The 55524-nt window shown below is 71.6% G+C and carries 55 protein-coding genes, 4 tRNA genes and 2 pseudogenes (1 of these 61 only partly in view); 42 read left to right on the top strand and 19 right to left on the bottom strand.

Features of this window, described 5'->3' with window-relative positions:
- On the bottom strand, nt 1-46 hold the start of the coding sequence (locus tag AB0I89_RS31290) for a DUF3107 domain-containing protein (RefSeq protein ID WP_179781071.1). The gene continues 182 nt to the left of window position 1, outside the view; only the first 46 of its 228 coding nucleotides appear in the window; its start codon is at nt 44-46; its stop codon lies off the left edge, out of view.
- 64 nt (nt 47-110) lie between these two features.
- Entirely contained in the window at nt 111-749 is a 639-nt protein-coding gene (locus AB0I89_RS31285; protein WP_355053367.1) for a TetR/AcrR family transcriptional regulator, read from the bottom strand.
- A gap of 2310 nt (nt 750-3059) precedes the next feature.
- Between AB0I89_RS31285 and AB0I89_RS31280 the strand changes: the two are divergent.
- The 6 genes and pseudogenes from AB0I89_RS31280 to AB0I89_RS31255 form a co-directional block, all read left to right on the top strand.
- A pseudogene (locus tag AB0I89_RS31280) lies at nt 3060-4355 on the top strand (hypothetical protein); the annotation flags it as partial.
- A gap of 23 nt (nt 4356-4378) precedes the next feature.
- Nucleotides 4379-5353 carry an alpha/beta hydrolase gene (locus AB0I89_RS31275; RefSeq protein WP_357134145.1) on the top strand — a complete coding sequence of 325 codons (975 nt, stop codon included), beginning with the start codon at nt 4379-4381 and terminating at the stop codon, nt 5351-5353.
- Nucleotides 5354-5358: 5 nt separating this feature from the next.
- Nucleotides 5359-6198 (top strand): DUF3152 domain-containing protein, encoded by an 840-nt coding sequence (locus tag AB0I89_RS31270; protein ID WP_357134143.1) that lies wholly within the window; start codon nt 5359-5361, stop codon nt 6196-6198.
- A gap of 155 nt (nt 6199-6353) precedes the next feature.
- The gene (locus AB0I89_RS31265) at nt 6354-7097 is read left to right on the top strand and encodes a DUF3152 domain-containing protein (protein ID WP_357134142.1); all 744 of its coding nucleotides are present in this window, start codon (nt 6354-6356) and stop codon (nt 7095-7097) included.
- 41 nt (nt 7098-7138) lie between these two features.
- Nucleotides 7139-8387 (top strand): annotated as a pseudogene (moeZ, locus tag AB0I89_RS31260) (adenylyltransferase/sulfurtransferase MoeZ).
- Between the two features lie 106 nt (nt 8388-8493).
- Nucleotides 8494-9384 (top strand): prenyltransferase/squalene oxidase repeat-containing protein, encoded by an 891-nt coding sequence (locus tag AB0I89_RS31255; RefSeq protein ID WP_357134165.1) that lies wholly within the window; start codon nt 8494-8496, stop codon nt 9382-9384.
- Here the strand turns inward: AB0I89_RS31255 and AB0I89_RS31250 are convergent.
- Both AB0I89_RS31250 and proB read right to left on the bottom strand, forming a co-directional pair.
- Nucleotides 9372-10613 carry a glutamate-5-semialdehyde dehydrogenase gene (locus AB0I89_RS31250; RefSeq protein WP_357134140.1) on the bottom strand — a complete coding sequence of 414 codons (1242 nt, stop codon included), beginning with the start codon at nt 10611-10613 and terminating at the stop codon, nt 9372-9374. The genes AB0I89_RS31255 and AB0I89_RS31250 overlap by 13 nt on opposite strands.
- 64 nt (nt 10614-10677) lie before the next feature.
- Nucleotides 10678-11835, bottom strand: a complete 1158-nt coding sequence (gene proB, locus AB0I89_RS31245; protein WP_357134138.1) for a glutamate 5-kinase — start codon at nt 11833-11835, stop codon at nt 10678-10680.
- 13 nt (nt 11836-11848) lie between these two features.
- On the opposite strand from proB, the gene AB0I89_RS31240 reads away from it, so the two are divergent.
- Genes AB0I89_RS31240 through AB0I89_RS31230 form a run of 3 tightly spaced genes read left to right on the top strand, consistent with a single transcriptional unit; the run spans nt 11849 to nt 15123 of the window.
- Nucleotides 11849-12163, top strand: coding sequence for an MGMT family protein (locus AB0I89_RS31240; RefSeq protein WP_357134136.1), 315 nt, complete (start codon nt 11849-11851; stop codon nt 12161-12163).
- 32 nt (nt 12164-12195) lie between these two features.
- A complete protein-coding gene (locus tag AB0I89_RS31235; RefSeq protein ID WP_357134134.1) occupies nt 12196-13590 on the top strand; it encodes an MFS transporter in 1395 nt (464 codons plus the stop codon).
- 27 nt (nt 13591-13617) lie between these two features.
- Nucleotides 13618-15123 carry an aminotransferase class V-fold PLP-dependent enzyme gene (locus AB0I89_RS31230; RefSeq protein ID WP_357134132.1) on the top strand — a complete coding sequence of 502 codons (1506 nt, stop codon included), beginning with the start codon at nt 13618-13620 and terminating at the stop codon, nt 15121-15123.
- A gap of 48 nt (nt 15124-15171) precedes the next feature.
- On the opposite strand, the gene AB0I89_RS31225 is transcribed toward AB0I89_RS31230, so the two are convergent.
- From AB0I89_RS31225 to AB0I89_RS31210, 4 genes are all read right to left on the bottom strand, one after another.
- Nucleotides 15172-16380, bottom strand: coding sequence for a hypothetical protein (locus AB0I89_RS31225; protein WP_357134130.1), 1209 nt, complete (start codon nt 16378-16380; stop codon nt 15172-15174).
- Nucleotides 16373-16924, bottom strand: a complete 552-nt coding sequence (locus tag AB0I89_RS31220; protein ID WP_357134164.1) for a SigE family RNA polymerase sigma factor — start codon at nt 16922-16924, stop codon at nt 16373-16375. The genes AB0I89_RS31225 and AB0I89_RS31220 overlap by 8 nt, the downstream gene beginning before the upstream one ends.
- A gap of 212 nt (nt 16925-17136) precedes the next feature.
- Nucleotides 17137-18354: a hypothetical protein gene (locus AB0I89_RS31215; protein ID WP_357134128.1), complete on the bottom strand. Its 1218-nt coding sequence runs from the start codon at nt 18352-18354 to the stop codon at nt 17137-17139.
- Nucleotides 18347-18883, bottom strand: a complete 537-nt coding sequence (locus tag AB0I89_RS31210; protein WP_357134126.1) for a SigE family RNA polymerase sigma factor — start codon at nt 18881-18883, stop codon at nt 18347-18349. Before AB0I89_RS31210 ends, AB0I89_RS31215 begins: the two co-directional genes overlap by 8 nt.
- Nucleotides 18884-19061: 178 nt before the next feature.
- On the opposite strand from AB0I89_RS31210, the gene AB0I89_RS31205 reads away from it, so the two are divergent.
- Complete coding sequence (locus AB0I89_RS31205) at nt 19062-19628, top strand: NADH-quinone oxidoreductase subunit B family protein (RefSeq protein ID WP_355053355.1); 567 nt, start codon at nt 19062-19064, stop codon at nt 19626-19628.
- 56 nt (nt 19629-19684) lie between these two features.
- Here the strand turns inward: AB0I89_RS31205 and AB0I89_RS31200 are convergent, their stop codons facing one another.
- Complete coding sequence (locus AB0I89_RS31200) at nt 19685-20617, bottom strand: hypothetical protein (protein ID WP_357134123.1); 933 nt, start codon at nt 20615-20617, stop codon at nt 19685-19687.
- Between the two features lie 188 nt (nt 20618-20805).
- On the opposite strand from AB0I89_RS31200, the gene AB0I89_RS31195 reads away from it, so the two are divergent.
- Nucleotides 20806-22122, top strand: a complete 1317-nt coding sequence (locus AB0I89_RS31195) for a DUF2252 domain-containing protein (RefSeq protein ID WP_357134122.1) — start codon at nt 20806-20808, stop codon at nt 22120-22122.
- Between the two features lie 5 nt (nt 22123-22127).
- On the opposite strand, the gene AB0I89_RS31190 is transcribed toward AB0I89_RS31195, so the two are convergent.
- Nucleotides 22128-23174, bottom strand: coding sequence for a glucose 1-dehydrogenase (locus AB0I89_RS31190; RefSeq protein ID WP_357134120.1), 1047 nt, complete (start codon nt 23172-23174; stop codon nt 22128-22130).
- A 125-nt stretch (nt 23175-23299) separates the two neighbouring features.
- Here AB0I89_RS31190 and AB0I89_RS31185 point away from each other — a divergent pair, with 125 nt between their 5' ends.
- On the top strand, nt 23300-24094 hold the full coding sequence (locus tag AB0I89_RS31185; protein WP_357134119.1) for an NADH-quinone oxidoreductase subunit C: 795 nt from the start codon (nt 23300-23302) through the stop codon (nt 24092-24094).
- Nucleotides 24094-25056 carry a complex I subunit 1 family protein gene (locus AB0I89_RS31180; RefSeq protein ID WP_355053351.1) on the top strand — a complete coding sequence of 321 codons (963 nt, stop codon included), beginning with the start codon at nt 24094-24096 and terminating at the stop codon, nt 25054-25056. Before AB0I89_RS31185 ends, AB0I89_RS31180 begins: the two co-directional genes overlap by 1 nt.
- 303 nt (nt 25057-25359) lie before the next feature.
- On the opposite strand, the gene AB0I89_RS31175 is transcribed toward AB0I89_RS31180, so the two are convergent.
- Nucleotides 25360-26415, bottom strand: a complete 1056-nt coding sequence (locus tag AB0I89_RS31175; RefSeq protein ID WP_357134116.1) for a glutathione S-transferase C-terminal domain-containing protein — start codon at nt 26413-26415, stop codon at nt 25360-25362.
- 90 nt (nt 26416-26505) lie between these two features.
- On the opposite strand from AB0I89_RS31175, the gene AB0I89_RS31170 reads away from it, so the two are divergent.
- Nucleotides 26506-26937, top strand: a complete 432-nt coding sequence (locus AB0I89_RS31170) for an ester cyclase (protein ID WP_357134114.1) — start codon at nt 26506-26508, stop codon at nt 26935-26937.
- Here the strand turns inward: AB0I89_RS31170 and AB0I89_RS31165 are convergent.
- Entirely contained in the window at nt 26918-27493 is a 576-nt protein-coding gene (locus AB0I89_RS31165) for a Uma2 family endonuclease (RefSeq protein WP_357134113.1), read from the bottom strand. The genes AB0I89_RS31170 and AB0I89_RS31165 overlap by 20 nt on opposite strands.
- Nucleotides 27494-27588: 95 nt before the next feature.
- Between AB0I89_RS31165 and AB0I89_RS31160 the strand changes: the two genes are divergently transcribed.
- From AB0I89_RS31160 to htpX, 7 genes are all read left to right on the top strand, one after another.
- Complete coding sequence (locus AB0I89_RS31160) at nt 27589-28197, top strand: NADH-quinone oxidoreductase subunit I (RefSeq protein WP_357134112.1); 609 nt, start codon at nt 27589-27591, stop codon at nt 28195-28197.
- A 25-nt stretch (nt 28198-28222) separates the two neighbouring features.
- Complete coding sequence (locus AB0I89_RS31155; protein WP_357134110.1) at nt 28223-28774, top strand: NADH-quinone oxidoreductase subunit J; 552 nt, start codon at nt 28223-28225, stop codon at nt 28772-28774.
- The gene (gene nuoK, locus AB0I89_RS31150) at nt 28771-29115 is read left to right on the top strand and encodes an NADH-quinone oxidoreductase subunit NuoK (RefSeq protein ID WP_357134107.1); all 345 of its coding nucleotides are present in this window, start codon (nt 28771-28773) and stop codon (nt 29113-29115) included. The genes AB0I89_RS31155 and nuoK overlap by 4 nt, the downstream gene beginning before the upstream one ends.
- Nucleotides 29112-31046, top strand: a complete 1935-nt coding sequence (locus AB0I89_RS31145) for an NADH-quinone oxidoreductase subunit L (protein WP_357134104.1) — start codon at nt 29112-29114, stop codon at nt 31044-31046. The genes nuoK and AB0I89_RS31145 overlap by 4 nt, the downstream gene beginning before the upstream one ends.
- 55 nt (nt 31047-31101) lie before the next feature.
- Nucleotides 31102-32610 (top strand): NADH-quinone oxidoreductase subunit M, encoded by a 1509-nt coding sequence (locus tag AB0I89_RS31140; RefSeq protein WP_357134101.1) that lies wholly within the window; start codon nt 31102-31104, stop codon nt 32608-32610.
- Between the two features lie 34 nt (nt 32611-32644).
- The gene (locus tag AB0I89_RS31135) at nt 32645-34126 is read left to right on the top strand and encodes a proton-conducting transporter membrane subunit (RefSeq protein ID WP_357134098.1); all 1482 of its coding nucleotides are present in this window, start codon (nt 32645-32647) and stop codon (nt 34124-34126) included.
- Between the two features lie 103 nt (nt 34127-34229).
- On the top strand, nt 34230-35105 hold the full coding sequence (gene htpX, locus AB0I89_RS31130; protein ID WP_357134095.1) for a zinc metalloprotease HtpX: 876 nt from the start codon (nt 34230-34232) through the stop codon (nt 35103-35105).
- A 61-nt stretch (nt 35106-35166) separates the two neighbouring features.
- On the opposite strand, the gene AB0I89_RS31125 is transcribed toward htpX, so the two are convergent.
- Nucleotides 35167-36360, bottom strand: a complete 1194-nt coding sequence (locus tag AB0I89_RS31125; RefSeq protein ID WP_357134092.1) for an MFS transporter — start codon at nt 36358-36360, stop codon at nt 35167-35169.
- Nucleotides 36360-37202, bottom strand: a complete 843-nt coding sequence (locus tag AB0I89_RS31120) for a DUF6065 family protein (RefSeq protein WP_357134089.1) — start codon at nt 37200-37202, stop codon at nt 36360-36362. Before AB0I89_RS31120 ends, AB0I89_RS31125 begins: the two co-directional genes overlap by 1 nt.
- Before the next feature lie 191 nt (nt 37203-37393).
- Here AB0I89_RS31120 and AB0I89_RS31115 point away from each other — a divergent pair, with 191 nt between their 5' ends.
- Both AB0I89_RS31115 and AB0I89_RS31110 read left to right on the top strand, forming a co-directional pair.
- Nucleotides 37394-38653: an MFS transporter gene (locus tag AB0I89_RS31115; RefSeq protein WP_357134086.1), complete on the top strand. Its 1260-nt coding sequence runs from the start codon at nt 37394-37396 to the stop codon at nt 38651-38653.
- Between the two features lie 67 nt (nt 38654-38720).
- On the top strand, nt 38721-39248 hold the full coding sequence (locus AB0I89_RS31110; RefSeq protein WP_357134084.1) for a dihydrofolate reductase family protein: 528 nt from the start codon (nt 38721-38723) through the stop codon (nt 39246-39248).
- Nucleotides 39249-39318: 70 nt separating this feature from the next.
- Here AB0I89_RS31110 and AB0I89_RS31105 read toward each other — a convergent pair whose 3' ends face one another.
- On the bottom strand, nt 39319-39615 hold the full coding sequence (locus AB0I89_RS31105) for a hypothetical protein (RefSeq protein ID WP_357134081.1): 297 nt from the start codon (nt 39613-39615) through the stop codon (nt 39319-39321).
- A 41-nt stretch (nt 39616-39656) separates the two neighbouring features.
- Nucleotides 39657-40151, bottom strand: coding sequence for a YajQ family cyclic di-GMP-binding protein (locus tag AB0I89_RS31100; RefSeq protein WP_357134078.1), 495 nt, complete (start codon nt 40149-40151; stop codon nt 39657-39659).
- Nucleotides 40152-40299: 148 nt separating this feature from the next.
- Between AB0I89_RS31100 and AB0I89_RS31095 the strand changes: the two genes are divergently transcribed.
- Nucleotides 40300-40383, top strand: a tRNA-Tyr gene (locus tag AB0I89_RS31095).
- 636 nt (nt 40384-41019) lie between these two features.
- Here the strand turns inward: AB0I89_RS31095 and AB0I89_RS31090 are convergent.
- Nucleotides 41020-41748 carry a hypothetical protein gene (locus tag AB0I89_RS31090; RefSeq protein ID WP_357134075.1) on the bottom strand — a complete coding sequence of 243 codons (729 nt, stop codon included), beginning with the start codon at nt 41746-41748 and terminating at the stop codon, nt 41020-41022.
- Between the two features lie 110 nt (nt 41749-41858).
- Here AB0I89_RS31090 and AB0I89_RS31085 point away from each other — a divergent pair, with 110 nt between their 5' ends.
- Nucleotides 41859-42368: a DUF2637 domain-containing protein gene (locus tag AB0I89_RS31085; protein WP_357134072.1), complete on the top strand. Its 510-nt coding sequence runs from the start codon at nt 41859-41861 to the stop codon at nt 42366-42368.
- Between the two features lie 26 nt (nt 42369-42394).
- Here the strand turns inward: AB0I89_RS31085 and AB0I89_RS31080 are convergent, their stop codons facing one another.
- Complete coding sequence (locus tag AB0I89_RS31080) at nt 42395-42748, bottom strand: hypothetical protein (protein WP_357134069.1); 354 nt, start codon at nt 42746-42748, stop codon at nt 42395-42397.
- Nucleotides 42749-43137: 389 nt separating this feature from the next.
- On the opposite strand from AB0I89_RS31080, the gene AB0I89_RS31075 reads away from it, so the two are divergent.
- A complete protein-coding gene (locus AB0I89_RS31075; RefSeq protein ID WP_357134066.1) occupies nt 43138-44469 on the top strand; it encodes a site-specific integrase in 1332 nt (443 codons plus the stop codon).
- 11 nt (nt 44470-44480) lie between these two features.
- Here the strand turns inward: AB0I89_RS31075 and AB0I89_RS31070 are convergent, their stop codons facing one another.
- Complete coding sequence (locus AB0I89_RS31070) at nt 44481-45002, bottom strand: hypothetical protein (RefSeq protein WP_357134064.1); 522 nt, start codon at nt 45000-45002, stop codon at nt 44481-44483.
- A gap of 114 nt (nt 45003-45116) precedes the next feature.
- On the opposite strand from AB0I89_RS31070, the gene AB0I89_RS31065 reads away from it, so the two are divergent.
- From AB0I89_RS31065 to rplA, 16 genes are all read left to right on the top strand, one after another.
- Nucleotides 45117-45650, top strand: a complete 534-nt coding sequence (locus AB0I89_RS31065; protein ID WP_357134061.1) for a GNAT family N-acetyltransferase — start codon at nt 45117-45119, stop codon at nt 45648-45650.
- Entirely contained in the window at nt 45647-46360 is a 714-nt protein-coding gene (locus AB0I89_RS31060) for a DUF6518 family protein (RefSeq protein WP_357134059.1), read from the top strand. Before AB0I89_RS31065 ends, AB0I89_RS31060 begins: the two co-directional genes overlap by 4 nt.
- A 289-nt stretch (nt 46361-46649) precedes the next feature.
- A complete protein-coding gene (locus tag AB0I89_RS31055) occupies nt 46650-46853 on the top strand; it encodes a hypothetical protein (RefSeq protein WP_357134056.1) in 204 nt (67 codons plus the stop codon).
- 123 nt (nt 46854-46976) lie between these two features.
- On the top strand, nt 46977-47186 hold the full coding sequence (locus AB0I89_RS31050; RefSeq protein WP_357134054.1) for a hypothetical protein: 210 nt from the start codon (nt 46977-46979) through the stop codon (nt 47184-47186).
- Between the two features lie 888 nt (nt 47187-48074).
- Nucleotides 48075-48212: a hypothetical protein gene (locus AB0I89_RS31045; protein WP_357134051.1), complete on the top strand. Its 138-nt coding sequence runs from the start codon at nt 48075-48077 to the stop codon at nt 48210-48212.
- Between the two features lie 104 nt (nt 48213-48316).
- Nucleotides 48317-50845, top strand: coding sequence for a bifunctional diguanylate cyclase/phosphodiesterase (locus tag AB0I89_RS31040; RefSeq protein ID WP_357134049.1), 2529 nt, complete (start codon nt 48317-48319; stop codon nt 50843-50845).
- A gap of 92 nt (nt 50846-50937) precedes the next feature.
- A tRNA-Thr gene (locus tag AB0I89_RS31035) sits at nt 50938-51010 on the top strand.
- 24 nt (nt 51011-51034) lie between these two features.
- Nucleotides 51035-51107 (top strand) — tRNA-Met (locus AB0I89_RS31030).
- A gap of 132 nt (nt 51108-51239) precedes the next feature.
- The gene (gene rpmG / locus AB0I89_RS31025) at nt 51240-51407 is read left to right on the top strand and encodes a 50S ribosomal protein L33 (protein ID WP_341717669.1); all 168 of its coding nucleotides are present in this window, start codon (nt 51240-51242) and stop codon (nt 51405-51407) included.
- Between the two features lie 124 nt (nt 51408-51531).
- Entirely contained in the window at nt 51532-51978 is a 447-nt protein-coding gene (locus AB0I89_RS31020; protein WP_357134045.1) for a MaoC family dehydratase N-terminal domain-containing protein, read from the top strand.
- Between the two features lies 1 nt (nt 51979).
- Nucleotides 51980-52372, top strand: coding sequence for a MaoC family dehydratase (locus AB0I89_RS31015; protein WP_357134042.1), 393 nt, complete (start codon nt 51980-51982; stop codon nt 52370-52372).
- A 198-nt stretch (nt 52373-52570) separates the two neighbouring features.
- Nucleotides 52571-52643, top strand: a tRNA-Trp gene (locus AB0I89_RS31010).
- Between the two features lie 213 nt (nt 52644-52856).
- Nucleotides 52857-53249, top strand: a complete 393-nt coding sequence (gene secE, locus AB0I89_RS31005; protein WP_357134040.1) for a preprotein translocase subunit SecE — start codon at nt 52857-52859, stop codon at nt 53247-53249.
- Between the two features lie 39 nt (nt 53250-53288).
- Nucleotides 53289-54011, top strand: coding sequence for a transcription termination/antitermination protein NusG (nusG, locus tag AB0I89_RS31000; RefSeq protein ID WP_355053308.1), 723 nt, complete (start codon nt 53289-53291; stop codon nt 54009-54011).
- 188 nt (nt 54012-54199) lie between these two features.
- Nucleotides 54200-54631 carry a 50S ribosomal protein L11 gene (gene rplK / locus AB0I89_RS30995; RefSeq protein WP_355053307.1) on the top strand — a complete coding sequence of 144 codons (432 nt, stop codon included), beginning with the start codon at nt 54200-54202 and terminating at the stop codon, nt 54629-54631.
- Nucleotides 54632-54709: 78 nt separating this feature from the next.
- On the top strand, nt 54710-55426 hold the full coding sequence (rplA, locus tag AB0I89_RS30990) for a 50S ribosomal protein L1 (RefSeq protein WP_355053306.1): 717 nt from the start codon (nt 54710-54712) through the stop codon (nt 55424-55426).
- Nucleotides 55427-55524 lie beyond the last annotated feature (98 nt).

Here is a 55524-nt window from a genome sequence, read left to right as displayed (position 1 = left end):
CTACCAGCTCGCGTGGCGCGTACTGCACGCCGATCTTGACCTCCACTGTGCCTCCTCAACTGGGGCGAGAGAACCGCCCTGCGAAGGCTATCCGATCACGGGCCCGGCGGTCAGGCTGACTCACCTTGCAGCGGGAAGCTCGCGATGCCCCGCCACGACAGCGCGGCCACCAACGCCTCAGCTTCGGCCTTCGGCACCTGTCGGCCGCCGGCCAGCCAGAACTGCGCGGCCGTCTCCGCCGCGCCGACCAGCCCGGAGGCGAGCAACTCGGCATGCGACCGGCTCACGCCCGTGTCGGAGATGATGGTGTCGGTGATCGCCGCGATGCAGCCCTGCTCGACCCGCTCCACCCGCTGCCGCACCGCCGGGTCGTTACGCAGGTCCGACTCGAAGACGAGGCGGAACGCCTCGCTCTCGTGATCGACGAAGTCGAAGTACGCCCGGACCGACGCGCTGACCCGTTCCTTGTTGTCGCTGGTCCCCCGCATCGCCTCCTGCACCTGAGCGACGATGGCGTCACAGTGGGTGTCCAGCAGCGCCAGGTAGAGGTCCATCTTCCCGGGGAAGTGTTGGTAGAGCACCGGCTTGGAGACCCCGGCCCGCTCGGCGATGTCGTCCATCGCCGCAGCGTGGTAGCCCTGCGCGACGAACACCTCCTGGGCCGCCGCGAGCAGCTGCTTACGACGCGCGGAGCGGGGCAGGCGCGTGGGCCTGCCAGCGGTCTGTGCGCCGTTCCCCACAGCCGTCATGGGATCCTCCGAGTTCTTCGTACGAGCCGCCATTTTCCCCCCAGACCGGGGCGGCCCCCGACCGCGTCGTGGAATTGGCCCGCCGCTGTAACTTATCGCCACTCTCCCCACACGGTAGCCTCAGCGAGGGCGACCAAGGAGCGCGCGGTGAGTGAAACAGGGCAACCCGGAGCCGCCACCCCGGGAGAGCACGGTGACGGAGCGGGTCAGCACGACGACCCGGGTCGTTCCGGCAACGGGTGGGCGCCCTCGACGGGCGGGTGGTCACCGTCCGGCGAGAGCGAAGCGGCCGGGGAGCAGGCGCCACGATGGCAGCCCGACCCCGCGTCCGGCTGGCGCAGCACCTCGACGAGGCACGGTGACCTGCCCGCGCCTCTGCCCGGGCTGCCCGGCGCCGCCGAACGGCCGGCCCGGGTCAACGGCCACCACCTGAACGGCGTCCACCAGGCCGAGGCCGAGGGTGACGGCGTGGCCGACGGCACCAACCACGGGGACGCCGAGATCAACGGCGTGGGTGCGTCGTCCGGTCGGCAGACACCGGTCAGCGCGCCACCCGGACGGACCGCCGAAGACCGGCCCGACCTGGGTGCCGGCCGCCTGGCGGTGCCCGCCCAGCGCCCCGCGCCCCCCGCCGACCAGGGGTCGGGCGAGGCCGACAGCGGTAGTGCCCGGCACCTGACCGCCGACCCCACCGCGCCGCGTGCCGCCCGCTGGGCCGAACCCGGTGTGCCCGGCACCGCGCCCATCCAGGTGCCGCCCGTCGGTACGGCCGCCTCGGGCTTCGAGGTACCACCCGGACTCCACGCGCCGACCGGCGACCGCTCGACCGCCGACGACCGGGAGGCCGGGTCGCGCGCCCGCCGGGAAGCGCTCGCGCCGGAGTCGTCGGCCGGGTCGGGACGCGGCGACGAGTCCGAGCCGGAACGCCCCGCCGCCGACACCCGGCGCGTGGGCGAGCCCTCCTCCGTCGAGCCGGACTGGTCCGGGCCCAGCTGGAACCGCCCGAGCTGGGGCAGCGGGTGGGCGCCACCCTGGTCCCGGCCGGACGGCGAACCCTCCGACCAGCCGACGCGGGACGAGTCCGCGCCGGGTTGGGTCGCCGAGCCCAGCGTGCCGTACGAGCCGGTGCGGGCCGAGCCGACGCGTCCGTATGAGCCACTGGCCGCCGAGCCGCCCCGCGCGTACGACGTCGCCACCGAGGCGGAGGCGGCCTCCGATCGCGGCCGGCCGTCGCGCCCGTCCTGGGCCGGCGAACGTCCGGCCACGACCCCGGCCAGCGTGCCGCCGGAGGCCCCCCGCTCCGAGCCGACCGAGCGCCCGGCCTGGGCCGGCGGGCCCACGTCCGAGCCGGCCGGTACGCCCGCCGTGCCTCGTCCGTCCTGGGCCGCGCCGATATCGAGCAGCGTGTCGACCGACCCGCCACCCCGCGCGAATGCCTCGGACCCCACCCCGACCAGCGGGCCCGGTGCGCCCGCGCCCGCCGCGTCGGCGGCTGCCGAGCGTCCGTCGTGGGGTGGCGGTTCCGTGCCGACCAGCGGTCCGCCGGCTGCCGAGCGTCCGTCGTGGGGTGGCGGTGCCGTGCCGACCAGCGGTCCGCCGGCTGCCGAGCGTCCGTCGTGGGGCGGGGGTTCCGTGCCGACCAGCGGTCCGCCGGCTGCCGAGCGTCCGTCCTGGGCCGGGGGTCCCGTGCCGACCAGCGCCGCTCAGGTGGAGCCGACCAGCGGTCCGCCGGCTGCTGACCGTCCGTCCTGGGCCGGTCCGGCATCGGCCCTCCCGCCATCGCGTCCCTCGTGGGCCGGCGAGTCGGACCCGGCTCCGACCAGCTTCGGGGCGTCCCGCCCGTCCTGGGCCGGTGCTCAGGCCTCCGACGGCACGCCCGCGCGCCCAACCTGGGCCGGCCCCGCGCCGGTGGACCCGCCAGCGCCGGTCGACCCGCCACCGGCGCCCGCCGGCCCACCGGCGACGGTGGTGGATGCGCCGTCGCAGAGCACGCCGTCACCGACGACGCCCGTCCGTCCGGCGGCCGAGCGTCCGTCCTGGGCAGGAAACTCGGCGACACCCGTGGCGAACGCGGCCGCCGAACGACCGGACTGGTCCGAGGGGCGCATCCCGGCGGCCTCGCCGGGCGATCGTCCGTCCTGGCCGGCCAGCCGGCCGGCGAGCCCCGCTCGTGGCAGCGACGCGGGCGAGGCGGCCCAGCCGGTCCGACCAACCGGGCCGTTCCGGCTTCGGCCGGCGAGCCCCGAGCCACCCGACCCATCGACCGTCGGACCGGCCCCCACCGCCCCGACGGCAACCGGTCCGGCCGCGGCCACCGCCGGGTCGGGGCGACACGACCGGCCATCCGCGTCCGCCGCTTCCTACGCGGCCCGCCGATCCGCCCCGGAACCGGCGTCGCCGGCCGACGCCGCCGCCAGCGGTCGACGGCCCGACACGCCGGCGGTACTGCCGCAGCGCGTCCCCGCGCAACCGGACGTGCCCGTCGTGCCGGAGCCGCCAGCCGTGGAACCACCCGCCGAAACCCCCGAACTCGCGCGCATCGCCACCCACCTGCGCCGTGACGACGAGCCCGCTCCGTTGCGGGAACGTCCCGAGGGATTCGACGTCAACGCCATCCTGGACGCCGTCCGGGAGGTAGCCGGTGTCCGGGACGCGGCGCTGCGTCGTACCCCGGCGGGTGCGCACAGCCTCCGGCTGGACCTGGCCGACGGCGCGGATCCGGCCGAGGTGAGCCGACAGGTCGCCCGGCTGCTTCAGGAACGGATGGGCCTCGCCGCCGCACCGCAGAACGTGCCCGGCCTGCCCACCACGCCGCCCCCACCGGTACGCCGCCGCGCCGCCGAGACACGACCTGCCGAGCCCCGCTCGGGTGGCGCGAAACCCGCCAACACGCGATCCGCCGAGGCCCGTCCCGCCGAGCCACGCAACAACGTCGCGGAGACGCGTATCGCCGAGGGCGGCAGCCCGGCGGCGGCCGCGCCGACGAGCCCCGAGCAGCGGACCGCCCTGGACGCCGCGCCCCGGCGGCGGACGGGCGCCCCGCACCGGGGCCGCGCCACGGTCGAGGAGCCCGGCTCGGTCTCGGGTGTGCCCGCCGGCGGAGCCACCGGCAGCCCGGCGACGCTCGGTACGTCGTACTCCGGTGGTCAGGTGACCACGACGGAGTCGGCGCCCTCCCGCCCGCTGGACACCGGCGGCGCGCCGGGGCCGCGCGTGGTCATCGACCACGTGCAGGTCAGCACCTTCGGCCTGGACGCCAATGTGGAGGTACGGCTGCTCGCCGGCGACGGCACCGCGGCCGGGTACGCGACCGGGCCGGCGGTGGACGGCTACGTGCTGCGGCTCTGCGCGGTGGCCGCCGCCGCGGCCGTCGACGAGCTGCTGCGCGGCACCGAGAACGCCGAGCGTGGCCGCTGCTTCGTCGAGCACGCGGCGGTGGTGCCGTTCGGCAACTGCGAGGTGGCCACCGTGGTGGTGCTGCTGGTCTGCGACGGCTGGGTCGAGCAGCTCGCCGGCTCGGCTCTGGTGGCCGGCGATCCGCGGCAGGCGGTGGTCCGAGCCACGCTGGCGGCGGTCAACCGCCGGCTGGAGGCACTACTCTCCTGAATGGTGCGAGGCAGACTGGAGGGATGAAGCGTGCCACCCTCTGGCCGGACCATCTCCTTGCCGACGCCGGTGTGCCGCCACCGTGGCCGGGCCGGGAGGTGCGCCTCGACGGCCAGGTCATGTACGTGCGGGACACCCCCGCGACGAGCGCGGACGCGGAGCCGGCGCTGTTCGTGCACGGGCTCGGCGGCTCGTCGCAGAACTGGACCGACCTGGCCGGGCTGCTCACCGACCGGTTGGACGGCCAGGCCATCGACCTGCCCGGGTTCGGTCGCAGCGAGCCGGGACGGCGCTACACGATTCCGGCCTTCGCCGACCTGGTCATCAGGTGGATCGAGCACTCCGGTCGGGGACCGGTGCACCTGTTCGGCAACTCGCTGGGCGGCGCGGTCTCGGTCCAGGTGGCGGGGCTGCGGCCGGACCTGGTCCGCACCCTCACCCTGATCTCTCCGGCGCTGCCGTTCCTGGATTTCCGACGGTCGTTGCAGGGCAGGATGCTGCCGGTGCTGGCCATTCCGGGGGGTGAGCGGCTGGTCGCCCGGCGGTTGACCCAGCTCGCCCCGGAGATCATGGCCGAGCAGGTGCTTGAGGCGTGTGTCGCCGATCTGAGCCGCATCTGTGTGCAGCGCCGGGAGGAGGCGTTGGAGGAGATCCGGGTGCGGTACGAGGCGGCGCACTACGCGGCCGCGTACGTCCGGACGTTCCGGGGTCTGGTCTCCAGCTTCCTGCGGGCGTACCTGCCGGGGTCCGGGTCGCTGTGGCGGCTCGCCGGGGCGGTCCGCGCGCCGACGCTCGTGGTGGGGGGTCGGCAGGACCGGCTGGTCGACGTCCGGGTCGCGCCGCAGACCGCACGGGCCATCCCGGACAGCCGCCTGTTGATGCTCGACGGGGTCGGCCACGTGGCGCAGCTCGAGGTGCCCCGGCTGGTCGCCCGCGCGGTGGTGGGTCTGCTCACCGAAAAGGGGGACGCCGTCCGGCCGTCCGATCTGGCAGGCTGACCGGAATGTTCAGGTCCGCTCACCGTCATCGACGCTTCGCGCTGATCGCCCAGTTGGTGGCGGTGGTGCTGGCGATCGGCGCGGCAGTGACCGTGGTCGCCGAGGAGCGGGGCGAGCCGTCCGACCGGCTGACCGCCGAGGAGGCCGCCGCCCCGCCGCTGGTGGCGAGGCCGCTGCCGGGGTCGGTGAGCCCGTCGCCGAGCGCCACGGTGGCGGCGTCGACGAGCGCGTCGCCGGTGCTGCGGATGCCCGGAGCGGTCCCGAGCGCCGGGACGGGCCGCTTCGAACACGACGACCGCTCCGGCCCGGTCCTGGGCCGCGCGGGTGAGCTGCGTCGTTACCGGGTGGCGGTCGAGTCGGGCAGCGACGAGGACGTGGCCGCGTTCGCGCAGGCCGTCCAGGTGGCGCTCACCGGACCGGGCAGCTGGGTCGACAGCGGTCGGCTGCGGTTGCAGCAGGTGCCGGGGGACGCTCCCCGGGACTTCACCGTCTACCTGGCGACGGCCCGTACGGCGGGCCGGATGTGCGCCGCGGGTGGGGTGGACATCCGGATCGACGGGCGGCCGTACACCTCCTGCCGCGCGCCCGGTCAGGTGATCGTCAACCTGGACCGGTGGCGGTTGTCGGTGCCGCACTACGTCTCGGCGCGCGTGCCGCTGTCGGTGTACCGGACGTACGTGGTCAACCACGAGGTCGGTCACCAGCTCGGGCACCATCACGAGCGCTGCCCGGGCTCGGGGCGTCCGGCGCCGGTGATGATGCAGCAGACCCTCTTCCTCAACGGGTGCCGGGCCAATCCGTGGCCGTACGTCGACGGTCGGCGCTACGCCGGGCCGGCACTCTGAGACGTATTGCGGCAATAGCAGCCAAAAGCGGAGAATTGCCCGAATAATCTGGCAGGCTTGGCGTCATGACGCCGTCGTCCCCTTACGGCCCGCCCGAGCCGCCCGACCCGCCGGCAGGGTCGGCGTACGAGGGCGCGCGTCCCAGTCTCGTGCGAATGCGCCGTCGCCGACGGCGCACTCTGCTGCTCGGTGTGCTCGTCCTCGCCACCGCCGGCGCCATCGGCGTGACCGTGGCGGGTGGCGGTGAGCCGCCGGCCGACGCGCCGCCCATCCCGACACCGGGCGGCATGGGCGTGGGCGGCGGGGAGGCCCATCCGGCGCCCAGCGACTACCCGTCGGTCGGCGCGGGACGGTTCACCGCCGCCGACTCCGAAACCGCGGTGCACGGCGAGGACGGACCGCTGCGCCGGTACCGCGTCGTGGTCGAGCGCGACAGCGGCCAGGACGCCGGCACGTTCGCGGCGCGGGTCGACGAGGTGCTGGCCGACCCGCGTAGCTGGATCGCCTCCGGCGAGCTGCGCGTGCAGCGGGTCGCCGACGCCCGGGCCGCCGACTTCACCATCTACCTCGCCACCCCGGTCACGTCGGAGCGGATGTGCGCCGAGGGCGGCCTGTCCACCGAGCGCTACACGTCCTGCCGGCTACCCGGCCGGGTGATCATCAACCTGGCCCGCTGGCAGGAGGCGGTGCCCGACTACGGCGCACCGCTGGAGACGTACCGCACCTACGTGATCAACCACGAGGTCGGCCACGAGCTCGGCGCCGAGCATGAGGCGTGCCCCGGTCCGGGCGAGCCCGCCCCGGTGATGCAGCAGCAGACGTACGGGCTGGAGGGCTGCGTGGCCAACGCCTGGCCCTACCTCGACGGCCGTCGCTACGCCGGCGACGCCATCCCCTGAGTTATTCCCGCTCCCGCATCGCGGACCACGTGTCCTCCCTCATGGCCGAGCGGGGCCCCGGCGAGCAACAATGGCGCGGTTCACACCGCCGATCCCGGGGAGTCCACCGTGTCGTTGCCCCCGCTCGTCGAGCCCGCCGGCGAGCTGACCGTTGACGAGATCCGCCGCTACTCACGCCACCTGATCATCCCGGACGTCGGGGTGGCCGGTCAGAAGCGGCTGAAGAACGCCCGGGTGCTCTGTGTCGGCGCCGGTGGCCTCGGCTCGCCGGCCCTGTTGTACCTGGCCGCTGCCGGGGTCGGCACGCTCGGCATCATCGACTTCGACACCGTCGACGAGTCCAACCTCCAGCGCCAGGTCATCCACGGCGTGTCCGATGTCGGCCGCTCGAAGGCCGAGTCCGCCGCCGCGTCGATCCGCGAGATCAACCCGCTGGTCAACGTGGAGATCCACAACACCGCGTTGGACCGGGAGAACGTCCGCGAGATCTTCGCCCAGTACGACCTGATCGTCGACGGCACCGACAACTTCGCCACCCGTTACATGGTCAACGACGCCGCGGTGCTGCTCGGCAAGCCGTACGTCTGGGGTTCGATCTACCGGTTCGACGGGCAGGCGTCGGTGTTCTGGGCCGAGCACGGCCCCTGCTACCGCTGCCTCTACCCGGAGCCGCCGCCGCCCGGCATGGTCCCCTCCTGCGCCGAGGGTGGCGTGCTCGGCGTGCTCTGCGCGTCGATCGGGTCGATCCAGGTGAACGAGGCGATCAAGCTGCTCACCGGCATCGGCGAGCCGCTGGTGGGCCGGCTCATGGTCTACGACGCCCTGGAGATGGAGTACCGCAAGATCAAGGTTCGGAAGGACCCGAACTGCGTGCTCTGCGGCGAGAACCCGACCGTCACCGACCTGCTGGAAGACTACGAGGACTTCTGCGGCGCGGTCTCGGTCGAGGCCCAGGAGGCGACGCTCGACTCGACCATCACCGCCCTGGAGCTCAAGGAGTGGCAGGACGCCGGCAAGGACATCTTCCTCGTCGACGTGCGGGAGCCGGCCGAGTACGAGATCGTGCGGATTCCCGGCGCCACGCTGATCCCCAAGGGCGACATCATCTCCGGTGAGGCCCTCGCGAAGCTGCCGCAGGACAAGCAGATCGTGCTGCACTGCAAGTCCGGTGTGCGCTCCGCCGAGGCGCTGGCCGCGCTCAAGGCCGCCGGCTTCAAGGACGCCGTCCACGTGCAGGGCGGCGTGCTCTCCTGGATCAAGCAGATCGACCCGTCACTGCCCGCGTACTGACCGGTGGAGCCGGGGCGGCCCTGTCGTCCCGGCTCCGACCCGTCGCGTCAATCGACGCAGATAGCTCCGACCAGACCCGCGCACCGAGCGACGCAGCCATTTCCGGCTGGCCGATTCCCCGAGGCGGGATCGTGTCTGCGCAGGTAGCGTCTCCGCCGTGGTCGACTTGGAAGCCGCGATCGGGTTCGTCGTGGCGCACGGGGACGCGGTGGAACGCGCCCGCCTCTCCTGGCTGCGCAACGGCACGCCCGCCCCGCCGGAGCTGTTGGACGCGGCCGAGGTCGGCCAGTCACCCGACGGCGGCTGGCCGGCGACCTGGGGCGGTGAGGTGGCCTCGGTCGACGCCACCTGTTTCCGGCTCGGCGAGCTGGACGACCTCGGTGCGCTGGGTCGTCCCGCCGCCCGCCGGGCGCTCGACTGGTTGGCGTCTCGGCAGCAGCCCGACGGCGGTTGGGACGAGGACCTCTCCCTGGCCGGCTCGGCGCCCGAGTGGGCCCGACCCGGTGACCCCGAGGCCAAACTCTTCCTCACCGCCAACGCCGGCTTCTGGCTCACCGTCGCCGGCCTGGACGCCCGCGCCTCAGGTCCGCTCGATCATCGGGTCGGTGGGGCGTACGCCGGTGTGGTGCAGGCCGCGGCGCAGTCGATCGTCGCGCGGCTGCGCCCGGACGGGACCTGGCCGTCGTTCCTCGCCGCCGGCTGGCTGAGCGCGGCAGTACTGCACCGCCAGGACATGTTCCAGGAGTCGGCGCGGATCCAGGTGGTGCTCGCCGAACGGATGGCCACGATGTCAGCGGGCGACGTGGCATGGCTGGCGGCCACGCTGCGCCGCGTCGGCATCGACTCCCACGACTGGGTCATGGTGCGCGCCCTGCGGCGGCTCGGCGAGACCCAGCGCAGCGACGGTGGGTGGGAGAGCGACGACGGTCACCAGTTCGACGTGCACTCCACGCTGTCCGCGATCCGGGCCTGCCGGCCGGGCGATCAGCGCACGTGACCGTCGCCGGTGACGACGTACTTGGTGCTGGTCAACTCGGGCAGGCCCATCGGCCCCCGGGCGTGCAGCTTCTGCGTGGAGATGCCGATCTCCGCGCCGAAGCCGAACTCGCCCCCGTCGGTGAACCGGGTCGACGCGTTCACCATCACCGCCGCCGCGTCCACCCGGGCGACGAACTCGCGGGCGGCGGTCGTCGAGTCGGTGATGATCGCCTCGGTGTGTCCGGTGCCGAAGCGGCGGATGTGCGCGACCGCCGCGTCCAGCGAGTCGACCACCGCCACCGAGATGTCGGCCGACAGGTACTCCGTGGCGTGGTCCTCCTCGGTGGCCGGGACGACGGCCGCCGAGTGGGCGACCACCTCGGGGGAGCCGTGCACGGTCACGCCGGCCTCAGCGAACGCGGCCAGCATCGGCGGTAGGAACGCGTCGGCGACGTCCACGTGCACCAGCAGCGACTCGGCGGTGTTGCAGGTGGACAGGCGCTGCGTCTTGGCGTTCAACGTCACCGCGACGGCCTTGCCCAGGTCGGCGGCGGCGTCGACGTAGACGTGGCAGTTGCCCACCCCGGTCTCGATCACCGGCACTGTCGACTCCTCGACCACGGTGCGGATCAGCGACGCGCCACCGCGCGGGATGAGCACGTCGACCAGCCCGCGAGCCCGCATCAGCTCCTTGACCGAGTCGCGCGAACTGGCGTCGAGCAACTGCACCGCGTCCGCCGGCAGACCGGCCCCGGCGACCGCGTCGCGCAGCACCGCTACCAGCGCGGCGTTCGAGTGCGCGGCCGACGACGACCCGCGCAGCAGCGCCGCGTTACCGGACTTGAGGCAGATCCCGGCGGCGTCCACCGTTACGTTGGGCCGCGCCTCGTAGATGATGCCGACCACCCCGAACGGCACCCGGATCTGGCGCAGTTCCAGCCCGTTGGGCAGGGTCGATCCGCGGACCACCTCGCCGACCGGGTCGGGCAGCGCGGCCATCTCACGCAGCGCTCCGGCGATGCCGGCCACCCGGCCCTCGTCGAGGGCGAGCCGGTCCAGCACGGCCGCGCTCAGCCCGGCTTCGCGCCCGGCCGCCAGGTCCGCCTCGTTGGCGGCGAGGATCTCCGGGGTACGCGTCACCAGCGCGTCGGCCATCGCGACCAGCGCGGCATCCTTGACGGTACGGGTGGCCACGGCCAGTTCGGCAGCGGCGTCCCGCGCCCGCTTCGCCTGCTCGACGACGCTCATCGGTCACTCCTCGCGTTAGGAAGGGCCCCTTGTACAACGCTAGGCGTTAACAAGGTGCCCTTGCTTACAGCAGTACGAGGTCGTCGCGGTGGACGACCTCCCGTTCGTACGCCGGGCCGAGCGCCGCGGCGAGTTCGGAGGTGGAACGGCCGAGTAGGCCGGGCAGCTCCACCGCGTCGTAGTTGACCAGGCCACGGGCTACCGGCGCGCCGGCGTCGTCGACCAGGTCCACGGGGTCGCCAGCGGTGAAGGTGCCGTCCACGGCGGTGATGCCGGCCGGCAGCAGCGACTTGCGCCGCTCCACGACGGCGGCCACCGCGCCCGGGTCCAGGTGCAGGCGTCCCCGGGGCGAGGTGGCGTGGGCCAGCCAGAACAGCCGGGCCGTCGGCCGTTGCCGCTGCGGGTGGAACAGCGTGCCGACCGGCTCGCCGGCCAGCGCCGGGGCGGCCAGGTCGGCGGAGGTGAGCACCACGGGGATGCCGAAGCCGGTGGCGATCCGGGCCGCCTCGACCTTTGTCACCATGCCGCCGGTGCCGACGCCGGACCGGCCGGCGCCGCCGATGGAGATTCCGGCGAGGTCCTCCTCGTTACGGACCTCGGCGATCCGCACCGACTGTGGACGGGTCGGGTCGCCGGTCCAGAGCGCGTCCACGTCGGAGAGGAGCACCAGCAGGTCGGCGTGCACCAGGGCGGCCACCAGGGCGGCCAACCGGTCGTTGTCGCCGAACCGGATCTCCTCGGTGGCGACCGTGTCGTTCTCGTTGACGATCGGCACGGCCCGCAGGTCGAGGAGTTTGCGCAGGGTGCGGTACGCGTTGCGGTAGTGCGCCCGCCGGGTCACGTCGTCGACGGTGAGCAGCACCTGCCCGACGGTGCGGTCGTGCCGGGCGAAGCTGGCCGCGTACCTGCCGATCAGCAGGCCCTGGCCGACGCTGGCGGCGGCCTGCTGGGTGGCCAGGTCGCGCGGACGTCGGGTCAGACCGAGCGGGGCGAGGCCGGCGGCGATCGCGCCGGAGGAGACCAGCACGACCTCGCGTCCCTCGGCGCCGAGCCGGCCCAGGGTGTCGACGAGCGCGTCGACCCGCTCGTCGGCGAGACCGCCGGTGGCGGTGGTCAACGAGGAGGACCCGATCTTGACGACGATCCGCCGAGCGGCCGTGACTGCGTCGCGCACCCGCCCATTCTGCGTGGTCACGCCCGCGTGGCCCGGTGGCGTTCCCATATGGTGGCGGATTGTGACTCCTGACGAGTACGTCGAGGCCGTGCTGGACCTCGTGGAGCGGATTCCCGAGGGCCGGGTGATGTCGTACGGCGCGGTCGCCGACGCGCTGGCCGAACGCTCGGGTCGCTCCTCCGCGCGCCTGGTGGGCGCCATCATGGCCCGGCACGGTGGCTCGGTGCCCTGGCATCGGGTGGTGACCGCGGGCGGCCGGTTGCCACCGGGGCACGAGCGCGAGGCGCGGGCCCGGCTGCGGGCCGAAGGGACGCCGTTGCGCGGCGCGGGGGTGGACATCGCGGCGGCGGGTTGGTCGCCCGGGGAGGGGATGTGACCCCCGCCATAACGTGAGTAACATTCGGCCCCATGAACCAGCCGCCGGGTGCTGCCGGCCTGCCCGCCACCGGACGGCTGCCCCGACCGGTGCACGTCGGATACGCGCTCGGCTCGCTGGCCACCGGCGCGTTCGGCACCGTGCCCGGCCTGCTGTTGCTGCCCTACCTGACCGACACGCTCGGCGTCGCCGCCGGGGTGGCCGCCCTGCTGGTGCTGCTGCCGAAGGCGTGGGACGTGCTGGTGAACCCGGTCGCCGGCCGGATCTCCGATCGCACCCGGTCACGCTGGGGCGCACGCCGCCCGTACCTGCTCGTCGCCGGTTTCGCGCTCGCCGCGCTCTTCGCGGCCATCTTCGCGGCGCCGTTCGACAAGGGGCCGGCCGCCGCGACGTACGTGGCGCTCGCCTTCCTGGCCACGGCCACCGCGTTCGCTTTCTTCCAGGTGCCGTACATGGCGATGCCCGCCGAGATGACCGACGACCACACCGAACGCACCCGGCTGATGACCTGGCGGATCGCTGTGCTGGCGCTGGCCATCCTGATCTCCGGCGCGGTCGCCCCGTTGGTGGTGACGGCCGGCGGCGACGGCGTGCCCGGACACCGCTGGATGGGCCTGTTCGTGGCGGCGCTCATCGGCGTCGGCGCGCTCGGCGCGTTTCTCGGCACCCGGTCCGCACCCGCTGGTGTGGTCGACGTCAGCGAACCGACGCTGCGTGCGCAGCTCGCCGTGGCCGGGGCCAACCGGCCGTTCCGGGCGCTGCTGATCTGCTTCGTGGTGCAGTCCGTGGGGGTGGCGACCATCCTCGCCGGGGTCAACTACTTCGCGGGGCAGATCCTGCGCGACGACCGGAACGGGCCGACGCTGCTCTTCGCCTGTTTCGTCGGGCCGGCGCTGCTGGTGATGCCGCTCTGGGCCCGGGTCGGCGCCCGGCTGGGCAAGCGGGCCGCCCTGGTCGTCGCCGGGCTGATCCTGGCCGCCGGGGCGTTCGCCCTGGTCGCCGCCCCGGTGCTGCCGTCGGTCGCCGTCTACCTGGTGGTCGCGGTGCTCGGCGTCGGGTACGCCGGGCAACAGGTGTTCGCGCTGGCCATGCTCCCCGACTGCATCGCGTACGAGACGGCACGCACCGGTCGACGGCAGGCGGGCGTCTTCACCGGCCTGTGGACCGCCGGGGAGACCTTCGGCCTGGCGCTCGGCCCCGGCATCTACGGCCTGGTGCTGCAGGTCTCCGGCTACGTCTCCTCCGACACCGGAACCGCCGCCGCCCAGTCCGACACGGCGAGGCTCGGCGTCCTGCTCGGCTTCACCCTGATCCCAGCCCTGCTGATAGCTCCCCCCATCCTCCTGCTCCGCCACTACACCCTCCCCACCCCTGCCCCCACCCTCGGGGTCGATCATGAAGTTGTGGTGGGAGACAAAAGCCGTTAGCCGTTACTAGAAGGGCACCATGACTCCATGATCGACGAGAACACGCTCGGGGCGGGCGCGTTGTCCCGCGACGGGGTCAGCGCGGAACAGGCGCTGGACGAGGTTCGGCGGCTGCGCGCCGGTGACCGACCCACCCACGGTGGACGGCTGTTCGCCTACGTCTACGACCCGGCGGTGCCGGGGCTCGACGACCTCACCGCCGCCGCGCACTCCGAGAGCGCCCACGTCAACGGTCTCGACCCGACCGCGTTCCCGTCCCTGCTGGCCATGGAGAACGCGCTCGTCGGCGCGGCCGGCCGGGTGCTCGGCGGCGGCCCGGGGACGACCGCGCCGGACGTGGTCGGCAGCGTCACCAGCGGCGGCACCGAGTCGCTGATCCTCGCCGTCAAGGCGGCCCGGGACGCGCACCCGGAGATCGCCGCGCCCCGGATCGTGGTGCCGTCGACCGCGCATGCCGCGTTCGCGAAGGCGGCGCACTATCTGCGGGTGGCGCTGGACGTGGTGCCGGTCTCGCCGGACACGCTGCGTCCCGAACCCGCCGCGATGGCCGCCGCGATCGGGCCGGACACGGTACTTGTCGCCTGCTCCGCGCCCTCGTACGCGCACGGGGTGGTGGACCCGGTCGCCGAGATCGCCGCCGTCGCCGCCGAGGCCGGAGTGCGCTGCCACGTCGACGCCTGCTTCGGTGGCTGGTCCCTGCCGTACCTGCGTCGCCTCGGCGAGCCGGTGCCGGCGTTCGACTTCACGGTTCCCGGCGTCACGTCCATCTCGGTCGACCTGCACAAGTACGCGTACGCGCCGAAGGGCGTGTCGGTGCTGCTGCACCGGGACGCCACCGGACGCGCGCCGCAGTACTTCGCGTACGCCGACTGGCCCGGCTACACGATGATCAACCCGGTGATCGCCTCGACCCGCTCGGGCGGGCCGATCGCCGCCGCGTACGCCACCCTGCGACACCTCGGCGACGCCGGCTACCTGCGGTTGGCCGCCACCACCCGGGACGCGGTCGCTGCCCTGGCCGACGCGGTCCGCGCCGTCGACGGGCTACGGCTGATGGCCGAGCCGGAGTCCACGGTGGTCTGCTTCACCGCCACCGAGGGCGGCCCCGACCTGTTCGTCCTGGTCGACGAGTTGACCGCCCGTGGCTGGCACACCCAGCCCCAGCTGTCGTACGTCGATCTGCCGGCCAGTGTGCACCTCACGGTGACCGCCTCGGTCGCGCCCCGGGTGGCCGAGTTCGGCCCGGATCTGGCCGCCGCGGTGGCGGCGACCCAGGCGAGCGGCCCGGTGCGGCTGCCCGCCGAGGTGGCTTCCCTGGTCGGCGTCCTCACCCCCGAGGCGCTGACGCCGGAGGTGGTGGCCGGCCTGGCGGCCGGGCTGGGCCTGGGCGGCGGCGACAGTTCCGGTCCGCTGCCGGATCGGATGGCGGTCGTGAACACGCTGCTCGACGCCGCCCCGTCGGCGCTGCGCGAGAGGTTGCTGGTCGAGTTCGTGGGCCTCCTGCAACGCCCCGACTGGAGTTCGGGCGAGTGAACCCCGGTGCCCCACCCCGACGGGATGGGGCACCGGACATCCTCCTCGTCAGAACACGCCGGGGAGTTGCACCTTGTTGTCCTTCTCGTTGCGGTCGCGCCACTGCCGGTCCTGCGCGTCGTAGTGGGTCACGAAGAAGAACCGGGTGGTCGCATCGGTGCCCGAGCGGCTCGGCACCCGCTGGACGAACGTGTAGCGTCGCAACTCGCCGGCCGGCACCCCCGGCACCAGACACGTCCGGTGGTCGTCGGCCGCCGCGGCCGCCGGGTCACACCTGGACCAGTCACCTGTCGTCGGCGCACCCACGTCGAGGCCCCTGAACTGGACCTGGGCCGCGTCGACCGATCCCGCGTTGGTGACGGTGAGGACGATGGTCAGCTCGCGACCACCGGTGACGTTTACCAGTGTGTGCGTCATGGACAGGCGCAGGTCGGTGAGCCGGGGATCCTTCCCGAACTTCGTGGGGCCGCCTGTCTGCACGAACCGGCCACCCTTGAACCGGTAGGTACGCGTCTGTTCCTGCTTCCAGTACGTCGGGGTGTCGCAGCACGGCTGCAGGTCGGCCACCCGCACGTCGACCGTGCCGGCCGCGGTGAGGGTCACCCCGAGGATGTCCTCGACACCGTCGGTGGTCCGGACGACCCGGCCGAGCGTCACGATGCGCCCGTCGTCATCCCGGTCGAAGGCGACGACCTGCTTCGCCAACGCCTCCCCGTACCGGCAGGCGACGACGGCAACCGTCTCCTGAGCGCCGTCACCGTCCAGGTCGGCGTGGTCCACGGACAGGTCGGTGAGCAACGGGACGAAGCTCTTGTTCGAGGTGGTCGCCAGCCGCACGTTCGTCGTGATGCAGGTGGACGGCGCGGTCTGCGGCCACGTCGGCAGGTCGACACGGGCGGCGAGCAACTGGGCCCGGCTGATCCGGCCGTCCGGGGCGCCCGGGTCGGCAGTGGGTGTGGAATCTGGTGATTGGCTGACCGACGGTGTGGGTGGTGGCGGGGTCGTCGTCGGCGGGGGTGTCGGGTCGACGGACTCCGCCGGTACCGGTGGCGTTCGGTCGCCCTTCAGCGCGGCGTTGGCGACGACCGGCGCCAACACCAGCACGACCGCAGCCGCCGCGACCGCCACGACCCTCGTCCGCCGGCGACGGCGCAGGGTACGTCGGGCCTGGTCGGGACCGGGGCCGACGGCCCGGGCGGTGACGTCCGCACGGTACGCGGTCAACCGTTCGCGCAGCCGCGGGTCGAGATCAGACATCGGACACCCCCTCGGTGTTCTCGTCCAGCAGTCCGGCCAGGGCGGTCCGGCCCCGGTGCAGCCAGGACTTCACGGTGCCCTCGGCCACTCCTTCCTGCAGGGCGATCTGACTGACCGACAGGTCGGCCAGGTAGTGCAGGATGACGGCCCGTCGATGGTTGGGCGGCAGTTGCGTGAGCGCCGCGTCGATGGCCACCCGATCCGGCGTGGGGCCGTCCACCTCGGCTTCGACGTGTCGCTGCCGCAGGAGGTGGTTGCGTGCCGTGCGGAGCCGACGCCAGCGGCTGCGGGCCAGGTTCCAGGCGACCCGGCGGACCCAGGCCACCGGATCGTCGTAGCGGACCAGGCGGTCCCAGCGTGCCAGCGCCCGGCAGAACGCCTCCTGGGCGAGGTCCTGCGCGTGGCCCAGATCCCCGGTGTACGCACACAGTTGGGCCGTGACGCTCCGGAAGTGCGCGTGGTAGAAGTCGTCGAAGGCGATCGCCGCCGCGTTCGACCCTCCGGACGTCAGCACCGCCGGCGGTTCGTTGGCGCGGGCCCCCATCGTTGCTGTCACTGCCCCTCCCCGTTTGCCCGCTGGGCCGGTGCCCCTGGGCGCCGGTAACACTCCGCCGCGAGGCACCTGGTTGCGGTCCGCCCAGCCGCGAATCCGACAGTCGACGAGCGGGCCGCGGCGGACGGGCAGGCCGACGACGGCCGCGCTCGGGTGAGCGCGGCCGCCTCGTCCAGTCGATCCGTGTCCGTGTCCGGGAAGGGTCAGCGATAGCCGAAGGTCGACTCGTTGTCATCGCTGTTGTTGTCCAGCCACGGGTCCATGTCCGGGTCCCGGGACCAGGTCCAGAGTGTCGCTTTTCCCGGGGCCAGGCTGGTACCGGCGGCGACCCGCAGTTCCAGGGTCCGCCGCATCTCGCCGTGCGCAGGCACGGCGCTTATGTGGCAGGACACCAGCACGGTGCTCCCCGTCCCGATGTCGCAGCCCGACCAGCCGTCCCCGACGGGCTGCAGCGCCTTCGGCAGCTCGATGGTGAAGAGCACCCCGGGCGGCGTCCGATCCGCGTCGTTGCGGATCCGCACGGTGACCGTGCCCGATCGGGAGTCGTCCGCCGCAGGGGTCAACACCAGGTCGGTGGCGGTGATCGACAGGTCGGCCGATCGCGGGTTGGGGCCGAAGGTGCTCGGCCCGGACACCTGGTCGAACGCGTCACCGGTCCAGCGGTAGCCGCGCCACTGCCGTTGGGAGTTCTTCATCGGCCAGCCGCCGCCGGGCGCGACGTCGAGCACCTCGACCCGAACCTCGCCGTCGTCGCGTACGTCCAGGGCGGTCACCCAACCCGGCGTGGGCGAAGCGGTGCCGGCCACGCGGCCGAGGGTGACGACCCGGCCGGACGCGTCCCGATCGAAGGCGACCACCTGGAACGGCCCGCGGGTGCCGAACAGGCAGCGCACGAGGGCGACCGTCTCCGTCGCCCCGTCGCCGTCCAGGTCGCCGTAGTCGAGCGCGACCAGCTCGTTGACGCCTTCGCGGGCCGGTTCGGCACCCAGCCGCACCCGCCCAGTGGGGCATTCCGCCGGGGTGGTCCAGGCGGGCAGCGACACCGTCGCGGCGAGCAACTGGGCCCGGCCGATGCGGCCGTTCGGGGCGGCGACGGTCGGGCTGGCGCCGCCGTTCGACGCCGTGGCAGACGGGCTCGCCGTCGCACTGGCGGTCGCGGTCGCCGACGGGCTGGCGGACGGCGCGGACGTGGGATCCACGGGCCCCGGCTCGCGATCGGGGCCGTTCATCGTCGCGTACCCGACGGCGGCCCCGCCGAACAGCGCGAGCACCGTCGCGGTGGTGGTGGCGAACCGGCGACGGCCGCGGCCTCGCGCCGTCCGCCGCACGGCGGCCGGCCCGGGCACCTCGACCTCCTCCAGCACGGTACGGCGGTAGTGGGCGAACTCTTCGGCGAGGTCGAGGATCTCCTGATCAGACATCTCGCACCTCCTCGGTGGTGTCGCGCAGGTGCGTCGCGAGGGCCGCCCGTCCCCGGTGCAGCCAGGACTTGACGGTTCCCTCGGCGACCCGTTCCTGGGCGGCGATCTCGGCGACCGTCAGGTCGGCGAGGTAGTGCAGTACGACAGCCCGGCGCTGCTTCGGCGGCAACTTGGCCAAGGCGGTGTCGAGGGCGACCCGGTCCGGGCTCGGCTCGGCGACGTGTGTCTCCCGTTGCCGCAGCAGCCAGGCCTGCGCGGTCCGCAGCCGCCGCCAGCGGTTGTGGCCGAGGTTCCAGGCGACCCGGCGTACCCAGGCCAGCGGATCGTCGTACCGGGCGAGCCGACCCCAGTGGGCGTACGCCCGGCAGAACGCCTCCTGAACCAGGTCCTGCGCCTGCCCACGGTCACCCGTGTACGCGGTGAGCTGCACCACCAGCGAGCGGAAGTGAGCGTGGTAGAAGTCGTCGAAGACCAGTTCGGCGGTCGCGGGGAGAGGACTTCCCGGCGGGTCGGGGGGCGGTCCGCCCACCCGTACTTCTCCTGTCACAAGCACTCGTCCTCCCCGTGGTGGCCGCAGGCGGCGTGTTCGCCAGCACCGGTCACACACTCTGCTGCGCCCGCCGGTTGCGGTCGGACCCGGTGGGGTTGCCTGTCCGGTCCGTGACAGCCGGCTGTGATTCACTGTGGGGTGAGGAGAGGGGACGTCCGTGCAGCTACCGGCAGTGCTCGGTGAGCCGATCCGGTTCGTGCTGAACTGGGGGCGCCGCTACTCGCTCTGGGTGTTCAACTTCGGCCTGGCCTGCTGTGCGATCGAGTTCATCGCCACCAGCATGGGCCGGCACGACTTCATCCGGCTCGGCGTGATCCCGTTCGCCCACGGCCCCCGACAGGCCGACCTCATGGTGGTCTCCGGCACGGTGACCGACAAGATGGCCCCGGCCATCAAGCGGCTCTACGACCAGATGCCCGAGCCGAAGTACGTCATCTCGTTCGGCGCGTGCTCGAACTGCGGTGGCCCCTACTGGGACTCGTACTCGGTGACCAAGGGCGTCGACCAGCTCATCCCGGTCGACGTCTACGTGCCCGGCTGCCCGCCCCGCCCGGAGGCGCTGCTGCACGGCATCCTGCGCCTTCAGGAGAAGATCGCCGCCGAGCAGTCCGGGATCGGCGGAGTGCCGCAGCGGGACCTGCTCGCCGCGCCCGCCGAGGCTAGCGCCCCACGCTCGGTCGACTCCCTCACCGCCCCACCCGTACGCCCACCCGACGCGGGCTGACGAACGCCGGGGCCGCCGCCCGGACGAGTCCGAGCGACGGCCCTGCCGTGTGGTGATCAGCTGGTGGCCGCGATGGCCAGCGTGGTCTGGGCGGTGTTGTCGCTGGGGTCGGCGTCTGGGCCCGACGGGAACCAGGTGGTCGTCAACGCCAGGGTGATGACGTCCTGAGCGTCGGCCGGGTCGGTCGGCGGGGTGATCACCAATCCGAAGCTACGCACCTCGCCGGGCATCATCCGTTGCCCCGGTACCCAGGAATGGTCCGTCAGGACCGGCCCTTCTGACGGGATGGTGTATTCGATGCGCGACCCGGCGGGCAGCGGACTGGCCTTGATGTCGAGGCCGACGTGCGGCGCGTCCCCCTTGTACCGCACGGTCACCGGCAGGTAGAGGCGGCCGGTGCCCTCCGGGTCGAGGGTCACCGGGCCCACCGAGTCGATGGCGGCGTCCGGCTGGGCGTCCTGGACGTACGGCCGGGGGCGGATCAGCGACCCGGTCGTGGACCGGAACAGCGCGGTGAGCGACCTCTCCGCGATCAGGCCACCGTTGATCGAGGAGACCGCGATCCGGCCTCCGGTCATGCTCATCGGGTACGCCCGCGGGGTGGTCAGCACGTGGAAGTCCAGCGTGACCGTGCGGCTCTCGCCCGGGGCGAGGTAGGCCCAGTTGTTCGAGAGGGAGCAGTCGAACACCCGCCGGTTCTCCTCCATCGCCCCGAACCAGTCGCAGCGGCTGTCCGTGTCCTGGAACGCGCCCGGGACCGGCTCGCGCAGCGTCAGGTAGAAGTAGTCGGTCTCGCTGCCGGTGTTGGTGACGGTCACCGGGAGGCTGTCCAGGTAGCCCCGCTCGGTCGGCTCCAGGATCAGTCTGCCCACCGACACGGTGCCTCCGGCGGCGTCCGCCGGTGCCGCGGCGGCCGGTCCGGCCCCACCGATCGTGGCGGTCAGGCCGAGCAGTGCGGCGGTGAGCAGGGTCCCCGTTTTGCGGAACATGTGTGTCCGGTCCTCCGTGGTCGACGCCCGGCGAGGGACCTGCTGCCGCCCATGGCAGCAGCGATCGGCCGACGTGACCGTGGTGTCCGGGCCCCCGCGCGTGACGCAGACAGCATGATCGATGGGTTCCTGTTCCGCCACCCCGTTCTGCCAGCCCGTGGTGGACCCGGCCGGCTAGCCTGCGGACCATGACCAGCTCAGGGGACCGGCGCTCGGACCACATCACCGAGGTGCTCAGCGCGGAGTTCGGCGCGTCGATGGCGATCGATCCGGCGGCCTTCCGGCGCAAGTTCCGCAAGATGGCCGCGTCGCCGTTCGCCTTCTACCGGGGCAGCGCCGCGCTGTTCTACGCCGACCAGCGCGGCGACTTCGCCGACGACCGTTTCCTCGACGAGCGGACCGGCCGGGTGTGGATCCACGGCGACCTGCACGCGGAGAACTTCGGCACGTACATGAACGCGTCCGGGCAACTGGTGTTCAACGTCAACGACTTCGACGAGGCGTACGTCGGTCCGTTCACCTGGGACCTGCGGCGGTTCGTGGCCAGCGTGGCGCTGCTCGGCTACAGCAAGGCCCTCTCCGACACGGTGATCGACGAGCTGGTGACCGGCTTCGCCCGCGCCTACCTGACCGAGTTGCGGGCGATCGCCGCCGGTGGGGACGACGCGATCGGCTCGATCACCCTGGACAACGCCGACGGGGTGCTGCGTCGGGTGCTCCAGCAGGCCCGCCTCAACACGAGGGTCGACCTGCTCGCCGCGCAGACCACCGTCGACAACTACGAGCGGCGGTTCTCCGTCACCGACGGCGTCTTCGAGGTCGACGCCACGACCCGGGACCGGGTGCTCGCCGCCTTCGAGGACTACCTGGAGACCCTGCCCGCGGCCACCGCCCGGCTGCGTCCAGGGGCCGCCCGGATCAAGGACGTGGTGCTGCGCAAGGGCGTGGGCATCGGCTCGGCCGGGCTGCCGTCGTACAACCTGCTGCTGGAGGGGCACACGCAGGCGCTGGAGAACGACGTGCTGATCTACATGAAGCAGGCGCAGGTCCCGGCGGTGGCCCGCTACAGCACCGACGAGTCGGTGGCCGGCTACTTCCGGCACCAGGGCCACCGGACCGCCGAGTCGCAGCGAGCGTTGCAGGCGCACGCCGACCCGTGGCTGGGCTACACCGAGCTGGACGGGGCGGGTCAACTGGTCGCCGAGGTCTCCCCGTACGCCGGCGATCTGGACTGGGCCGACGTGAACGAGCCGGACGAGCTGACCGGGGTGCTGGCCGACCTCGGCCGGGCGGTGGCCCGGATGCACTCGGTCGCCGACGACGAGTCCAGCCACGACCTCGTGGACTACTCCACCGAGGAGGCGATCGTCGCTGCCGTGGACGCCGACGAGTCGGGGTTCGTCACCCATCTGGTGGACTTCGCGCACGCGTACGGGGTGCGCGCCCGGCAGGACCACCAACTCTTCGTGGACCTGTTCCGCAACGGCCGGCTACCGGGGATCTGACCGGTTCACGAGGCGAACTCGAGCACGACCTTGATGTCGTCCGGCCCGGCGGTGTACGCGTCGGCGTACCTGTTCACCGGCACCCGCCGGGTGATCAGGGAGGAGAGCCAGACCTGGTCGGCGCGCGAAAGAGCCTGCGCTGCCGAGTTCCAGTGCCGCCGGTTGGCGTTCACCGAGCCGAACACCACGTTGTTCTCCAGCACCAGCGCCCGGTTGAGCGCCCCGGCGTCGAAGTCGATGCTCCGGCCGCCGCTGGACACCCCGGCCAGGCAGACGATCCCGTTCGGCGCGGCCTTGCACATGACGTCCAGGACCACCGTGGGCGCGCCGGTGCACTCGATCACCACGTCCGGCTCGAAGGGCAGGTCGTTGACCGGCACCGCGTGGTAGGTGGCGCCCACCCCGGCGACCAGCTCCGGCTTCGGCCCGTCGGTGGCCCGGTCCAGCACGTGGACGGTGAGCCCGCGCTGGGCGCCGAGCAGCGCCGCCAGCAGCCCGATCGGCCCGGCCCCGGTCACCAGCACGGTCTGCGGCTGCCACTCGGCCCGGTGCCCGATCCGTTCGATGTGGTCCCATGCCTTGGCCACCACGCTGGTCGGCTCCAACAGCACGCCGACCTGGGCCAGCGCGGGGTCGAGCTTGACCGCGAACTCCGGTTCGATCCGCCAACGGTCCCGGGCGAAACCGGGCAGCGCCTTGATGCCGTGCTCGGTGTACTGACCGTTGCGGCACATGTCCCACTCGCCGACCGCGCAGTTGGGGCAGGGCACCGGGTCGGGATGCCGGACGATGCCGGCCACCAGGTCGCCGGCTTGCAGGGTGCCGGTCGGGTCGTCGAGCACCCGGCCCAGCGACTCGTGCCCGATCACGAGCCGATCGGCGCCCGGCGGCGCCTCGCCGTAGTCGCCCGCGATGATCTCGTGGTCGGTGCCGCAGATGCCCACGGCCAGGGCCTCGACCAGGACAGCGCCCTCCTCGGACGCCGGCTCCGGCTGATCCTCGACGAGGCTCAGCGAGTTGGCTTGCCCGGGTTTCACCGTCACAGCGCGCACGCCCTCATCTTTCCCCGTGGGCGGGACAACCGCCGGTAAAGCCACCAGATCACCGGAGGCCGGTCGCCGCCCGGACCTCGCCTCGGCTCGACCGCCCTCCTGAAACAGACCCTAGGATCAGCGGCATGACGTCAGAAGAGGTCGGCGCTCGGCTGGTCGCGTTGCTCGCGCCGGTCGAGGCGACCGCGTCGGTCTCCGGCGGGCAGCGGTTCGCCCGGGCCACCGTCGACGTACCGCCGGCGAGCTGGTCGACCGCCGTCCGCGCCGCCCGCGACGACACCGAGCTGGCCTGCGACTTCTTCGACTGGCTGTCGGCGGTCGACGAGTTGGCCGGGGGCTTCGACGTGGTCGCGCACCTCTGGTCGACGCGACTGCGGCACGGCGTGCTGCTGCGTACCCGGGTGCCCCGCGACGCGCCCTCGGTGGCCTCGGTGGTGGACCTCTACCCTGGTGCCGCCTGGCACGAGCGGGAGACCCACGAGATGTTCGGCATCGACTTCGCCGGGCACGGTGAGCTGCGACCGCTGCTGCTGCCCCCGGAGTTCGAGGGCAACCCGCTGCGCAAGGAGTTCGTGCTCGCATCGAGGGTGGCGAAGCCCTGGCCGGGCGCGAAGGAACCGGGTGAGTCGGAGGCCGGCGGTGGCCGCCGGCCGATCCGCCCGCCGGGCGTGCCCGCTCCGGGCGAGTGGGGGACGACGCCCACCCCGGCCGGCGCGGGTGGTGTGGGGGAGGGGCCGCGCGGCGGCACCCCGGCCCGACCGGCCGGTGACCGTCCGGCGCGGCCCGCGCCGGGGGCCCGTCCGGCGCGTACTCCCCGGGTTGCCGACGCCGCCGACGGCCCGGCGGGGTCCGCGCGGCCCGAGCCGGTCGCGGACCCGGCGGCGCGCGACGACGGCGACGACGACGGGGGTACGCGCTGATGCCGCTCTGGGTGGAGCTGGTGCTCCGGATCGGCGGCGTGGTGGTCGCGTTCCTCACCCTGCCACTGCTGGTCGGTCAGGCCGAGCACAAGGTGATGGCGCACATGCAGGGCCGGCTCGGCCCGATGTACGCGGGCGGCTTCCACGGTTGGGCGCAGCTCGTGGCGGACGGTGTGAAGTTCGTGCAGAAGGAGGACATCACCCCGCGCGAGGCGGACCGGGCGGTGTTCCGGCTGGCCCCCGCTGTGGCGCTGGTGCCCTACCTGCTGGTGCTGCTGGTCATTCCGCTCGGCCCGAACGACCTGGTCGGGCAGCCGTTGGACATCGGCCTGTTCTTCGTGCTGGCCGTCGTCGGCATCGGTGTGGTGGCGGTGCTCATGTCGGCGTGGGCGTCGGCCAACAAGTACAGCCTGCTCGGCGGGCTGCGCGGGGCCGCCCAGCTCCTCGGCTACGAGCTGCCGCTGGTGTTGGCCGCCGCGTCGGTGGCGATGGCGGCGGGCACGCTCAGCCTGTCCGGCATCGTCGAGGCGTGGCAGCCCTGGTGGCTGCTCTGGCAGGCGCCCGCAATGATCATCTTTTTCGTCGCCGGGCTGGCCGAGATCCGCCGGCCGCCGTTCGACATGCCGGTGGCCGACTCGGAGCTGGTGTTCGGCTACATGACCGAGTACACGGGTCTGCGGTTCGCGTTCTTCCTGCTGGCCGAGTACGTCGGCATCGTGGTCATCGCCGCGCTGACCACGGTGCTGTTCCTGGGCGGCTGGCAGGGACCGTTCGCCGACGACCAGCTCGGCTGGCTCTGGACCCTGCTCAAGATCGCCGCCGTGGCCTTCGTGATCATCTGGCTTCGGGTCTCCTACCCCCGCCTGCGCGAGGACCAACTCCAACGCCTCTGCTGGCTGGTCCTGGTCCCCGCCTCCCTGGCCCAACTGGTCCTGACCGCAGCAGTCCGAGTAGCCCTCTAACCCCGCCTCTGCCCCGCCCCGCCCCGCCCCCGCCTCTGCCCTGGCCTGCCCCCGCCCTGCCCGCCCTCGCCCCGCCCTCGCCCGTCGATCATGGAGTTGTGGTGGGTGACAAAGCGCCCGGCAACCCCCAAAACCGGCACCACAACTCCATGATCGATGAGGCCGGGCGATGGTCACCCGCGATCTTGCACTTACTGCGGCGGCATAAGGGGCATCCCACTCACATCGACGACAGAAAGTGCAAGATCGGCGGGGCGCGGGGCGCGGGGTGTGGGGCGCGGGCGGGCGGGGGCGGGCCGGGGGTTAGCCGAGGGGGGTGTGGGTGGGGTCTACTGGTTCGGCCGGGGGTGGGGGTGGGGTGCCGTCGCCGAAGGGGCGGCCGCCCAGGGCGTCCCGGCCGTGCGGGGTGAGCCAGTTCGACAGGTCGGGGCCGAGCGGAACGATCCCCGTCGGGTTGATGTCGCGGTGCACCTGGTAGTAGTGCCGCTTGATGTGGTCGAAGTCGATGGTGTCGCCGAACCCGGGGGTCTGGAACAGATCCCGGGTGTACGCCCACAGCACCGGCATCTCGCTCAGCTTCTGCCGGTTGCACTTGAAGTGTCCGTGGTAGACGGGGTCGAAACGGGCCAGGGTGGTGAACAGCCGCACGTCGGCCTCGGTGATGGTGTCGCCGACCAGGTACCGCTGATTGGTCAGCCGCTCGGTCAACCAGTCCAGCCGGTCGAACAGCCGGTGGTACGCCTTGTCGTACGCCTCCTGGCTGCCGGCGAACCCGCACCGGTACACGCCGTTGTTGACGTCGCGGAACACCACGTCGTTGACCTCGTCGATCTGCTGGCGTAGGTGTTCGGGGTAGAGCTGCGGGGCGCCCTCGCGGTGGTACGGCTTCCACTCGGTGGACAGGTCCAGGCTCATCTGCGCGTAGTCGTTGGTCACCACCTGCCCGGTGGGCACGTCCACCATCGCCGGCACGGTGATGCCCCGCTCGTAGTCGGGGAAGCGCGCGAAGAACGCCTCCTGGAGGCGCTCGATGCCGAGCACCGGGTCGCGCCCACCCGGATCGAGGTCGAAGGTCCAGCTCCGGGCGTCGTGCGTCGGGCCGGCGATCGCCATCGAGATGGCGTCCTCCAGGCCGAGCAGCCGTCGCACGATGACGAGGCGGTTGGCCCACGGGCAGGCTCGGCTGACCGCCAGCCGGTACCGGCCGGGCTCCACCGGGTAACCGTCCCGCCCGTCCGCGGTGATCCGCGTGGCGATGTACCGCTGATCCCGGGTGAACTCGCCACCCGGCTCGACGTACTTCCCGCCTGTCTGCGCCACGTCGTCCGCCCTCCGGCTCCGGTTGCCCTCACCGCCCATCCTCGCCGAAATCCGGGCCCTCGGCGCGGTACGGGCCAACCTCGGCTGCTCCCGGCGCTGGGCCGCATCTTTTCTGGCTACCCTGCCGTCATGACGGATGTGGAGACGGCGGCCCGGCGGCTCATCGCCGACGTGTGGAACGCGCGTCGGGAGGAGTCGGCGTACGAGCTGATCGCCGGGGAGTGTCCGGGGCTGGGCGGGACGGGGCCGGATGCGACGCTGGCCTGGCACCGCGAGCGCCGGGAGGCCTTCCCGGACCTCCGCTACAAGATCGTCGACGTGGTCGCCGCAGGTGGGCGGGTGGCCGTGCACTGGCGGGCGGCGGGCACCCACGCCGGGCAGTTCGGGCCGGTGCCGCCGACCGGGCAGGTGGTCAGCTACTCGGGGGCGACGTTCCTGCGCTTCGACACCGCCGGCCGGATCATCGACGTGTGGAGCTGCAACGAGCTGCTCCAGCTCCTTCAGCAGCTCGGCGTCGAGATGGTGCCGCCGGCCGGCGGCCTCAGCGGCTCCGCGGCGTGATCCGGCTGATCGGCAGGTTGATCGGGAACGGCTCGCCGGTGTCGACGAACTTCGTCCACCGCCCGGTCTCGGCGTAGACCTCGTTCACCGCGTCGATCCGGTACGTCACGACCTCCAGGTCGCCATCCAGGGTCTCGATCCGCCAGTAGTAGGGGATGCCGGCCTGGGCGTACAGCGCCGGCTTGAGTACCCGGTCGATCGAACGGGTACTCGGCGAGACGATCTCGATGGCGACGACCACCTCGTGCGGCTCGTACCTCGACGGCTCGCGAGCTGCCGCGGCAGCCGTGGTGATCAGCACGTCGGGGATGAAGGAGCGGGTGCGGTTGATCCGTACCTCGACCGCCTGGGTCACGTCGTAGCCGTCGGGGCAGTCCTCGTCGAGCGCGGCCATGAGCCGGCCGGCGATGCTCTGGTGGGTGCGGGTGGGGTGAGGGGACATCAGTAGCATTCCATCGAGCAGTTCCCGGCGACGGCCATCCTCGGGCAGCGCGTCCAGATCGTCAGTCGTCCATCCGCTCTCGGGCGGGTAGTCGCTCTGCAGCGCGGCGGTCATGGCGGGTCCTTCCAGGTGCGGTCGTCCTCCCCGCGGCCACGGTACCGCCGCGGACCTGTGGGTGGTGGTCGCGCGCGCCGGGGCCACAGGGCAGGATGGTCCACATGACCGATTCCAGCGAGCGCGGCGATCCGGCCGGCGGCGCCAGCGAGCGCGGCCTGCCCGGCGCCGGTCTGGTGAAGGGGCTGGCGGTCACCCTCAAGACGATGACCAGCCGCTCGACCACGCAGCAGTACCCGGACGTCGCTCCCGAGCTGCCGCCGCGCTCGCGTGGCGTGATCGCGCTGTCCGAGGAGAACTGCACGGTCTGCATGCTCTGCGCCCGCGAGTGCCCGGACTGGTGCATCTACATCGACTCGCACAAGGAGGAGGTGGCGGTGCCGGGCGCCGCCCGTCCCCGTCAGCGCAACGTGCTCGACCGGTTCGACATCGACTTCTCGCTCTGCATGTACTGCGGCATCTGCATCGAGGTCTGCCCGTTCGACGCGCTCTACTGGTCGCCGGAGTTCGAGTACGCCGAGTACGACATCAAGGACCTGCTGCACGACAAGGACCACCTGGGCCAGTGGATGGCGACGGTGCCGCCGCCGCCCGCGCACGATCCCAACGGCGAGCCGGCCAAGGAGGAGACCGCCGCCGCGCGCAAGGCCGCGCGGTCGATCGCACCGGCGGTACGCCCCGGCGACGAGGGCCCGACGTCGTGACCGCCCGAGCCGTGGGGACGGCCCGGTGACCGGCGCGGACCTGCTGCTGCTCGCGCTGGGCGCGGTGGCGGTCGGCGCCGGTGTGCTGGTGGTGACCACCAAGCATCTGGTCCGGGCGGGGCTCTACCTGGTGGTCTGCCTGGGCGCGCTGGCCGGTGACTATCTGGTGCTCGGCGCGGAGCTGGTCGCCTGGGTCCAGGTGCTGATCTACGTGGGCGCGGTGGTGGTGCTGCTGCTGTTCGCGGTGATGTTGACGCGGGCCCCGATCGGGGCGTCCGACGATCTGGACCGGCCCGGCTGGCCCGCCGCGCTGATCGGTGGCGGGGCCGGGCTGGGGCTGAGCGTGCTGTTGGTCGACGCGTACCGGTGGAGCGCCGTCGCGCTGCCCGGCGCGGGTACGGCGGAGCGGCTGGGGGAGCAGATCTTCTCCTCCTGGGTGCTGCCATTCGAGGTGCTCTCCGTCCTGTTGCTGTCCGCCCTGGTCGGCGCGGTCGTGCTGTCCCGGCCCGACATCGGCCGCCGTACCGAGGACAAGCCCGCGCCGGCAGCGGAACTGGCCTCCGGGGGGCGTCGGTGAGGCCGGTCATCCCGTACGTCACCGCCGCGCTGCTGTTCGGCCTCGGCGTGTACGGGGTGCTGCGTCGACGCAACGCCGTGCTGGTGCTCATGTCGGTCGAGTTGATGCTCAACGCGGTGAACCTGATCCTGGTCACCGCGGACGCCACGGTGCGCGCGGTTCTGCCGCACTCCGGGCAGGTGTTCGCGCTGTTCGTCATCGTGCTCGCCGCCGCCGAGATCGGGGTGGGGTTGGCGATCGTGCTCCAGCTCTACCGCCTGCGGTCCACGGTGGCGGTGGACGACGTGGCGTTGACCGAACCGGCCGGGGCCGTCGGGCGGGACGCGGAGGCGACCCGGTGACCGGGCTGCTCGGGGCGGCGCTGCCCGCCGTACCGCTGCTCGCCGGTCTGGCCGGTCTGCTGCTGCCGCCGGCCCCACGGCATCCCGGGGGCGCGGTCGGCGGTGGCCGGGCCCGAACGGCGGCCGTGACGATCGGGGTGGCCGGCGCCGCCGGCGCGCTGGCGCTGGCCGTGGCCCTGTTGGTGACTGTCGACGGTCCGACGGAGACGTCGACGACGTGGGTCGACTTCGGCGGGTTGGCGGTGACCCTGGGGGTACGCCTGGACGGCGCCGCCGCGCTGGTCGCGGTGGCGGTCGCCGCGGTGGCCCTGGCCGTGCAGGTCTACTCGGTCGGCTACCTGCGGCGCGGCCCGCACGACGACGTCGACGTCGACCACCGCTATCCGCCGTACGCCGCCCAGATCAGTCTCTTTACGGGGGCGATGCTGCTGGTGGTGGTCGCCGGCGACCTGATCATGCTGCTGGTGGGGTGGGAGGTGATGGGCCTCTGCTCGTACCTGCTCATCGCCCATGACCGCCGGCTCGCGGGCGCGCCGGCCGCCGCCATGAAGGCGTTCCTGGTGACCCGGGTCGGTGACATCGGCTTCCTGCTCGGCATCGCGTTGCTCGGGGTGTCGACGGGCAGTTTCCGGATCGCCGACGTGCTCGCGCACGATCATTCCGGCGCGACCCTGACCGCCGCCGGTCTGCTGCTGCTCGCCGGTGTGGCCGGTAAGAGCGCGCAGTTCCCGCTGCACACCTGGTTGCCGGACGCCATGGCCGGCCCGACGCCGATCTCCGCGCTGATCCACGCCGCGACGATGGTCGCCGCCGGGGTGTACGCGGTGACCCGGCTCTACCCGCTGTTCACTGCCGCTCCGGTGACGTTGACGGTGCTCGGGGTGCTCGCCGCGATCACCCTGCTGCTCGGGGCGCTCGCCGCCACCGCGCAGGACGACATCAAGCGGGTGCTGGCCTGGTCGACCGTCTCCCAACTGGGTTACATGACCGGCGCGCTGGCCGTCGGCTCGCCGTCGGCGGCGCTGTTCCACCTGCTCACCCACGCCGCGTTCAAGGCGCTGTTGTTCCTCGCCGCCGGTGCGGTGATCCACGCGGTGGGCACCACGCTGATGTCGGAGATGGGTGGGCTGCGCCGGGCCATGCCGGTGATGTTCTGGTGCACGGTGATCGGCCTCGGCGCGCTGGCCGGGGTGCCTCCGCTGGCCGGCTTCTGGAGCAAGGACGGCGTGCTGACGGTCGCCGAGTCGGCCGCGCTGGAGGGTACCGGCCCCGCGCCGTCGTGGGTGGGCTGGCTGGTCTGGCTGGCCGGGCTGCTCGGTGTGGCGATCACCGCCTGGTACGCCGGGCGACTGCTGCTGCGGGCCTTCTTCGGCGAGCCCCGGCTGCCGCTGGTCCACCCGCACGACCCGCCGGCGGTGTTGCGCTGGCCGGTGCTGCTGCTGGCCGTGCCGGCCGCGCTGCTGGGCCTGGCCGGGTTCGTCGGCGCGTTCGCCGACCGGCTGCGGTTCGCCACCGTGCCGGTCGCGGGCGCGGAGGACGGCCTGGTCCACGTGGGTCCGGGGCTGCTGCTGCCGCTGGCGCTGCTGCTGGTGGGCGCGGGGCTGGTGTGGGCGCGCTGGCGTCGGGACGCGGCCGCCGATCCGGCGACCGCGCTGGGTCCGCTGCGGCCGGTCTTCGCCCGCGCGTTCCGGCTCGACGATGTTCAGCACACCCTTGTCGTACGCCCCGTCCGGGCGCTGGCCCGCCTCGCGCGTACCGGCGACGAGGTGGTGGTGGACGGGGTCGTGGAGGGCAGCGGCCGGGCCGCCACGGGCCTGGGGGTCGGGCTGGCCGCGTTGCACCGGGCGGCGCTGCCCCGGGCCGCCGCCGGTGTGCTGGCCGGCGCGCTGCTGATCGGCCTGGCGGCGGCCGTCCTGGAGGCGGTCCGGTGAGCGCGAGGAGTGAGCCGGTTTTGCGAGCCCCGCAGTCGCGAAGAGAGGCGGTCCGATGACGTTCGGACAGGTGCTGCTCGTCGCCGTGCTGGTGGTGCCGGCGCTCGGCGCGGTCGCGGTGGCGGCGACACCCCGGGACCGGGTGGCGCGGATCGTCGGTACGGTCGCGGCGGCGCTGACCCTGCTGGCCGCCGTGGCGTTGGTGTCCGGTGGACGGGGCTGGTTCGCCTGGTCGGCCGGCACGCCGGCGGTGCGCCCCTGGCACGACGTGGACCTGCCCTGGGCGTCCGGCCTGGATCTGCGTTTCCATCTCGGCGTCGACGGCATCTCCTGGCCGCTGGTGGTGCTGACGGCGCTGCTCACGCTGCTCTGCTGCGCGTACTCGCTGTGGCGGGTGCCCGAGGGCGGCAGCGGCCGGGCGTTGGTGGCGCTGCTGCTGGTCGTCGAGGTGGGCATCCTCGGCACGTTCCTCGCGCTGGATCTGGTGCTGTTCTTCCTGTTCTTCGAGGTCGTCCTGCTGCCGATGTACGCGATCATCGCCGGCTGGGGCGGCGTCGACCGGCGTCGGGCGGCCCGCAAGTTCGTGCTGTACACCCTCGTCGGCTCGGTGCTGCTGCTGGTCGGCGTGTACGTCGTGGTCGCCGCCGCGGGCACCGCCGACATCGTGGCCCTGACCGGCGGGGCCGGGCTGTCCCGGAGCACCCAGTTGGCCGCGTTCACGCTGTTCGCGCTCGCGTTCGCGGTGAAGAGTCCCCTCTGGCCGCTGCACTCCTGGCTACCCGACGCGCACACGCAGGCCCCGACGGTGGGCAGCGTGGTGCTGGCGGGGGTGCTGCTCAAGATGGGCACGTACGGGCTGATCCGGGTCGCGGTGGGGGTGGCCCCGGAGGGCGCCCGCTGGGCCGCCCCGGTGCTCGGGGTGCTGGCGGTCGCCGCGATCCTGGTCGGCTCGCTGGTCTGCCTGGCCCAGGTCGAGGTGAAGCGGCTCATCGCGTACTCCAGCGTGGGGCACATGGGCTTCGTCCTGCTGGGCGTCGCCACGTTGACCGCCACCGGCGTCCAGGCGGCCCTGATCGGCAACGTGGCCCACGGGGTGATCACCGGCCTGCTGTTCTTCCTGGCCGGGGCCGTGAAGGACCGCACCGGCACGGGCGCGCTCGCCGAGCTGTCCGGGCTTCGGGAGACCGCGCCCCGCCTCGCCGGTCTGCTGGCGTTCGCGGCCGTCGCGTCGCTGGGCCTACCCGGGCTGGCCGGCTTCTGGGGGGAGGCGTTCGCGGTGGTCGCGGCGATTCAGGTGGGCGGCCCGCTGTGGCTGACCCTCGGGGTGCTCGCGGCGGTCGGTGGCGCGCTCACGGCCGCGTACTTCCTGCGGTTGCTGCGCCAGGTCACCCACGGCCGGCCAAGCCCTGCGGTGGGCGGCGTCGGCGCGGGTCTGGCCGGCGCGGAGCTGACCGCGTGGGCGCCGCTGGTGCTGCTCGCGTTGGCGATCGGTCTGGTTCCGGCGCTGGTCCTCGGCGTCGCCGAGGCGCCCGTCGACGCCCTCATCGAGGTGATCCACAGGTGAGCACGAGAAGCGCGCCGCGACCGGAGGCGGCCCGATGAGCGTCGTGCAGAGCGTGGACAGCATCGCGTTGCTCCCGGCGTACCTGGCCGCCGGCACCGCCGTACTCGTGTTGGTGGTCGACCTCGTGCTGGCGCGGCCCCGCGCCACGGTCGCGGTGGCCGCGCTCGGGGCGCTCGGCACGGCCGTCTTCTCGGCGCTGGTGGGCGCGGGCGGCGAGCGGCGGACGTTCTGTGTCGGCGCGGACTGCTCGTGGGTCTTCGGTGGCCGGGCGGCCCTGGTCGGCGCGGTGGTGGCGTTGCTCACCCTGGGCGTGCTCGGGCTGTCCGTGCCGGCGCTGCGGGACGGTCGGTCACCGGTGGGGGAGTACGCCTTCCTGCTCGCCTGTTCGATGACCGGCGGCGTGGTGCTCGGCGCGGCCGGCGACCTGATCACCCTGATCGTGGCGTTGGAGACGCTGACCCTGCCGCTGTACGTGCTGGTGGGCCTGCGCCGGGGCAGCCTGGCCAGCGCCGAGGCGGCGGTGACGTTCTTCGTGGTCAGCGTGGTCGCCACCACGCTGACGCTGCTCGGCGCGGCGTTGCTGTACGCGGTGACCGGCGGGCTGCACCTCGATCGGGTGGGCGCGCTGCTGGCCGAGCGACCGGAGTTGCGCGACCTGCCGCTGACCACCGCCGCCGTGACGCTGCTGCTGCTCGGGCTGGCCTTCAAGGTGGCGGCGGTGCCGTTCCACGCCTGGGCGCCGGCCACCTACGACGGCGCTCCGCTGCCGGTGGCCGCGTACCTGTCGACGGCGTCGAAGCTGGGCGGCCTGGTGGCGGTGCTGGCCGTGGTGCAGCGGGCGCTGCCGGCGGACCGGACCGGACCGGTGCTCGCCCTGTTGGCGGTGCTCACGATGACCGTCGGCAATCTGGTGGCGCTGCGTCAGCGGCGTACCGTCCGCCTGCTCGCCTGGTCGTCGGTCGCGCAGGCCGGATACATCCTCGCCCCGCTGGGCGCGCTTGCGTTGGCCGCCGGCCGCACGGGCGAGGCGCGGTCGGCCGCGTACGCCGCCGCCGTGGCGTACGCCGTGTTCTTCGTGGTGCTGGAGTTGGCGGCGTTCGCCGGGGTGACCGCGCTGCGCCCGGGGGGGGCGGACGGCGGCACGCTTGACGACCTGCGCGGGGCCGCGCGCCGGCACCCGTGGCGCGGCGCCGCCCTCGGCCTCGCGCTGGTGGGTCTCGCGGGACTGCCACCGGGCCTGGCCGGGTTGTTCGCGAAGGTGACGGTGGTCCGGTCGCTGCTGGACGGCGGCGCGGCCTGGTTGGCGCTGGTGGTGGCGCTGAACGCGGTACTCGGGCTCGCCTACTACCTGCGGGTGACGGCCGGCCTGTGGACGCCGCGCCCCGCGCCGGGCGGAGACGGCGTGGTGGCCGTACCCCTGGTGGGTGTGGTGGCGGTGGTGCTGGCGGTGGCCACGGTGGCCGCCGTGGTGCTCGGCGTCGCCCCGCAGCTCGTGCTGGATCTCGCCGCCCGCTGAGCGGGTCTCAGTCAACTCTCAGCGTTCCGACGGATGGTTGACGGGTATCGGGTTGTTGTACCGGTCAGCGGATCGAGGCGATCCGCGCACCGAAGGAGAGATCGTGCACCACAACCGTCTGAAGACCGCCGCGCTGCTCGGCCTGCTCACCGCGCTGATCCTCGCGGTGGGCTACGGGTTCGGTGGCAGTGGCGGCCTGGTCATCGCCGTCCTCATCTCACTGGTCATGAACGGCATTTCCTACTTCTACTCCGACAAGATCGCGCTGCGTTCGATGCGGGCGCAACCGGTCAGCGAGGCACAGTTCCCCGAGCTGTACCGAATGGTGCGCGAACTGGCGACCGAGGCCCAACAGCCGATGCCGCGCCTGTACGTCAGCCCGACCGCCCAGCCGAACGCGTTCGCGACCGGGCGTAACCCGCAGCACGCGGCGGTCTGCGTGACCCAGGGCATCACCGAGATCCTGGACTACCGGGAGCTGCGCGGTGTGATCGGGCACGAGCTGTCGCACGTCTACAACCGGGACATCCTGATCTCCAGCGTCGCGGCCGGCCTGGCCGGCATCATCACGTTCCTGGCGAACATCGCCTGGTTCATCCCGCTGGGTGGCGGGGACGACGAGGACTCGCCGAACCCGGCCGTCCTGCTGTTGACCCTGATCCTCGGCCCGATCGCGGCCACCGTGATCCAGTTGGCGATCAGCCGCAGCCGCGAGTTCCAGGCAGACCAGTCCGGCGCCGAGCTGAGCCGGGACCCGCTGGCCCTGGCCAGCGCCCTGCGCAAGATCGATGCCGTGGCCCGGCGACGTCCGCTGCCGGCTCAGGGCACGCTCACCAGCAGCGCCCACCTGATGATCGCCAACCCGTTCGCCGGTGGCGCGGTGGCCGCCCTCTTCTCCACCCACCCGAAGATGGAGGACCGGGTCGCCCGCCTGGAGCGGATGGCCGCCAACTCGGGGCCGGTGCAGTTCCAGCGCTGACCCGCCGAACCCCGTACTCCGCCCGCGTCCGCTCACGGACGCGGGCGGAGTCGTTTCCAGGTCACTCCGGTGCGGGCGGCCGATCCAGACGGGTCAGCAGCACGACGGCGAGCAGGACGACGCCCGCCGTCAGGTACGACGCGCCGGGCGAGAGCACGGCGGCCACGCCACCCAGCAGGAAGATGCCGATCCCCGAGGTGACGATGTTCGCCGCGACGATCGTCGCCTCGACCTGCCCCATCCGTTCCGGTGGGGCCAACCGGGCGAACGTGGCCTGCGCCCCGATCAACCAACCGCCGCCCGCGCCGATCAACGCGTTGCCGACCGTCAGCGCCCCCAGCGGCGCGTCGACGGCGACCAGGACACCGGTCAGCAACAGCGCGCCGGCCAGCGCCGCGGCGACGGCCACCTGACCGGCCAACCGGCCCAACCACCGCGACCGGCCCACCACCAGCACGAAGATGGCACCTCCCAACGCCGACGCCGCCAGCACGGCGGGACGCCAGGCCCCGCCGGCCAGATCCGGGGCGAGGGTCTCCGGGAGCGCGCCGGACAGCACCGTGGCCAGGGTGAGCAGGGCGACGCCCCGCAGCACCGGATGGCGGGCGATGATGCGCACGCCTGCGGTCGCCGGTGGACGCGGCCCGCGTACCTGGTGGGGGCGCTTCGGCAGTCCGGCCAGGACGACCGCGGCGATCAGGAACGACCCGAGGTCGATCAGGAGCGCCACCCGGGAGCCGAGGGCCACCGTCAGACTGGCCCCCGCGAGCAGGCCGACCACCTGGCCCGCCTGGTTGGCGAAGGCGCTGAGGCCGAACAGCGGCAGCCGCAGCGGAGCGTCCACCGCCTCGGCGGCGACGGCCACGTTGACGCTCGCGTAGGCGGCCCGTACCGCGCCCAGCAGGCCCGCCGCGACGATCGCCGGCAGCGGCTCGGGGACCGCCGCGGGAACGGCGATCAGCGCGGCGCCGGCCACCGACAGCCAGACCAGCAGGGTACGGCGGGCCGGCACGTCCAGCCAGCCGCTGAACACCGTGGCGACCAGCAGGGCCGGCAGGGTACGCGCGGCGTAGACCGCGGCCGGGCCGAGGACGGAGTTCGTCTGGTCGTACGCGAGCAGCAGCAGAGCGGCCAGGCCCACGAAGTCACCCAGCTCCGAGATGCCCCGGGCGATGACCAGACGGGAAGCGACCGGATGCCGGAACAGCGCTCGGTAACCGGGCGACGGCGTGAGCTGTGCGTCGGTGTCGGGCATCAGGTCGGCTGGTCCGCTTCCGCTACCCCGATCGGCTGGTAGGCGGCGTTCTCCCGCACCCGGCGGGCCTGTTCCCGGCGGTAGCTGCTGCGGATCTCCGGATCTTGGCGGCGGCGGCGCAGCGCCACGAAGTCCGACCAGACGTCCTCCGGCCATGCCGGCAGCCCTTCCCCGGTGACCAGTTCGGCCTGCCGGAAGGCCTCCAGTGTCGACCGGTGCACCGGTTGCAGGCACATGAGAGGGATGTTCCGGTAGAAGCGCACCACCTGCCCCACCTCGGTGAGCCGCAGGATGGTGGGCAGCAACGAGGTGTACCAGTCGGTCTCGACCACGCCCTCGTAGAGCTGCACGCCGCGCTGAGCGGGCCAGTTCGGCACGCCCCGGGCCATCAGGCACCAGCCGGGGGACGTACGCGCCACCACGCCGGCGACCAGCTCGATCGTGTTGGCGGCGCGCGGGTCGGCGTCGAGGAACGGGATGCTCGCGCCGTACCTGTCGAAGATGTCCAGGTCACCGTGGAACTGCTCGGGCGCCGCCTGCAACTGGCCGGCCGCGTCCGGCAGCTTGCCGTCGTAGCCACCGGCGAGCGAACGCCACTGGGCCGGCTCGTTCTCCGCCAGCAGCGCCCACTCGGTGTCCTGCCCGTCCCAGCGCAGCGCGAAGTCGGTTGGCGGGTAGACGTACCAGCCGAACCCCGAGGCGATGGCGACCGGCGGGCACTGTTGGACAGCCCGGGCGGGCAGGGAGCCGCGCAGGCTGGGCGAGGCGGCCTCACTGGGCTTCGCGTCGCCGTACAGCGAATAGATCTCGACTCGCAGAGGTGCGGTGGTAGTCCCGGACATCGGACCTCCTGCCTCATCGTGCGGTGCCGGCGTATGGACCCAATTCGATCAGCAACCTACCCCCTTTGTGACCGCTCGGTCAGTCCCGGCCTCCGCGCTGCTGTGAGCGGATCGACCATCCATGGCCTGACCTCGGACGTTAGGGTCGACAGGGCTTCTACCCGTTACCTGTCCCAGCGGAGGTACACCTCGTGGCCGCACTGCGCCAGTACCTGGGTGTCTGGCGGATCCCCGGTGCGCCGATCCTGCTGGTCACCGGCATCATCGGCCGGCTCGGCATCGGCATGACGCCGCTGGCGCTGCTGCTCGTGGTCGAGCAGGTGACCGGGCGCTACTCCCTGGCCGCCATCGCGGGCGGCATCTACGCCGTCGCCGGCGCCGCGCTCAGCCCGGTGGCCGGACGCATCGCCGACCGGGTCGGTCCGAGCCCGGTGCTGCTGGTCACCGCCGTGGCCCACCCGTTGGCGCTCACCGGGCTGCTGCTGGCCAGCCGCTCCGGCGACGACGCCCTCGCCGCCATCTACCTGACGGCCGGCGTCGCCGGCGCGACGTACCCGCCGCTGACCGCCGCCATCCGCGGCGCCTGGAACGAACTGACCAGCCCCGCCTCCGGCCGGTACGCCCTGCGCAACACCGCCCTCGCGGCGGAGACCTCGCTGTTCGAGATCGTGTTCGTGCTGGGCCCGCTGCTCGTGGCAGGGTTCGTGCTGGTCGCCGACGCGGCGGCCGCGCTGATCGGGGCGGCGGTCGTCACCCTGGTCGGCACCACCGCCGTCGCCCTCGGCCGGGTGATGCGCGACTGGCGGCCCCACCCGCGCGAACACCACGCCCGGGGACTCGGTCCGCTACGGGTCGCCGGCTTCCCGGCACTGCTGCTCTGCGTCGCCGGACTGGGCATCGCGTTCGGCGCCGCCGGTGTCATCGTCCCCGCGTACGCCGGCAACGCCACCACCGACGACCCGGAGAGCCTCGCCGGGCTGCTGCTGGCGGTCTGGGGGGTCGGCAGCGCCATCGGCGGCTTCTGGTTCGGCGTCCGCCGCCCCCCGCCGAACATGACCCGCCAGTTCGCCCTGCTGCTCGCCGCGCTGGCCGGCACGTTCGTGGTGTTCGCGCTCATGCCCACGCCGCTGGCGTTGGGCGTCGCGCTGGTCGTCGGTGGGGCCGTCATCGCTCCGGCGCTGACCCTGGAGAACACCCTGGTCGGCCGGATCGCCCCGGCGGGCATGTTGAACGAGGCGTACACCTGGGTGGTCACGGTGGCCGTGGCGGCGAGCGCCGCCGGCGGCGCGGTGGCCGGCCTGATCGTGGACCACGCCGGCGGCGTGCCGTGGGCCTTCGTCTTCGCGGGCGCGGCGGTGGCCGTCGCGGCCGCGGTCGCCGCGCTGCCCGCCGGGCCCATCGCCCGAGCGGAAAACCAGGCGGTACGCGCCGACGCGCCCGTCCCGATCTGACCTTCTCCGACGTTTTCCGGCGATGTCGGTGGGGTGCGCCAGACTGAGCGTCGACGAGAGGGGAACCATGGCCAAGCTGCTCTACTCGGCAACCGCGTCACTCGACGGCTACATCGCCGGCCCCGGCGGTGACATGTCCTGGCTCACCGAACACCTCAGCGGTGAAAACCCGACCGCCGACCGTCTGCTGGCCAACATCGGCGCGATCCTCGCCGGCAACCGCACCTTCGGCGGCGACGACCCGAACCGTGGCACCGACAGCGAAGGCGCCTTCGGCGGCCGGTACCACGGGCCGGTGATCGTCCTGACCCACCGTCCACCCACCGAGCCGTCCGAAGGCGTCACCTTCGCCGACGACCTACACGTTGCCGTCGCGCAGGCCAAGGAGGCCGCCGGCGACAAGTACGTCAACGTGCTCGGCGCGGACGTCGCCAAGCAGTGCCTGCGGGCCGGTCTGCTCGACGAGATCCTGATCTTCTTCGCGCCGGTGCTGCTCGGCGACGGCGTACCCATGTTCGACGACCCGGGTGGCGCGCGGGTCCGGTTGACGCCGATTCCCGGTGAGACCGCCCACTGGTACCGCGTCGACCGCTGACGGATCGGCGCGGGTACGGGCGTTGCGGCCTCGCCACCGACCTTCGGTCGGTCACGGCCGACGTCGAGGGCTACGGCCTTCGGTCGGTGATCGCCGCCTCGATCCGTAGGCCGATGCCGGTCAGCACGAGGAGGAACGCGACGAAGTGCGGCGCCCGGCCGTCGTAGCCCGCTGACAGGGTGAGTAGCGAGGTCAGAAAGCCAACGACGAGCGACAGCGTGCCCAGTATTCGTCCGGTGTCCGCGCGCCGAGATCGAGGATCCACGATGCGACCGTAGCGGATGCGGGCCAGGCCGCCGCCCGCCCGTCGGGCGCTGAACAGCAGCGACCAAGGACGACCGTTGGCGACGACGTCCACCGAGGTCACAACAAGTGATCCACGATGGCACCGGCAGACGTGATCGGGTCTTACCGGTAGTTCGTGAACTGAAGGGCGACGCCGAAGTCCTCACCCTTGAGCAGCGAGATGACCGCCTGGAGGTCGTCCCGCTTCTTGCCGGTGACGCGCAGCTGGTCGCCCTGGATCTGCGCCTGAACGCCCTTCGGGCCCTCGTCGCGGATCTTCTTGCTGATCGCCTTGGCCTTGTCCGTCTCGATGCCCTGGATCACCTTGCAGTCGATCTTGAACACCTTGCCGGATGCGCGCGCCTCACCCGCGTCCAACGACTTCAACGAGATGTTCCGCTTGACCAACTTCTCCTTGAAGACGTCCAGAGCGGCGCGGACCCGCTCCTCGGTCTCCGCCTGAAGGCCGATCGCCTCCTCACCCGACCAGGAGATCTCCGCGCCCGTACCGCGGAAGTCGAACCGCGTCGCGAGCTCCTTCTCCGCCTGCCGGAGGGCGTTGTCGACCTCCTGGCGGTCGACCTTGCTCACGATGTCGAAAGACGGGTTCGCTGGCATGCTTCTGCTCCTGCTGTCCGGCGGTCTGGGACGTGCAGTCGGCCGCCCACCAGCGGCACGACCCCCTGACCGTACCCGGTTGCACCGGTCCCGGGGTGAGCCGCTATCCTTGCTTCCGCCGCCGCGTTGCGACGCGGTGGGGTGCCCTGGCGGGTTGCCCGAGCGGCCAATGGGAGCGGACTGTAAATCCGTCGCGAAAGCTACAGAGGTTCGAATCCTCTACCCGCCACCAGGTGCAGACACGGCCCCTGACCAGCAGAGATGCTGATCAGGGGCCGTTGTCGTTGATCTAGCCGAGTCCAGCCGATGACGACTGGTTGTGGGCAGATGGTGCGCAGGTCGATCTTGCCTGCTGAGGGTCCTCCTGGGGCTCTAAACGCTGCGGCTGGCGTCTGGTCCTCGCCTGGCGGAGTCCGTGCATGTGGCGATCGGCTGAGAGGTCTGCGGTGAGGTGTCGCCGGCGGCGGGAGAGGGACCGGGGGCAAGCCAGTCCCGGGGTTGGGCTGGCGCGGCAGTCGGAAGCCCTGATCTTCGACGAGGCCGACCCGCTCGGCTTCCGTACCGCCTGGCCGTGATCGTGTCGTCGGGCGGATCGACAGACTCGGGGCGGCGGTCCGGCGGCAGTCGGTGGCTTGCCGCCCCGGCGCCGGAGGCGGCCGGGGCGGCTTGCCGCCGGCCGGGTTACCGCCCCCGCGCCGTGCGGAGCCTTGATCCAATACAGAAGGAATCGGCAGCAGCGTTGGGGGGCGGACCACACGCGGGACGAGACATCTCGCTTAGTCAAGTGTCAGCCGGTCGGCGCATCGATGCGCCAGGCCAGAGCAGGCCGATCAAGGTGCCGACCAGAGCGCCCCACGCTCGCCCAGTATCACTCCCAAACCAAGAAACTGACCTCTAAAACGCATATATCTCCCGCGAAGCGCTCGCGGTCCTTCTCCGACTCGAGGAATTTCTCGCACATGCTCAACTTCGTTACCACTAGCTTGCCGTGGCGGCCCTCGCTGCTGCGTACGCAGAATGAGGAGCCTGCTCGTAGCTGCGATGCCGTAGCTAGCGATGACCATGCGTTGTTGTCGATTTGAGTGCATTCTTGCAATGTCGGTTGCCCACTCGGCGGTGACGCGAAGATGGTTCCGTTGACTCCACCAAGGGAGCCTTCGTTAAGCGCGAGATCCGTGGTGCCGGCTGCGGTATAGCGAATCTCGTTATCGTCCATATCCCAGTAGTCGGCATTCTGGAAATCATCATCTCCGTACTCGTTAAGGGTCTGGAGGCGGGGGCTGCCGCTGCTATGCACCACCTCTCGTTTCGGCTCCCCCGTTGAAGTGGGCGATGCATCACCGCTGCCCAGAGTCGCAGAAGACGTGGGTGTTCCCGTATTCGTGCTGTGAGTGGAGGAGGGGCTCAGGCTGTTGGTTGGCATGGCGGATGGATTGGGAAGCGATGAGGCTCTCGGGTCATCCTTCACGGGGAACAGCCATGCAAGCAGGGCGACAAGAGCGCTAAGAAGCCCAACGACAGCTCCGATCCCGGCCCATTCCCCTCTGCCGAGATGCTGACGAAGGCGGTCCTGGGACGGCTTCTCACGATCGCTCACGTTCAACCTCACTCCACACGCGACAGATCACACAACTTAGCGTCGCGCGGCCGTTACCGGCGCCCCTCGCGGACCCGGGTTCGAGTCGGACCGACGCATGAACCTGTTGGGTGCTGATCCTGCTCGCCATCGGCACCATGGCCGGCGCTGCGGCCTTCACCCATGTCCATGGCCTGACCGTCGCTCACGGCCAACTTGACTGGATCGGCTGGGCCAACGCCGTAGCCGTCGAGCTGATGGCCATCTACCTCGGCCTGGAGATCCGCGCCCGCCGCCAAGATGGCCGACCCGTCGGCCTGGTCGGCGTCCTCCTGATCGCGTTCGCACTGCTCTCCCTCGCCGCCCAGGTCGCCGAAGCCGAACCGTCCATCTGGGGCTGGATCGTCGCGGCCGTGCCGTCGCTGGCCTTCCTCGCCCTGGTCAAGGTCGTCCTGTCCAGCGCACCCACCACCCCGCCGGCCCCCGAGCCCGATCAGCCGCAGGGCGATTGGGACGACGAGCCGGAGACCGCCGAACCCGTGCCGCAAGCTCCGGTGATGCCGCCGGCATCAGTTGCGGTGCTGCCTCCAGCCGCTGTCGTCCAGCCCAATCGGCCCCAAGTCGTCGGGATCATCCGATGACGGCCACCCTCGCCGCCGGGTGGCGGCTACCGGAACTCGTGCACGACCTCGATCAGTCCGACGATGTGAGCGTTGAACTCGTCCAGCTCCTCGGCCGGCACCCACAGCTCCAGAATGGTCTTTCCGCCGGCCTGGCGGACCGGGTACCGACTCAGGAACTCCGACTCGACCCGGAAGCGGGTCACGTAGCCGACGCCGGACGCGGGCACGTTCCAGTCCCGGGCGATCATGACCGCGTAGTCCTCGTTCAGGACCGGGTAGAAGATCGGCTGATCCGGCAGGCGCGGCGGCCACTTCAGCCATCCGGACTCGCGGACGAGATCCAGCTCTTTCGGCCCGGTTGGGCGCCACAGCACCGTCGTACCGTCATCGCTGTTCATCTCGACCTCGCCGTTCGGATTCTTGGTGAGCCCGGGACAGTACCGGCGGACCTGCGCCCGGGACCACCGCATTCGCCTCGCTGTGGGGGTGGGCCGATGACGGCTCCCACCCTGCCCGGTCTCGAATCCGCCCCGACCCCGGCTGCTCCTCGGCCGGGGTTGCCGTAGCCGGCGGTTCATCTTGGCGCACGGCGGGCACTTGTCTTCGCGGGTCGCCGAACGGGCAGCTTCGGGTCGGCCGCTCGGCGCTCGGTCGGTGGCTCGGTGACCTGGAGCAGGACGCCGCGTGAAGAGCTACGAGGTCCAGATCTGGGAGATCGCCAAGCGCCGACCGGAAGGCTCGGCCCTGGCGGGTCCGCTGGGCGGTGAGCGGCCAACGCTTCGAAGACATGTTCCGTACCAAGGCCCTCGCGCACTCCTTCCGCGCCGAGCTGGTCCAGGCGGCCAACGCGGGGGAGCCCTTCGACCCGGCCACCGGCCGCCCGGTCCCCGAGGCCAGAACCAAGAACCCCACTACCTGGTACGCGCACAGCCGCGCGTACGTCGAGATGAAGTGGCCCCGGGCGGCGGCCAAGACCCGGCGCTCGATCGTCGAAGCGCTGACCTCGATCACGGTGACCCTGACCCGCCCGACCAAGCGGGGTCGACCGACTGACGCTCTGCTCCGCGAGGCGCTGTACCTCTACGGCCTCAACCCGCGCCGCTGGTCCGACGAGATCCCGGCCGACCACGCGGCGGCGCTGGCCTGGCTGGAAACCGCGTCGCTCCCGGTCGTCGAGCTGGACTCGCCCGCCATGGTCCGCCGAGTCCTGGACAGCCTGTGCGTACGCCTCGACGGCAAGCCCGCGGCTGCCTCCACCGTCCAGCGGAAGCGGGCCACCTTCTACAACGTCCTTGGGTACGCCGTCGAGCTGGAGCTGATCGCCTCCAACCCGGTCGACCGGGTCCAGTGGACCGCCCCCGAGGTCGCGCAGTCCATCGACCGGCGGGTGGTGGCGAACCCGGCCCAGGTCGCCACGCTGCTGGAGGCGGTGAAATCTCTCGGCAAACGCGCCGACAAGGTCACCGCCTTCTTCGGCTGCCTCTACTACGCGGGGATGCGTCCATCGGAAGCCGCGGACCTACGACGGGAAGACTGTGACCTTGCCGGCCCGGTGCGCCGACTGCGGGGCCGACTTCGACGACCTGGCGGCGGTCAAGCCTTCCCGGTCCTGCGACCACGAGAAGATCGAATACCGCTGGGGCCGCCTGGTGCTCGCCGGCACCTCCCCGCGGGCCGGCTCGCACTGGACGATGACGGCGGCTCCCACGAGCGGCGCGGACTCAAGCACCGGGGGAGGGCGGAGACTCGGACGGTCCCGATCCCGCCTCGGCTCGTCGAGCTGCTGTGCGCGCACGTCGAGAATCACGGGGTTGGCCCGGACGGTCGGTTCTTCCGGGGCCTGCACGGTGGGCCGCTCTCCGAGTCGGTCTACGACCGGTGGTGGAAGCTCGCCCGCGAGAAGGCGCTGACCGAATCGCAGGTGGCCTCGCCGCTCGTCCGGCGTCCCTACGACCTGCGGCACGCGGCGGCCTCGCTCTGGCTGAATGCCGGCGTCCCGCCGACCGAGGTAGCCCGGCGCCTGGTTCACGGCGTCGCCGTCCTGCTCCGCGTCTACGCCAACTGCATCGACGGCGGCGACGACACCATGAACGACAAGATCGGGGACGCACTCGGATGAGCGTCCATGCTTCAGTCCGTCTCGGCGGTCGTTGCGTGGCCGAGAAGGCGCCGAGCTTCGTCGACGACGTCCGCGTCGATATCCCTGGTTGCGGTGCTGGTGTGCGGTTGCCAGTCGTGGATGGCGGCTACGAGGTCGTAGGCGTTGTCCAACGCGATCAGTTCGGCTGCCAGCGGAGTGCCGTCATAGGAGATGAATCGGTATGCCCAAGAGGTGAGATCACGGGGCGCGATGGTCTGTGCGAGCAGTCGCCGGGCCATGATTCGGAGGGCTTCCTCCCCGCTCTCTCGGCTTCCCTCACCGTAGTAATCCAGAGAGAGTTCCGACAGTGCGCCTTCGAGCCAACGCCGCAGATCGTCATTCTCCTCGCCCTTCACAGGCGAGATGCCGGCGAGGATCCCGAGAGTCGGGCTGTCTATACCCGCGGTGAGGCAGTCGCAGGCGGCTTCGATCACCTGGGCCGCGGTGCCGGAACCGACGCTCCAGAAGACAGCGGCGTCCTGGAGTCGGGCGAGAGCGTCCTCTTTAAGCATCGGGACATGGTCCGCCGTCGAGTTGGCGTTGTCTCAGAGTTATCCAGCCGCGGGGATCGATGTACTCAGCGTCCGACTCCTTGGATGAGTGAGGGACTGGTGGAGGATGACGCGATGAGTACCGAGTCCGGCGAGGCGCTGGCCAGGACCCAACGTCTCGTGCTGCGGGAGGTCCGATCGTCTGACCTGCCGGTGCTTGAGCGGATGTGGCAGGACCCGGTGATGCGGCGCTACCTCGGCGGCCCGGTGTCTGACGAGGTGGCGGCCGACCGGCGAATGGGTGACCACACGGGCGGGCTGATGGTGACGAGGAGTTCCGGAGAGATCGTCGGTTGGTGCCACCTCGGCCGGTACCGGACGGGGGATCTGGAACTGTCCTACGTCTTCCTGCCGGAGTGGTGGGGACGTGGCTACGCCCGAGAAGGGTGCGCTGCGGCCGTCGGCCTTGCCTTCGACCGGTTCCCGGACGCACCCCGGCTGGTCGCCGTCACACAGGAGGTGAACCTTCGATCGGTCCGGCTCCTGGAAGCCCTTGGCATGGTGCGGGTCGACACGTTCGAGGAGTTCGCCGCACGTCAGGTGATGTTCGCAGTCGACCGTCCGCAGGCAGCAAGCATGAACCTCAATTGTCCGACGGTGCCCGAATGACGGAGTTGAGGACCGTCGGCAGACGGTCGGTACGGCGTGAGGTGCTTCCCCCGGTCTTCGCGGGAGTCGCCCTGGGGGTGGCGGCGTTTGCTGCCGACCTCGTGCCGGAAGCTGTGGGCAGGGTCCTCGTGCCAGCCTTCAGCTCGGGATTCGCCTGGGGTGTGGTGGCCCTCGTCGTGAGCTACTACGCCCCGACTTTCAGATCAGCTCTTGTCGCTGGGGTCGGCACACTCGCCCTGTCGACCCTGACCTACTACGGCCTCGTTGCCTCGCTGAGTCGGCAATGGCTCAGCGATTCGGCGCCACCACCGGACGGGCTCGGCTCCATCATGCGCGCGTCGGCCTTCTGGCTGGTTGGTTCGTTGGTTGGCGGATTGGTGCTTGGCTACCTCGCCCACGTCTTCAGGACGGGCACTACCCGCAACGCCGGCATCGCTCTCGGCGTAGCGCTCGGGCTGCTCGCCGGGGAGGCGGCCTACACCGTCCTCTTCATCGCGTTCGTCTGGGTCGGCCCCATGGATTTCTTCGTGTGGACGAGGCTGGGAGCGGCAGCGGTGCAAATTCTCCTTGCGGCTGCGGCCGCCCTCGTGGCGTTACGGCTCCGCCGGCCACCGGTCTCACCGCGGGTCTTCATGATGGCCGCTGCGGTGTCGACGGTGGCGAGCATCGCGAGTTGGCATCTCATCGAGTCGGTTCGGATGACGCTGTAGCCGCGAGGGGCGTCCTGGGGGCAAGTTCCATCCGTGGGCAGATGGTGGGCGGCTCTCTCCCGGACAGGCGATTGGACGGCAGAAACGGCAGCTCAGTGACTATGCCCAAGCCAAGATCGCGGACGCCCTGTAAATCCGTCGCGAAAGCTACAGAGGTTCGAATCCTCTACCCGCCACCAGGTGCAGACACGGCCCCTGACCAGCAGAGATGCTGATCAGGGGCCGTTGTCGTTGATCTAGCCGAGTCCGGCTGAGTCCAGCCATGTCGACAACGACAGGGTCGGCCCGGATGCGCGCTTCTTCCGGGGGCCTGCACGGCGGGCCGCCCTCCGAGTCGGTCTACGGCCGGTGGAGGAAGCTCGCCCGAGAGAAGGCGCTGACCGAATCGCAGGTAGCCCCGCCGCCCGTCCGCCGTCCTTACGACCTGCGCCTCGCGATGGCGTCGCTCTGGCTGCATGCCGGCGCCTCGCCGACCGAGGTCGCCGGCGTCTGAGCCACGGCGTCGCCGTTCTGCTCCGCGTCTACGCCAACTGCGTCGACGAGGAGGCGACACCAGGAACGACAAGATCAGCCACGGTGCCCGTCGTGGCGCTCGGCTGGTCAGAATGTTCGAGTGATGACAGGAATGGTCGGCCTCGTGCTGCTGTTGGCGCTGGTCGCCGCTGCGCTCTTCGCCCTGGTGTACGTGGCGGCGCTGCTGTGGCGGGCGTTGAGGCGTGGGGTTACCTCTCTGCCGCGTGCTCTGAAGTCCCTGACGGTCGAGCCACCTCCGGGAGGGGCCCTGAACGACTCCCGGGATGTGTGGCCGATGCCGAAGGACGACTGATCGGAGACGCTGCCAAGCCTGGCGTCGCCTTTCGAGATACCGGCTCGCCGGGCGGAGGTGCCCGGTGGTTCGCCGACCGAGTTCGTCCGGCGGTGGTGTGTGGTGGGAGCGCCACCCTTCCAGAGAATGATGCGGGCGTGTCCTCGCCAGCACCGGACCGTGACCCACCTGCCGGAGACCACCTCATCAAGGTCTGGTTCAGGTTCGTGCCGCAGGAGGGCTGCCGGCGGCCGCGGATTTCCCGGCCATCAAGGCGACCCTGCGACTCGGCGAGGCGGAGGGTTGGTGGAGCTTCGAGGTCGGTTGCGCGAGCGACAAGTGGGAAGCGGCCTGAACCCGCGGAGCCCGCGACTCCCCACGTCCTTTCTCTCGGACGTGCAGGACCCCTGGTTGTTGCTTCCTGGCCGGCTTGAGCTGCGGAAACGCGTCGCTTGAGGCGCTCGGACGTGCGTCGGGTCACCAGGATGGAATCCGACTCGGGGGCTGGCCTATTGGCGAAGACCCGGTATGGTGGTCGATGGCTGGACGCCGAACGCACGACGCGAACGCATCTCCTGGAGGCGTCACTCACAGTGACCAAGATGTCGGATCTGGTGCTCTGACGCGACAGCGCCGAATTTGTGGTGAAGGTCGTATTCGACGCTGTGTGAAGCGCTGACCTGCCCTGCACGGCCGTGATCTGCTCCGGTGCGGTGGGGGCGGTGGGCCGAACGGCGGGAAGTTACAGACGGTGGGGCCCATCGGGCTGTCCACCACTTCTCTGGCTGCCCGCACTGTGGCACGATCGTGGAACCTCCACCACCCCCACGACATTTTCCGACAGGAGCAATCATGTCTGGTCTTAGGTTGGGCCGGCTGCTTGGCTCACTTCTCACCCTCGCCGCACTCGTGAGCGGCATCGCCAGTGTTGATCTCGGCAGCAGCTCAGGGGGCGGCGCTCAGGCTGGCGACATCGTTTGGCAGACCGTGTCCACCGCCGACAAGCCCGTGCCGACGGCGCAGGCAGCTGACATCGTCTGGCAGTGAGGCGGTTGCCTCGGGGTGATCATCCTGTTTGCCCGTTCGGGTGGAAGGCACCATCGACGTAGTGACGGTATCGTGACCGCTCGGCGTCAATCCGAAGGAGCGCCATGAGCGGTCATGGTCAACCCCGGCGACGGTCATCCGAGGACGCGTGGATCATCACCGCGCCCCTCGCGCTGATCGCGGTCGTCTGTGCCACCGCCACCGGGTTGATCGCGAAGGAGCCCTTCGGCGACTGGCCCGAGGCAATGCTCCTTCTCGTCATCATGATCGTGGCGGGGTTGCCGCTGCTCAGTCTGGTGGTGCGGCGGCAGACGATCGGTGTCACGCTCACCGAGCTGCCGATGGTTCTCGCGCTGTACTTTCTGCCACCGCTGACGGTGGTGGTCATCTACACGTTGAGCTCCCTGATCACCCACACCAGGCAGCGGTTCTCGGCGCCGAAGGTGTGGTTCAACGTGGCGCGCGCCGCCGCGGGAACGTCGCTGGCTGTCCTGGTCCTCCAGGCGTTCCCTCCCATGGAGGGCGTCGGTCCGAGCACCTGGGGCAGCATCTTCGCCGCCGTGAGCATGGTGATCCTGATCAGCTACGCCAGCGTGGCGGCGGTACACACGTTGCTGCACGGTTGGCAGACCGGGCGCGGGACGTTGCGTACCGCCACGCCGGCGGTGCTCACCGCGGCGATCAACGTGTCGGTCGGCCTGATCGTGCTGATTCTGGTCCGTAGCACGTGGTGGTCGCTGCTCCTACTGGCAGCCCTCGGTGCCGGCCTTGCTCTGGTCTACCGGGCCTACGCCCAGTTCTTCCGCCAGCACCGCACCCTGACCGACCTGTACGACCTGACCCGCGCCGTGGTCGGCAGCGGGCACAGCGGCACGCTCGCCGACGCGCTGCTCGGCCGGGTCCGCGCGCTGATGCAGGTGGAGTACGCGACGCTGTGGCTGCCCGCCCAGGGAAGGCACCCCGAGACCCTGTTGACCGCGCGGGTGGACGACCCGGGCCTGCTCGACCTGGCGCTCACGCCGGCGATGATCCGCGAACGGGTCCAGGAGACCGGACGTACCGTTGCGGTGGGCCGTGGGGTGACGACCGACGGAGAGTTCCGCGCGGAGCTGGCCGAGCGGCGGATCAAGGACGCGGTGGTGGTGCCGCTGCGGTCGGGTGAGGTCGTCATCGGGACCCTCGAGGTTGCCAACCGGCTCGGCGACGGCAACAACTTCAGTTCTGCGGATATCGCGGTCTTCGAGACGGTGGCCGCGCATGCCGCGGTGGCGCTCGAGAATTCGCGTCTTGTCGACCGCCTGCGGCACGACGCGTACCACGACACCCTGACGCGGCTGCCCAACCGGCGGCGCATCACCGCCGCCCTGGACGAGTCAGTCAAGATCGGCGCGCCCGACGAGGTGGTGGCGTTGCTGCTGTTCGACGTCGACGGGTTGCAGCAGGTCAACGAGTCCCTCGGCCACGCTGCGGGGGACAAGGTGCTCGTCGAGGTCGCCAACCGACTGCGGGCGAGCGCTCCGTCGTCGGCTCTGGTCGGTCGTGCGGGCGGCGACGAGTTCCTGGTGACTCTTCGGTTGGAGAGCGCCGAGGCGGCACTCGAACTGGCCGAACAGCTGCGCGACCAGATCCGTGACGAGATGGTCTTCGACGCGCTCACCCTCGACGTGAACACCGCCGTGGGTGTGGCCGTACACCCGGAACATGGCAGCGATGCCGCGACCCTGCTGCTCCGGGTCGACCTGGCGGCGAACGCCGCCAAGTCGGTGCCGGGCAGCGTGCAGTTGTTCAACCCGGGCCTGGAGTCCCGGTCGTTGCGCCGGCTGGGTCTCGCCGGTGACCTGCGCCAGGCGTTGGACCAGGGCGAGCTGGAGGTCTACTTCCAGCCGAAGGTGACCTTGCGGGACCGGCGTCTGGTCGGTGTCGAGTGTCTGGCCCGCTGGGAGCATCCGACGCACGGCACCGTCGCTCCCGAGGACTTCGTGGCGGTGGCCGCGCACACCGGCCAGTTGAGTCGGCTCACCGAGGTGGTGCTCCGCGAAGGGCTGCGGCGCAGCCGGGACTGGGCCGAGGCGGACCAGCCGCTGCCCATCGCCGTGAACCTCGCCGCCCGCACGCTCACCGACCAGCACTTCCCGGACCGGGTGCAGGAGCTGCTGACCGAGTACCGGGTCCCGGCGCAACGCCTCACCCTGGAGATCACCGAGTCGGGGGTGCTGGACGGCACGGACCGGCCCATCCCGACGCTGCGTCGGCTCCGCGACCTCGGCGTCCGGCTGTCGGTGGACGACTTCGGCACCGGCGACTCCTCGCTGGCCCACCTGCGCCGGTTGCCGGTGCACGAGGTGAAGGTGGACCGCTCCTTCGTGCAGGGCATGGCCACCGACCCGGGGGACCTGGCGATCGTCAACGCGGTGGTGACGCTCTCCCAGCAGTTCGGTCTGGCCGTGGTCGCCGAGGGTGTGGAGAGCGAACTGACCCTGGAGCTTCTTCAGGACATCGGGTGCGAGATCGGTCAGGGCTTCCTGTTCAGTCGGCCGCTGCCGTACGAGCGACTGGCCGCCTGGTTCGGCGCTCAGGTGGACCCGGAGACGATCTCCGGCGGAGAGCTTCCACGCCTGCGTGTGGTGCCCTGAGCTGCGCAGATCCGGCCGCCGGGGATCCGATTTCACCTGCCGACCCCTGCCGTGTATTCTACTTCTGCGCGCCCCACGGGGAGATCGCGCAGGCCCCCTTAGCTCAGTCGGCAGAGCGTCTCCATGGTAAGGAGAAGGTCTACGGTTCGATTCCGTAAGGGGGCTCGAGGGTTCAGCTGGACCCACCGCGGCGGTGTAGCTCAGATGGCAGAGCAAGCGGCTCATAATCGCTGTGTCGCCGGTTCAAGTCCGGCCACCGCTACTCTCGTCTTCCGGGCTGGTTCCCGGTGGTCGTTGAGATGGGCGCCACTGGCGCCCACTTTGCATGTCCGCGCAGTCAGCGTCTAGGCTGACGCGTCGTAGTTGTTTCCGTTAGCGAGGAAGGCACTCCGCCGTGGCGAAGGCTACCGATGTCCGGCCGAAGATCACTTTGGCGTGTGTGGAGTGCAAGGAGCGCAACTACATCACGCGCAAGAATCGCCGGAACGACCCCGACCGCATCGAGATGAAGAAGTTCTGCCCGCGCGACGGCCGGCACACGGTTCACCGCGAGACCCGCTGACCGCCGGCCGGCACAGCCGGCCGTCGTCGAAGCCTTTCCAACCGCCGATCTGACCGGTCGGGCGCGGCATCGCCGCAGCCTGCCGACCAGATCGGCGGTTGTGCTTTCCGTGTAGGTTCGCGGCATGTCCCTGGACCCTTCCTTCGTCGGCCGCACGTACCCGCCGACCGCCCCCTACCAGGTGGGCCGAGAAAAGATCCGTGAGTTCGCCACGGCCATCGGCGCCACGGACGCGGCTCACCACGACCCGGCCGCGGCGCAGGCCCTGGGCCACCCGGACGTGGTCGCTCCGCCGACCTTCCCGGTGATCGTCACCATGGCCGCGACCCGTCAGATCATCGAGGACCCGGACCTGGGCGTCGACTACAGCCGGCTGGTCCACGGCGACCAGCGGTTCGCGTACAACCGGCCGGTGGTCGCGGGCGACGAGCTGGTCTGCGTCAACACCATCGAAGAGGTCAGCAACCGGGGCGGGCACGGCCTGCTCACCACCCGTACGGACGTGAGCACCGTCGCCGGGGAGCAGGTGGTCGCCGTCTGGGCCCGGTACGTCATCCGTGGAGAGGCCTGAGATGGAACTGCCAACCAAGACGTTCCGGGTGACCCGGGCGGACCTGATCCGCTACGCCGGCACCTCGGGCGACTTCAACCCGATCCACTGGAGCGACCGGGTCGCCACGAAGGTGGGACTGCCCGGGGTCATCGCGCACGGCATGTTCACGATGGCGCTGGTCGGTCGGGCGGTCACCGAGTGGGCCGGCGCGCCCGACGCGGTGGTCGAGTACGGCGTCCGGTTCACCCGGCCGGTGGTGGTCCCCGACGACGACCAGGGGACCGAGATCGAGGTGACCGCGCGGGTCCGCGAGGTGACCGAGGACGGCCTCACCCGGCTGGACGTGACCGCGACCTGCCTGGGCGACAAAGTGCTGTCGCAGGCGCGCGCGCTCATCCGCACAGCGCGCTGAACCGAGGCCGGACGCACGCGAGAGCACGGCGGCCCGGCCCGCTGAACCGGGGGCCGCGCGGCGCGCTGGATCGGCTTCGCCACGCGTGGCGGGGAGACCGGTTGGGAAAGTCGGGCACCTACCCGTACACTGGTCCGCCGTGGGGCAAGTGACCCCTGCACGGTCGTCTGTGACCGCGTGGGGCGAGTGTTGCCGCACAGGGGTGTAGCTCAATTGGCAGAGCAGCGGTCTCCAAAACCGCAGGCTGCAGGTTCAAGTCCTGTCACCCCTGCGCCTCAGGCCTGACCGTTCCCGTGGGTCGCGCCGCCGACAAGGCGGCGTCCGGCCCGTGGTGGTGGCATCGGCGGGGTGGTTCCGAGGCAATCGGGGCTCCCGGTCGGACCACCGGCCGCGGCCCGTCGCGGGACGGTTGGGTTCGGCCGGCGTGACCAGCGCCGCGTACGCCGCCCGGCGTGCGACCCGAGATTCCGCGACGGAGGGCGAAGTGGCCGACAACAAGCGGCGCGGCGAGGACGCCGGCGACGATCGTCTCGACGATGAGATCGTCGACGACGTAGCCGACGACGACGCCACCGGCGCGGACGAGCCGGTCTCCCGGGGCGGCACCGCGACGCGGGCCCGCGCCCGGGCGGAATCGGCCGACAGCCGGCCGACCACGAGGTCGGAAACCGGTCGGGTGGGCGTGTTCGGCCGCATCGCCCGGTTCTTCCGCGAGGTCGTAGCCGAACTGCGTAAGGTCATCTGGCCGACCCGCAAGGAGTTGCTGACGTACACCGCCGTGGTGGTCACGTTCGTCGCGGTGATGCTGACGATCGTGGGCGTGCTGGACTACGGCTTCGCCAAGGCCGTGTTGTTCGTCTTCGGCAACTCGGACTGACCGGCTGTCTCCAGCCGATAGTGACGGAAGTGAGCGAGCGTGCCTGAGTACGACGAGACCGCCGGAGAAGTGGACGAGCAGTCCACGGTCGCGACGGCGGCTGGTGACGAGTCGGTTGAGGCCGCCAGCGAGCCGGAGTTCCCCACCACCGAGCCCGCGCCGGACGAGGACTACGACCCGGTCGCCGAGCTGCGGCAGAAGCTGCGTTACGCGCCGGGCGACTGGTACGTGGTGCACTCGTACGCCGGTTACGAGAACAAGGTGAAGACCAACCTCGAGACCCGGATCACGAGCCTCGACATGGAGGACTTCATCTACCAGGTCGAGGTGCCGACCCGGGAAGAGGTCGAGGTCAAGAACGGTAAGCGTTCGCAGGTCCAGGCCAAGGTCTTCCCCGGCTACATCCTGGTCCGGATGGAGCTGACCGCCGAGTCCTACTCGTGTGTCCGCAACACCCCGGGTGTGACCGGCTTCGTCGGTGCGACCGACCGGGCCGACCGGCCCGCGCCGCTGTCGCTCGACGAGGTGCTGAAGTGGCTGGCGCCGGCCGTCGAGACCGAGCAGAAGAAGGCGAAGCCGGAGATCAAGGTCCTCGACTTCGAGGTCGGCGACTCCGTTACCGTCACCGACGGCGCGTTCGCCTCGCTGCCGGCCACGATCAGTGAGATCAACGCCGACCAGCAGAAGCTCAAGGTGCTGGTGTCGATCTTCGGCCGGGAGACCCCGGTGGAGCTCAACTTCAACCAGGTCGCCAAGATCTGATGGTCGTCGGCGGCGGGCTCAGCCCGCCGCCGACGTCGGCGTACGCCCTCCCGCTCGACCTCGGCGGACGAGCGGGCTGCGGCGTGCGCTACTCTTGAACGTCGCCGCTGTCGCATCGCGCTGACCGTGCGCGCCCAGCCGCGGCGGCGACGGCCGCATTTTCCCAGCTCCAAGCCCCAGGAAGTGACATGCCTCCGAAGAAGAAGCTCGTCAAGACGTTCACGCTTCAGCTGCCGGCGGGCCAGGCCACGCCGGCGCCGCCGGTCGGCCCCGCGCTCGGTCAGCACGGCGTGAACATCATGGAGTTCTGCAAGTCCTACAACGCGCAGACCGAGTCCCAGCGGGGCGACATCGTCCCCGCCGAGATCAGCGTGTACGAGGACCGGTCCTTCACCTTCGTGCTGAAGACCCCGCCCGCCGCCCGGCTGCTGATCAAGGCCGCCGGTGTGCAGAAGGGCTCGGGCGTTCCGCAGGCGACCAAGGTCGGCTCGGTCAGCCGCGCCCAGCTGCGTGAGATCGCCGAGAAGAAGATGGCCGACCTCAACGCCAACGACCTGGACCAGGCCGAGAAGATCATCGCCGGCACCGCCCGGTCGATGGGCATCACCGTCAACGACTGACGTCGGCCTCCGCCGACGACCCGATCGTGGGAGGGCTCGCGCCGAGCGGCCCGCCAGAGACCACAGGAGTAATCAGCAATGCAGCGCAGCAAGAGCTACCGCAAGGCCGCCGACGTCATCGACCGGTCGAAGCTCTACACCCCCGCCGAGGCCGTGAAGCTGGCCAAGGAGACCACCAACGTCAAGTTCGACGCCACGGTCGAGGTCGCCATGCGCCTCGGCGTCGACCCCCGCAAGGCGGACCAGATGGTCCGCGGTGTGGTCAACCTGCCGCACGGCACCGGTAAGACCGCCCGCGTGATCGTCTTCGCCAGCGGCGCGAAGGCCGAGGAGGCCGCCGCGGCGGGTGCGGACGAGGTGGGCACCGACGAGCTGGTCGCCCGTATCCAGGGTGGTTGGCTCGACTTCGACGCGGCGATCGCCACGCCGGACCAGATGGCCAAGATCGGCCGGATCGCGCGGATCCTGGGCCCGCGCGGTCTCATGCCGAACCCGAAGACCGGCACGGTGACCATGGACGTCACCAAGGCGGTGCAGGACATCAAGGGCGGCAAGATCACCTTCCGGGTGGACAAGCACTCCAACCTGCACCTGATCATCGGCAAGGCCTCCTTCTCGGAGAGCCAGCTGGTGGACAACTACGCCGCGGTGCTCGACGAGGTGCTGCGGGCCAAGCCGTCCGCGGCCAAGGGCAAGTACCTCCGCAAGGTCATCCTCACCACCACGATGGGCCCGGGCGTTCCGGTCGACCCGAACCTGGTGAAGAACCTGACCGAGGACTCGGCCGACGCCTGAGCCGACTCATCGCTCCACCGGGGCGGGGGGGCGCGGGGGGGGGGGCCCCCCCCCCGCCCGCGGGGGGGGGGGGCGCGGGGCGGGGGGACGTATGATAA

The organism is Micromonospora sp. NPDC049801, from assembly GCF_040656575.1.
Taxonomy (GTDB): Bacteria; Actinomycetota; Actinomycetes; order Mycobacteriales; family Micromonosporaceae; genus Micromonospora.
This window is presented reverse-complemented; position numbering and strand designations above follow the sequence as displayed.

Bases quoted from the DNA above. Each gene is read 5' to 3' on its own strand.
- AB0I89_RS31285 (WP_355053367.1), bottom strand. From the start codon at position 749: ATGACGGCTGTGGGGAACGGCGCACAGACCGCTGGCAGGCCCACGCGC.
- AB0I89_RS31275 (WP_357134145.1), top strand. From the start codon at position 4,379: ATGAAGCGTGCCACCCTCTGGCCGGACCATCTCCTTGCCGACGCCGGT.
- AB0I89_RS31270 (WP_357134143.1), top strand. From the start codon at position 5,359: ATGTTCAGGTCCGCTCACCGTCATCGACGCTTCGCGCTGATCGCCCAG.
- AB0I89_RS31265 (WP_357134142.1), top strand. From the start codon at position 6,354: ATGCGCCGTCGCCGACGGCGCACTCTGCTGCTCGGTGTGCTCGTCCTC.
- AB0I89_RS31250 (WP_357134140.1), bottom strand. From the start codon at position 10,613: ATGAGCGTCGTCGAGCAGGCGAAGCGGGCGCGGGACGCCGCTGCCGAA.
- proB (WP_357134138.1), bottom strand. From the start codon at position 11,835: ATGGGAACGCCACCGGGCCACGCGGGCGTGACCACGCAGAATGGGCGG.
- AB0I89_RS31235 (WP_357134134.1), top strand. From the start codon at position 12,196: ATGAACCAGCCGCCGGGTGCTGCCGGCCTGCCCGCCACCGGACGGCTG.
- AB0I89_RS31230 (WP_357134132.1), top strand. From the start codon at position 13,618: ATGATCGACGAGAACACGCTCGGGGCGGGCGCGTTGTCCCGCGACGGG.
- AB0I89_RS31225 (WP_357134130.1), bottom strand. From the start codon at position 16,380: ATGTCTGATCTCGACCCGCGGCTGCGCGAACGGTTGACCGCGTACCGT.
- AB0I89_RS31220 (WP_357134164.1), bottom strand. From the start codon at position 16,924: ATGGGGGCCCGCGCCAACGAACCGCCGGCGGTGCTGACGTCCGGAGGG.
- AB0I89_RS31215 (WP_357134128.1), bottom strand. From the start codon at position 18,354: ATGTCTGATCAGGAGATCCTCGACCTCGCCGAAGAGTTCGCCCACTAC.
- AB0I89_RS31200 (WP_357134123.1), bottom strand. From the start codon at position 20,617: ATGTTCCGCAAAACGGGGACCCTGCTCACCGCCGCACTGCTCGGCCTG.
- AB0I89_RS31195 (WP_357134122.1), top strand. From the start codon at position 20,806: ATGACCAGCTCAGGGGACCGGCGCTCGGACCACATCACCGAGGTGCTC.
- AB0I89_RS31185 (WP_357134119.1), top strand. From the start codon at position 23,300: ATGACGTCAGAAGAGGTCGGCGCTCGGCTGGTCGCGTTGCTCGCGCCG.
- AB0I89_RS31180 (WP_355053351.1), top strand. From the start codon at position 24,094: ATGCCGCTCTGGGTGGAGCTGGTGCTCCGGATCGGCGGCGTGGTGGTC.
- AB0I89_RS31175 (WP_357134116.1), bottom strand. From the start codon at position 26,415: ATGGGCGGTGAGGGCAACCGGAGCCGGAGGGCGGACGACGTGGCGCAG.
- AB0I89_RS31170 (WP_357134114.1), top strand. From the start codon at position 26,506: ATGACGGATGTGGAGACGGCGGCCCGGCGGCTCATCGCCGACGTGTGG.
- AB0I89_RS31165 (WP_357134113.1), bottom strand. From the start codon at position 27,493: ATGACCGCCGCGCTGCAGAGCGACTACCCGCCCGAGAGCGGATGGACG.
- AB0I89_RS31160 (WP_357134112.1), top strand. From the start codon at position 27,589: ATGGTCCACATGACCGATTCCAGCGAGCGCGGCGATCCGGCCGGCGGC.
- AB0I89_RS31140 (WP_357134101.1), top strand. From the start codon at position 31,102: ATGACGTTCGGACAGGTGCTGCTCGTCGCCGTGCTGGTGGTGCCGGCG.
- AB0I89_RS31135 (WP_357134098.1), top strand. From the start codon at position 32,645: ATGAGCGTCGTGCAGAGCGTGGACAGCATCGCGTTGCTCCCGGCGTAC.
- AB0I89_RS31125 (WP_357134092.1), bottom strand. From the start codon at position 36,360: ATGCCCGACACCGACGCACAGCTCACGCCGTCGCCCGGTTACCGAGCG.
- AB0I89_RS31120 (WP_357134089.1), bottom strand. From the start codon at position 37,202: ATGTCCGGGACTACCACCGCACCTCTGCGAGTCGAGATCTATTCGCTG.
- AB0I89_RS31110 (WP_357134084.1), top strand. From the start codon at position 38,721: ATGGCCAAGCTGCTCTACTCGGCAACCGCGTCACTCGACGGCTACATC.
- AB0I89_RS31100 (WP_357134078.1), bottom strand. From the start codon at position 40,151: ATGCCAGCGAACCCGTCTTTCGACATCGTGAGCAAGGTCGACCGCCAG.
- AB0I89_RS31080 (WP_357134069.1), bottom strand. From the start codon at position 42,748: ATGAACAGCGATGACGGTACGACGGTGCTGTGGCGCCCAACCGGGCCG.
- AB0I89_RS31075 (WP_357134066.1), top strand. From the start codon at position 43,138: ATGTTCCGTACCAAGGCCCTCGCGCACTCCTTCCGCGCCGAGCTGGTC.
- AB0I89_RS31070 (WP_357134064.1), bottom strand. From the start codon at position 45,002: ATGCTTAAAGAGGACGCTCTCGCCCGACTCCAGGACGCCGCTGTCTTC.
- AB0I89_RS31065 (WP_357134061.1), top strand. From the start codon at position 45,117: ATGAGTACCGAGTCCGGCGAGGCGCTGGCCAGGACCCAACGTCTCGTG.
- AB0I89_RS31060 (WP_357134059.1), top strand. From the start codon at position 45,647: ATGACGGAGTTGAGGACCGTCGGCAGACGGTCGGTACGGCGTGAGGTG.
- AB0I89_RS31055 (WP_357134056.1), top strand. From the start codon at position 46,650: ATGCGCGCTTCTTCCGGGGGCCTGCACGGCGGGCCGCCCTCCGAGTCG.
- AB0I89_RS31050 (WP_357134054.1), top strand. From the start codon at position 46,977: ATGACAGGAATGGTCGGCCTCGTGCTGCTGTTGGCGCTGGTCGCCGCT.
- AB0I89_RS31040 (WP_357134049.1), top strand. From the start codon at position 48,317: ATGAGCGGTCATGGTCAACCCCGGCGACGGTCATCCGAGGACGCGTGG.
- AB0I89_RS31020 (WP_357134045.1), top strand. From the start codon at position 51,532: ATGTCCCTGGACCCTTCCTTCGTCGGCCGCACGTACCCGCCGACCGCC.
- AB0I89_RS31015 (WP_357134042.1), top strand. From the start codon at position 51,980: ATGGAACTGCCAACCAAGACGTTCCGGGTGACCCGGGCGGACCTGATC.
- rplK (WP_355053307.1), top strand. From the start codon at position 54,200: ATGCCTCCGAAGAAGAAGCTCGTCAAGACGTTCACGCTTCAGCTGCCG.
- rplA (WP_355053306.1), top strand. From the start codon at position 54,710: ATGCAGCGCAGCAAGAGCTACCGCAAGGCCGCCGACGTCATCGACCGG.